The organism is Bradyrhizobium lablabi (assembly GCF_900141755.1).
In the GTDB taxonomy this organism is placed as follows: Bacteria; Pseudomonadota; Alphaproteobacteria; order Rhizobiales; family Xanthobacteraceae; genus Bradyrhizobium; species Bradyrhizobium lablabi_A.
Map to the genome: position 1 here is coordinate 5,242,501 of NZ_LT670844.1, position 56,181 is coordinate 5,298,681.

At 61.7% G+C, this 56,181-nt stretch carries 54 protein-coding genes and 1 tRNA gene (1 of these 55 only partly in view); 27 read left to right on the forward strand and 28 right to left on the reverse strand.

Features of this window, described 5'->3' with window-relative positions; translation table 11 throughout:
- From B5526_RS24455 to B5526_RS24465, 3 genes are all read right to left on the reverse strand, one after another.
- Positions 1-545, reverse strand: the start of a protein-coding gene (locus B5526_RS24455; protein ID WP_079542419.1) for an NAD(P)H-dependent oxidoreductase. The gene continues 760 nt to the left of window position 1, outside the view; the window shows 545 of its 1,305 coding nt (coding positions 1-545); its start codon is at positions 543-545; the stop codon falls past the left edge of the window.
- 163 nt (positions 546-708) lie between these two features.
- The gene (locus tag B5526_RS24460) at positions 709-1,509 is read right to left on the reverse strand and encodes a phytanoyl-CoA dioxygenase family protein (RefSeq protein ID WP_079542420.1); all 801 of its coding nucleotides are present in this window, start codon (positions 1,507-1,509) and stop codon (positions 709-711) included.
- 34 nt (positions 1,510-1,543) lie between these two features.
- The gene (locus B5526_RS24465) at positions 1,544-2,218 is read right to left on the reverse strand and encodes a GntR family transcriptional regulator (protein WP_079542421.1); all 675 of its coding nucleotides are present in this window, start codon (positions 2,216-2,218) and stop codon (positions 1,544-1,546) included.
- 150 nt (positions 2,219-2,368) lie between these two features.
- On the opposite strand from B5526_RS24465, the gene B5526_RS24470 reads away from it, so the two are divergent.
- Positions 2,369-3,181: a class I SAM-dependent methyltransferase gene (locus B5526_RS24470; protein WP_244562050.1), complete on the forward strand. Its 813-nt coding sequence runs from the start codon at positions 2,369-2,371 to the stop codon at positions 3,179-3,181.
- A gap of 21 nt (positions 3,182-3,202) precedes the next feature.
- On the opposite strand, the gene B5526_RS24475 is transcribed toward B5526_RS24470, so the two are convergent.
- On the reverse strand, positions 3,203-4,012 hold the full coding sequence (locus B5526_RS24475) for an alpha/beta fold hydrolase (RefSeq protein WP_079542422.1): 810 nt from the start codon (positions 4,010-4,012) through the stop codon (positions 3,203-3,205).
- Between the two features lie 421 nt (positions 4,013-4,433).
- Here B5526_RS24475 and B5526_RS24480 point away from each other — a divergent pair, with 421 nt between their 5' ends.
- The gene (locus B5526_RS24480) at positions 4,434-4,976 is read left to right on the forward strand and encodes a methylated-DNA--[protein]-cysteine S-methyltransferase (RefSeq protein WP_079542423.1); all 543 of its coding nucleotides are present in this window, start codon (positions 4,434-4,436) and stop codon (positions 4,974-4,976) included.
- 168 nt (positions 4,977-5,144) lie between these two features.
- Here B5526_RS24480 and B5526_RS24485 read toward each other — a convergent pair whose 3' ends face one another.
- The 4 genes from B5526_RS24485 to B5526_RS24500 form a co-directional block, all read right to left on the reverse strand.
- On the reverse strand, positions 5,145-6,014 hold the full coding sequence (locus B5526_RS24485; RefSeq protein ID WP_079542424.1) for an MBL fold metallo-hydrolase: 870 nt from the start codon (positions 6,012-6,014) through the stop codon (positions 5,145-5,147).
- 18 nt (positions 6,015-6,032) lie between these two features.
- Positions 6,033-6,647 carry a glutathione S-transferase family protein gene (locus B5526_RS24490; protein WP_079542425.1) on the reverse strand — a complete coding sequence of 205 codons (615 nt, stop codon included), beginning with the start codon at positions 6,645-6,647 and terminating at the stop codon, positions 6,033-6,035.
- Between the two features lie 225 nt (positions 6,648-6,872).
- Positions 6,873-7,715: a fumarylacetoacetate hydrolase family protein gene (locus B5526_RS24495; RefSeq protein ID WP_079545303.1), complete on the reverse strand. Its 843-nt coding sequence runs from the start codon at positions 7,713-7,715 to the stop codon at positions 6,873-6,875.
- Positions 7,716-7,917: 202 nt separating this feature from the next.
- Positions 7,918-8,766: an MBL fold metallo-hydrolase gene (locus B5526_RS24500; protein WP_079542426.1), complete on the reverse strand. Its 849-nt coding sequence runs from the start codon at positions 8,764-8,766 to the stop codon at positions 7,918-7,920.
- 130 nt (positions 8,767-8,896) lie between these two features.
- Between B5526_RS24500 and B5526_RS24505 the strand changes: the two genes are divergently transcribed.
- Complete coding sequence (locus tag B5526_RS24505) at positions 8,897-9,307, forward strand: DUF3775 domain-containing protein (protein WP_079545305.1); 411 nt, start codon at positions 8,897-8,899, stop codon at positions 9,305-9,307.
- A 239-nt stretch (positions 9,308-9,546) separates the two neighbouring features.
- Here B5526_RS24505 and B5526_RS24510 read toward each other — a convergent pair whose 3' ends face one another.
- The 3 genes from B5526_RS24510 to B5526_RS24520 form a co-directional block, all read right to left on the reverse strand.
- Positions 9,547-10,539 carry an NADPH:quinone reductase gene (locus B5526_RS24510; RefSeq protein WP_079542427.1) on the reverse strand — a complete coding sequence of 331 codons (993 nt, stop codon included), beginning with the start codon at positions 10,537-10,539 and terminating at the stop codon, positions 9,547-9,549.
- 14 nt (positions 10,540-10,553) lie between these two features.
- Positions 10,554-11,339, reverse strand: coding sequence for an SDR family oxidoreductase (locus B5526_RS24515; RefSeq protein ID WP_079542428.1), 786 nt, complete (start codon positions 11,337-11,339; stop codon positions 10,554-10,556).
- Positions 11,340-11,460: 121 nt separating this feature from the next.
- Complete coding sequence (locus B5526_RS24520) at positions 11,461-11,976, reverse strand: CvpA family protein (protein ID WP_079542429.1); 516 nt, start codon at positions 11,974-11,976, stop codon at positions 11,461-11,463.
- Here B5526_RS24520 and B5526_RS37885 point away from each other — a divergent pair.
- Positions 11,975-12,145 carry a hypothetical protein gene (locus B5526_RS37885; protein WP_154071433.1) on the forward strand — a complete coding sequence of 57 codons (171 nt, stop codon included), beginning with the start codon at positions 11,975-11,977 and terminating at the stop codon, positions 12,143-12,145. The two genes, B5526_RS24520 and B5526_RS37885, sit on opposite strands and share 2 nt — an antisense overlap.
- Positions 12,146-12,298: 153 nt before the next feature.
- Here B5526_RS37885 and B5526_RS24525 read toward each other — a convergent pair whose 3' ends face one another.
- Positions 12,299-13,906, reverse strand: coding sequence for a GMC family oxidoreductase (locus tag B5526_RS24525; protein WP_079545307.1), 1,608 nt, complete (start codon positions 13,904-13,906; stop codon positions 12,299-12,301).
- Positions 13,907-14,235: 329 nt separating this feature from the next.
- On the opposite strand from B5526_RS24525, the gene B5526_RS24530 reads away from it, so the two are divergent.
- From B5526_RS24530 to B5526_RS24545, 3 genes are all read left to right on the forward strand, one after another.
- Positions 14,236-14,312, forward strand: a tRNA-Met gene (locus B5526_RS24530).
- A gap of 719 nt (positions 14,313-15,031) precedes the next feature.
- Positions 15,032-16,666, forward strand: coding sequence for an acetolactate synthase large subunit (locus B5526_RS24540; RefSeq protein WP_079545309.1), 1,635 nt, complete (start codon positions 15,032-15,034; stop codon positions 16,664-16,666).
- A gap of 6 nt (positions 16,667-16,672) precedes the next feature.
- Positions 16,673-17,065, forward strand: coding sequence for a DUF4345 domain-containing protein (locus B5526_RS24545; RefSeq protein WP_079542431.1), 393 nt, complete (start codon positions 16,673-16,675; stop codon positions 17,063-17,065).
- Positions 17,066-17,078: 13 nt separating this feature from the next.
- On the opposite strand, the gene B5526_RS24550 is transcribed toward B5526_RS24545, so the two are convergent.
- Genes B5526_RS24550 through B5526_RS24560 form a run of 3 tightly spaced genes read right to left on the reverse strand, consistent with a single transcriptional unit; the run spans position 17,079 to position 20,891 of the window.
- A complete protein-coding gene (locus B5526_RS24550) occupies positions 17,079-19,346 on the reverse strand; it encodes a xanthine dehydrogenase family protein molybdopterin-binding subunit (protein ID WP_079542432.1) in 2,268 nt (755 codons plus the stop codon).
- A complete protein-coding gene (locus tag B5526_RS24555) occupies positions 19,339-20,397 on the reverse strand; it encodes an FAD binding domain-containing protein (protein ID WP_079542433.1) in 1,059 nt (352 codons plus the stop codon). Before B5526_RS24555 ends, B5526_RS24550 begins: the two co-directional genes overlap by 8 nt.
- Positions 20,394-20,891 (reverse strand): (2Fe-2S)-binding protein, encoded by a 498-nt coding sequence (locus B5526_RS24560; RefSeq protein WP_079542434.1) that lies wholly within the window; start codon positions 20,889-20,891, stop codon positions 20,394-20,396. The genes B5526_RS24555 and B5526_RS24560 overlap by 4 nt, the downstream gene beginning before the upstream one ends.
- A 239-nt stretch (positions 20,892-21,130) precedes the next feature.
- On the opposite strand from B5526_RS24560, the gene B5526_RS24565 reads away from it, so the two are divergent.
- Positions 21,131-21,799 (forward strand): TetR/AcrR family transcriptional regulator, encoded by a 669-nt coding sequence (locus B5526_RS24565; RefSeq protein ID WP_079542435.1) that lies wholly within the window; start codon positions 21,131-21,133, stop codon positions 21,797-21,799.
- A gap of 57 nt (positions 21,800-21,856) precedes the next feature.
- On the opposite strand, the gene B5526_RS24570 is transcribed toward B5526_RS24565, so the two are convergent.
- Both B5526_RS24570 and B5526_RS24575 read right to left on the reverse strand, forming a co-directional pair.
- Complete coding sequence (locus B5526_RS24570) at positions 21,857-22,486, reverse strand: TetR/AcrR family transcriptional regulator (protein WP_079542436.1); 630 nt, start codon at positions 22,484-22,486, stop codon at positions 21,857-21,859.
- Positions 22,425-23,243, reverse strand: coding sequence for an SDR family oxidoreductase (locus B5526_RS24575; RefSeq protein WP_079542437.1), 819 nt, complete (start codon positions 23,241-23,243; stop codon positions 22,425-22,427). Before B5526_RS24575 ends, B5526_RS24570 begins: the two co-directional genes overlap by 62 nt.
- Before the next feature lie 183 nt (positions 23,244-23,426).
- On the opposite strand from B5526_RS24575, the gene B5526_RS24580 reads away from it, so the two are divergent.
- Positions 23,427-24,689, forward strand: coding sequence for an adenylate/guanylate cyclase domain-containing protein (locus tag B5526_RS24580; RefSeq protein WP_079542438.1), 1,263 nt, complete (start codon positions 23,427-23,429; stop codon positions 24,687-24,689).
- 14 nt (positions 24,690-24,703) lie between these two features.
- Here B5526_RS24580 and B5526_RS24585 read toward each other — a convergent pair whose 3' ends face one another.
- Positions 24,704-25,687, reverse strand: coding sequence for a Bug family tripartite tricarboxylate transporter substrate binding protein (locus tag B5526_RS24585; protein ID WP_079545312.1), 984 nt, complete (start codon positions 25,685-25,687; stop codon positions 24,704-24,706).
- Positions 25,688-25,908: 221 nt separating this feature from the next.
- Between B5526_RS24585 and B5526_RS24590 the strand changes: the two genes are divergently transcribed.
- A complete protein-coding gene (locus B5526_RS24590) occupies positions 25,909-26,355 on the forward strand; it encodes a hypothetical protein (protein WP_154071434.1) in 447 nt (148 codons plus the stop codon).
- Here the strand turns inward: B5526_RS24590 and B5526_RS24595 are convergent.
- A complete protein-coding gene (locus tag B5526_RS24595; protein ID WP_154071435.1) occupies positions 26,321-27,418 on the reverse strand; it encodes a PQQ-binding-like beta-propeller repeat protein in 1,098 nt (365 codons plus the stop codon). The genes B5526_RS24590 and B5526_RS24595 overlap by 35 nt on opposite strands.
- 222 nt (positions 27,419-27,640) lie before the next feature.
- Here B5526_RS24595 and B5526_RS24600 point away from each other — a divergent pair, with 222 nt between their 5' ends.
- Positions 27,641-29,458 carry a long-chain-acyl-CoA synthetase gene (locus tag B5526_RS24600; protein WP_079545314.1) on the forward strand — a complete coding sequence of 606 codons (1,818 nt, stop codon included), beginning with the start codon at positions 27,641-27,643 and terminating at the stop codon, positions 29,456-29,458.
- 6 nt (positions 29,459-29,464) lie between these two features.
- Here the strand turns inward: B5526_RS24600 and B5526_RS24605 are convergent, their stop codons facing one another.
- The 3 genes from B5526_RS24605 to B5526_RS24615 form a co-directional block, all read right to left on the reverse strand.
- Positions 29,465-30,601 (reverse strand): PD40 domain-containing protein, encoded by a 1,137-nt coding sequence (locus tag B5526_RS24605; protein WP_079542441.1) that lies wholly within the window; start codon positions 30,599-30,601, stop codon positions 29,465-29,467.
- A gap of 121 nt (positions 30,602-30,722) precedes the next feature.
- Positions 30,723-32,390 (reverse strand): caspase family protein, encoded by a 1,668-nt coding sequence (locus B5526_RS24610; protein WP_079542442.1) that lies wholly within the window; start codon positions 32,388-32,390, stop codon positions 30,723-30,725.
- Positions 32,391-32,529: 139 nt separating this feature from the next.
- Positions 32,530-34,359, reverse strand: coding sequence for an FAD-dependent oxidoreductase (locus tag B5526_RS24615; RefSeq protein ID WP_079542443.1), 1,830 nt, complete (start codon positions 34,357-34,359; stop codon positions 32,530-32,532).
- 186 nt (positions 34,360-34,545) lie between these two features.
- On the opposite strand from B5526_RS24615, the gene B5526_RS24620 reads away from it, so the two are divergent.
- From B5526_RS24620 to B5526_RS24640, 6 genes are all read left to right on the forward strand, one after another.
- On the forward strand, positions 34,546-35,520 hold the full coding sequence (locus tag B5526_RS24620; protein ID WP_172842098.1) for a LytTR family DNA-binding domain-containing protein: 975 nt from the start codon (positions 34,546-34,548) through the stop codon (positions 35,518-35,520).
- A 165-nt stretch (positions 35,521-35,685) separates the two neighbouring features.
- Positions 35,686-35,931: an acyl carrier protein gene (locus tag B5526_RS24625; protein WP_079545317.1), complete on the forward strand. Its 246-nt coding sequence runs from the start codon at positions 35,686-35,688 to the stop codon at positions 35,929-35,931.
- A complete protein-coding gene (locus B5526_RS24630; RefSeq protein WP_079542445.1) occupies positions 35,918-37,303 on the forward strand; it encodes an ANL family adenylate-forming protein in 1,386 nt (461 codons plus the stop codon). The genes B5526_RS24625 and B5526_RS24630 overlap by 14 nt, the downstream gene beginning before the upstream one ends.
- Positions 37,296-38,030: an SDR family NAD(P)-dependent oxidoreductase gene (locus B5526_RS24635; RefSeq protein WP_079542446.1), complete on the forward strand. Its 735-nt coding sequence runs from the start codon at positions 37,296-37,298 to the stop codon at positions 38,028-38,030. The genes B5526_RS24630 and B5526_RS24635 overlap by 8 nt, the downstream gene beginning before the upstream one ends.
- Positions 38,031-38,144: 114 nt before the next feature.
- The gene (locus B5526_RS37890; protein ID WP_154071437.1) at positions 38,145-38,342 is read left to right on the forward strand and encodes a hypothetical protein; all 198 of its coding nucleotides are present in this window, start codon (positions 38,145-38,147) and stop codon (positions 38,340-38,342) included.
- A gap of 143 nt (positions 38,343-38,485) precedes the next feature.
- The gene (locus tag B5526_RS24640; protein ID WP_079542447.1) at positions 38,486-40,126 is read left to right on the forward strand and encodes a hypothetical protein; all 1,641 of its coding nucleotides are present in this window, start codon (positions 38,486-38,488) and stop codon (positions 40,124-40,126) included.
- A gap of 2 nt (positions 40,127-40,128) precedes the next feature.
- On the opposite strand, the gene B5526_RS24645 is transcribed toward B5526_RS24640, so the two are convergent.
- Positions 40,129-40,932, reverse strand: coding sequence for an RMD1 family protein (locus B5526_RS24645; RefSeq protein ID WP_079542448.1), 804 nt, complete (start codon positions 40,930-40,932; stop codon positions 40,129-40,131).
- Between the two features lie 66 nt (positions 40,933-40,998).
- On the opposite strand from B5526_RS24645, the gene B5526_RS24650 reads away from it, so the two are divergent.
- Positions 40,999-41,925, forward strand: a complete 927-nt coding sequence (locus B5526_RS24650) for an amidohydrolase family protein (protein WP_079542449.1) — start codon at positions 40,999-41,001, stop codon at positions 41,923-41,925.
- Positions 41,926-41,931: 6 nt separating this feature from the next.
- On the opposite strand, the gene B5526_RS24655 is transcribed toward B5526_RS24650, so the two are convergent.
- On the reverse strand, positions 41,932-43,872 hold the full coding sequence (locus B5526_RS24655) for an alpha amylase C-terminal domain-containing protein (protein ID WP_079542450.1): 1,941 nt from the start codon (positions 43,870-43,872) through the stop codon (positions 41,932-41,934).
- A 190-nt stretch (positions 43,873-44,062) separates the two neighbouring features.
- Between B5526_RS24655 and B5526_RS37895 the strand changes: the two genes are divergently transcribed.
- From B5526_RS37895 to B5526_RS24675, 7 genes are all read left to right on the forward strand, one after another.
- Positions 44,063-44,218 (forward strand): hypothetical protein, encoded by a 156-nt coding sequence (locus tag B5526_RS37895; RefSeq protein WP_154071438.1) that lies wholly within the window; start codon positions 44,063-44,065, stop codon positions 44,216-44,218.
- Positions 44,219-45,026: 808 nt separating this feature from the next.
- Complete coding sequence (locus tag B5526_RS24660) at positions 45,027-45,473, forward strand: hypothetical protein (protein WP_079542451.1); 447 nt, start codon at positions 45,027-45,029, stop codon at positions 45,471-45,473.
- A gap of 81 nt (positions 45,474-45,554) precedes the next feature.
- Positions 45,555-46,310 (forward strand): hypothetical protein, encoded by a 756-nt coding sequence (locus B5526_RS37900; protein WP_154071439.1) that lies wholly within the window; start codon positions 45,555-45,557, stop codon positions 46,308-46,310.
- Positions 46,311-46,417: 107 nt separating this feature from the next.
- The gene (locus tag B5526_RS39800) at positions 46,418-46,822 is read left to right on the forward strand and encodes a GNAT family N-acetyltransferase (RefSeq protein WP_433994663.1); all 405 of its coding nucleotides are present in this window, start codon (positions 46,418-46,420) and stop codon (positions 46,820-46,822) included.
- 173 nt (positions 46,823-46,995) lie between these two features.
- Positions 46,996-47,718 carry a hypothetical protein gene (locus B5526_RS37905; protein WP_154071440.1) on the forward strand — a complete coding sequence of 241 codons (723 nt, stop codon included), beginning with the start codon at positions 46,996-46,998 and terminating at the stop codon, positions 47,716-47,718.
- A 5-nt stretch (positions 47,719-47,723) separates the two neighbouring features.
- Positions 47,724-48,890 carry an anhydro-N-acetylmuramic acid kinase gene (locus B5526_RS24670; protein WP_079542453.1) on the forward strand — a complete coding sequence of 389 codons (1,167 nt, stop codon included), beginning with the start codon at positions 47,724-47,726 and terminating at the stop codon, positions 48,888-48,890.
- A 206-nt stretch (positions 48,891-49,096) separates the two neighbouring features.
- Positions 49,097-50,251, forward strand: a complete 1,155-nt coding sequence (locus tag B5526_RS24675) for a DUF3095 domain-containing protein (RefSeq protein ID WP_079542454.1) — start codon at positions 49,097-49,099, stop codon at positions 50,249-50,251.
- Between the two features lie 9 nt (positions 50,252-50,260).
- On the opposite strand, the gene B5526_RS24680 is transcribed toward B5526_RS24675, so the two are convergent.
- The 3 genes from B5526_RS24680 to B5526_RS24690 all read right to left on the reverse strand — a co-directional run bounded on the left by B5526_RS24680 (position 50,261) and on the right by B5526_RS24690 (position 52,779).
- Positions 50,261-50,704: a DUF2147 domain-containing protein gene (locus B5526_RS24680; RefSeq protein ID WP_079542455.1), complete on the reverse strand. Its 444-nt coding sequence runs from the start codon at positions 50,702-50,704 to the stop codon at positions 50,261-50,263.
- A 77-nt stretch (positions 50,705-50,781) separates the two neighbouring features.
- A complete protein-coding gene (locus B5526_RS24685) occupies positions 50,782-52,152 on the reverse strand; it encodes an MATE family efflux transporter (RefSeq protein ID WP_079542456.1) in 1,371 nt (456 codons plus the stop codon).
- A 99-nt stretch (positions 52,153-52,251) separates the two neighbouring features.
- The gene (locus tag B5526_RS24690; protein WP_079545319.1) at positions 52,252-52,779 is read right to left on the reverse strand and encodes a GNAT family N-acetyltransferase; all 528 of its coding nucleotides are present in this window, start codon (positions 52,777-52,779) and stop codon (positions 52,252-52,254) included.
- A gap of 138 nt (positions 52,780-52,917) precedes the next feature.
- Here B5526_RS24690 and B5526_RS24695 point away from each other — a divergent pair, with 138 nt between their 5' ends.
- Entirely contained in the window at positions 52,918-54,654 is a 1,737-nt protein-coding gene (locus B5526_RS24695; RefSeq protein WP_079542457.1) for a caspase family protein, read from the forward strand.
- A 46-nt stretch (positions 54,655-54,700) separates the two neighbouring features.
- Here the strand turns inward: B5526_RS24695 and B5526_RS24700 are convergent, their stop codons facing one another.
- On the reverse strand, positions 54,701-55,201 hold the full coding sequence (locus tag B5526_RS24700) for a hypothetical protein (RefSeq protein ID WP_079542458.1): 501 nt from the start codon (positions 55,199-55,201) through the stop codon (positions 54,701-54,703).
- Positions 55,202-55,390: 189 nt separating this feature from the next.
- Here B5526_RS24700 and B5526_RS24705 point away from each other — a divergent pair, with 189 nt between their 5' ends.
- Positions 55,391-55,987 carry a superoxide dismutase gene (locus B5526_RS24705; protein ID WP_079542459.1) on the forward strand — a complete coding sequence of 199 codons (597 nt, stop codon included), beginning with the start codon at positions 55,391-55,393 and terminating at the stop codon, positions 55,985-55,987.
- Positions 55,988-56,181 lie beyond the last annotated feature (194 nt).

Sequence of the window (56,181 nt, forward strand, 5' to 3'; positions counted from 1 at the left end):
GCCGGCGTCACGTCATGATAGGCGGGCAGATATTTTGTGCCTTTGCCGGCGGCAACGACGCGGAATCCGGTGGCACGCGCCCAGTCCACCATCTCGGCGGTGAGCGCCGGCTGATCGCCGTAGGCCAGCGAATAGACCACTTGCGCTTTACGCGCTTCGTCCGCGAGCAGCGGCCCCGCCAGCACGTCGGCCTCGACATTGACCATGACGATATGCTTTTTGGCCGCGATCGCCGCGCGGGCATGCTTTATTCCGACCGCGGGATTGCCGGTCGCTTCCACGATCACCTCGATATTGCCTGATGTCGCTTCCGCGCTGTCGGCCGTGAATGTGGTCGCCGCGATCCGCTCGGCGTCCCAGCCGACGGTGCGGCAGGCCTCGCGCGCCCGCTCCGGATCGAGGTCGACGATCACGGGCACTTCGAGCCCCGGCGTATGCGGCACCTGTGATAAAAACATCGAGCCGAATTTTCCAGCGCCGATCAGCGCGACGCGGACGGGTTTACCGGCGGCACGGCGGGCGTTGAGCAGGTGATGGAGGTTCATGGAAGTGATCCAATCGGGTCAGATTATTGGCAGGTAGCTGCGCCAAAACTACATTTCGTCATGGCCGGGCGTGTCCCGGCCATCAACGCCCTTTGTGCCTGTGGCAAGACGTGGATGCCCGGCACAAGGCCGGGCATGACGACTTGGTTGGTGTCCGTGACAACTACTCCGCCGCCTGGCGATGGGCGCGGGCGAGCCGCAGCAGCGCGTCGTCATCGACCGTCTTGATCGGCGTAAAGTCCCGGTGGGCGATATATTCCGGCCGCGTGGGGTTTCGGATGTAGTTCGAAACCGCGTTCAGCGTCAGATAGACGATCTTGCGCGGATAGGGTGTGATGTTGCCGGCCGAGCCGTGCACCAGATTGCCGTGGAACATCAGCATGCCTCCGGCCTTGCCGGTCGGCGCGACGATGCCGCCCTCCCTCACCAGCCGCGTCACGGTCTCTTCGTCCAAGGTCCACAGCGGATAAGACGTCGTCTGAAGGTCGTGCGAAGCCTTGAGGTCGCCGGCGTGCTGGCTTTTCGGCACCAGCATCAGGGGGCCGTTGATCGGCATCACCTCGTCGAGGAAGATCGCGATGTTCATCGCGCGCGGCAACGGCATGCCGTCGTCGCGCTTCCAGGTGCCGTAATCCTGGTGCCACTGCCAGACGTCGCCCGTGAAGGCGGATTTGGCGTTGATCTTGTACTGGTGCATGTAGACTTTTTCGCCAAAAATCTGTTCCACCGGATCGATCATGCGCGGATGGGCGCCGAGCAGCCCGAACGCCTCGTTATAGAGATGGGCGGCAAAAGCCGTTCGTGGTGCTCCGCTCTTTTCGCGCCAAACCTCGGGGCGTTTGGTGTCGTAGATGCCCTCCGCTTCATGCGCCAGCAAGGCCACTTCCTCGGGGCTGAACAATTCGGGCAGGAACAGCCATCCCTCGCGATTAAAATCGTCGATCTGTTGCTGGGTCAGTTTCATCGGCTCCTCCTTTTGTTATTGATTCCGGCGGCCGCTACGCCGCCTTGTCGGTCGCTCTCAGTCTCTCTTCGGTCATCCGTCCGGCGCTCTGCGCATGCGCCTGCGCCGCGCTCTCGGCGGCTTTGGCGTTGCCGGAAAGAATATGGCGGGCAATCATCTCGTGCTCGGCCCAGGCGCTTTCGCGGTAATCGAGTTCGGCGAGAACGGTCGCCATCGACCGGCGCATGTGCGGCCATTGCGGCGCAATCATTTCCTCGATCGCGGGATTTCCCGCCAGCCGATAGATCGCACTATGGAAATCGACGTCGAGCGCGATTAATTGCGAAAGCGGCGCCTTCCTGCCGACGGCAAGCCCGGCGCGCAGCGCGGCTTCAAGCTGTGCGCGCCCGGCGGAATCGGCCTTGATCCGAAGCGCTGCGAGCCGTGCCGCCAGCGCGTCGATCGCGCCGCGCACTTCATAAAGCTGGCGGATCCGCTCGGGATCGAGCTGGGTGACTTCAAAACCCTTGCGGCCGCTTTCGGCGACCAGGCCCTGCCGGTGCAACAGATGCAGCGCATGGGAAACCGGCTGCCGCGAGACGCCGAGTCTTTGCGCGAGTTCGTTCTGCCGGATGCGCTGTCCCGGCGGCAGGCTGCGGTCGATAATGGCTTCGAGAATCCGCGTATAGACCTGATCGATCAGGTTCGGCAGCGGGTCTAACGGGATCATGCCAGCACCCTTTGGAATACGGAATTCCGAATTCGAAAACTAGCCGAAGGAAGGGTGTGTGGTCAAGCGCCAGTCGTTGATATTGAGCTCCCTGGCGGCCTTGCGCCGTCGCGCTATTCTCGTGGGCCTAAGGCAAATCGGAGGTCCATCATGAGCAACGACGCGAGTTTCATCGGCAATATCCCGCGGTATTACGATGAAGGCCTCGGGCCGCTGATCTTCGTGGATTATGCCACCGAGATCGCGCAACGCGTCGCCGCGGGCAATCCGGCGCGGGTGCTGGAGACGGCCGCCGGCACCGGCATCGTCACGCGAAAGTTGCGCGACGCATTGCCCGCCGGCACGCAGCTGACGGCCACCGATCTCAATCCGCCGATGCTGGAGGTCGCGCGTGCCAAGTTTCGCGCCGGCGAGCGGGTCGAGTTCCAGCCTGCCGATGCCGTGGCACTTCCGTTTGGGGATGCAAGCTTCGATGCCGTCGTGTGCCAGTTCGGCGTGATGTTCTTTCCGGACAAACCAAAATCCTTTTCCGAGGTTTATCGCTTGCTCAGGCCCGGCGGCCGCTATCTGTTCAGCGTCTGGGACTCACATCGCTATAACCCATTCGGTCGCATCGCCCATCAGGTTGCGGGAAGCTTTTTCCCCGCCGACCCGCCTCAGTTCTACAACGTGCCGTTCTCCTGCCATCAGATAGATCCCATCAAGGAATTTTTGATCGAGGCCGGCTTTACCGGCATCAACGCTGCCGTGGTAAGTCTGGACAAGGCGATTCCTGACACGGCAAAATTCGCGCGCGCGGCGGTCTATGGTAATCCGCTCGTCGATCAGATCAGGACGCGAGGCGGCGTCGAGCCGGAACGTGTCGTCGAGGCGCTGCTGGGCGAATATCGCCGCGAATTCGGCGCCGATCCCGGACGCATGCCGCTTCAGGCGATCTTTTTTTCCGCGACGAAGCCATCGTGACCCGGGACGACGCCGCTTTTCCTATGACCCCAAAAACTCCAGCACGATCTCGCTGAATTTCTGCGGCGCCTGTTCGAACATCGGATGCGTGGTGTTGGGGATCATCGCGGTCTTCGAACCCTTCACGTTCGCGGCAAGCGTATGCAGCACCTTGGGCAGCGCGCCCTTGGTGTTGGCGCCGCCGACGAACAGTGTCGGCATCTTGATCGCCTCGGCATCCAGCTTCGAAAATGGCGGACGCTTGTCGCGGCTCTGGCCGATCAGGGTGAAGGCATTGTCGCGCAATTGCTGTTTTGGGGTCGCCGGCAGCCGCGCCCACGCGCCCGGGCCCTCGATCGCGTCGAAGAACATCGTCAGCCCGCCCTCGACATCGCCGCCTGCGATCTTGTCGGCGGAGGCCGCAACCCTCGCGGCTAGCGGCGAGGGGCCCGGCTTGAATGCCGGATCGAGCGTGGCATCCAGCTCGCCACCGGGTTCGGCCAGAATTAGTTTTCGCAGTAAATCAGGCCGCCGCTGCGCGACGCGGAACGAGACATGCCCGCCGCGGGAATGTCCCATCAGGTCGACCGGGCCGGCGTCAAGCTTCTCGATAAAGCCGATCATGTCGTCGGTGTGCTGCGCGATCGAATAGGTGTCACCGATGCCGTCCCAATGCTCGGGAAAGAAGTGCCGCAACGACACCGCGATCACCCGATGCTTTCGGCTCAGCGGACCGAGCACCGCCGACCAGATCCGGAAATCGCACAGCGAACCGTGCACGCACACCAGCGGCGGGCCGTTCCCGACATCGAGATAGGCCATGTCGTATCCGTTGACGCTTAGCGTTTGCATGGGGGGCTCGTGGCGGGGCGTCGGTGGGAAGGAGAAGCAGGTCAGAGAGACAATTATTTCACGGAAACCACTGCCCATCCAACCCTTGTCATTCCCCGATGTGCAATTGCACATCGTGGATGCGTCACCCGAACTCGGGTTTACCCGAGTTCGGCAAATCTGATTGGCCAAGTCGGCAACAGCCGACTTGGACGGCGCAGGCCCGGAAACCATAACCCCCATCGTGGTTATGGATTCCGGGCTCGCTCGCGGAGCCTGTCATCGGGCCGGCCAGAGGCCGGACCCGGTGGCTCCCGCCCCGGAATGACGAATAATGGTACAAAGTTCCCTCGGAATCCGGGTGGATCGCAACAATTTCCAAGCCTAGATTCCACGCAAGGATCAAGCTCACACCATGGAGCGACAAGATTTGGAGCCAGCCATGACCGACCAACAGTTTACAATATTCGACACCGCGATCGGCCGCTGCGGCATCGCCTGGGGACCGCGCGGCATCAATGCGGTGCAACTGCCGATGGGCAGCGAGGACAAGACCCGCGCCCGCATCCGCCAGCGCTATGGCGATATCGCCGAGGCGCCGCCGCCTAACGAAGTTCAACATGCGATCGACGGGATCGTCGAATTGCTCGCGGGCAAGCCGAACGATCTCGCCGACGTCGTGCTCGATCTCGACGGCGTTCCCGAGTTCCATCGCGGGGTCTACGACATCGCGCGCAGCATCCCGCCGGGCAAGACCATGACCTATGGCGACATTGCAAAACGGCTCGGCGGCGTCGAATTGTCACGCGATGTCGGCCAGGCGCTCGGGCGCAATCCCTGTCCGATTGTGGTGCCCTGTCACCGCGTGCTCGCCGCCGGCGGCAAGCCCGGCGGCTTCTCCGCCAATGGCGGCGTCGCCACCAAGCTCAAGATGCTGGCGATCGAGGGCGCGGTCGTGAACCACACGCCGAATTTGTTCGAGTGAGCCGGCTGCTTCTCCCTCGCCCCGCTCTTCGCGGGGAGAGGGTCGGGGTGAGGGGCTCTATCCGCGAACACTGAAGCAAAACGTGTGCGGAGACTCCCCCTCACCCGGCGCTATGCGCCGACCTCTCCCCGCAAGCGGGGCGAGGTGAACTGAGCAAGCGGCTTCGGACTAGACCGCCTCACACGAAAAGCCATCGCCCTTGCGGCGGATTCTTCCCGTTGAGGGCGAGGGGAAATGCGCGGTGCAGCACAGCGTATCGGTATCGCAGAAACGTTCCATGAAATTGCGCCGCGTCGTAGCCGCCTGCACCTGATCGACATCGAATTTCGCCGACAGCTCCGGATAACGCGTCTGCAGCGGCGAATGCATCAAATCGCCGCTGAACACGGCGGCGTCTTTACCGCGGCCGAACGTGAAGGCGACATGTCCCGGCGTGTGGCCCGGCGTCGGCAGGATGCGCGCGTGGTCGCCGATCGCATAATCGTCGCGCACAATTTCTGCCCGCTTGGCCTCGACCACCGGCAGCACGCTGTCGCCGAACGGCGGCACCGGAGTTTTCGAGTGCTGCTCGGCCCAGTAGTCGAATTCGCGTTTGCCGAATACATACCGCGCGTTCGGGAAGGTCGGCACCCAACGGCCGTTTTCCAGCCGCGTGTTCCACCCGACGTGATCGACATGCAGATGCGTGCACATCACGAAATCGATATCGCGAACGGAAAAGCCCGCCGCCGCCAGCCCGCGCATAAAGGTGTCGTCGGTTTTCATGTTCCATTTCGGGCGCAGCGGCCGCGGCTTGTCGTTGCCGATGCAGCTGTCGACCAGGATGGTGTGATGCGGCGTCTTCACGACGTAGGACTGGAAACACAGGATCAGCACGTCTTCGGCATCGATCGCGCCGGCCTCTCGCATCCACGGCCTGTTCTCCGCGAGCAGATCCGGCGTGAGCGCGGGCAGCAGGTCCAGCGCGGGCAGGAAAGTGGTCTCCTGCTCGATGATGCGATGAATGGTGAGATCGCCGACCGTGAGTTTGAGACTCATCGCACCAACCTTCCTTTGTTACGCCGGCGGCGGTGCTGAAATCTTCACCGAAGGCCGCGCCAGCATTTTCTCATGGAACGCATCGAGCTTCGGATAGGCCTTGCGCCAGCCGCAATCGGGAAAGCGGAAATCGGCATAGCCGAGCACGCAAACGAGGCCAATCTGCGCGATATCGAACGGCCGCGCCAGCATCTCGGCCTGGTTCTCGAAGCGCGCCATGCCTTGCCAGGCGCGGTTCCAATGATCGTCCGACCAGGCCTTCCAGCGCAGCGGCTCCGGTCGCACCATGTTCTCATAGCGGCACAGCAGCATGGAATCGAGCATGCCCTGCAGCAGCGAATGGTCGCTCTTGACCTTCCAGCGTGCCGGGCCAGAGGCCGGAATCAATTTTCCGCCACCGGCTAGTTCGTCGAAATATTCCGTCATGACGTAGGAATCCAGGATCACCTCGCCATTGTCGAGGATCAACACCGGCAATTTCTTCAAGGGCGTGATGCGCGAATATTCTTCGTTGGGCTGGCCCGGCGCGACGGACGTCGTAACGAATTCGATCTTATCGATCAGGCCGAGTTCGATCGCGGCAATGCGCACCTTGCGGGCGAATGGTGAGGCCGGGGAGAATGTGAGTTTCATGTTGCAACCTTTGAAATATGCTCAGGCGGAAAATCATCCGTCATTGCGAGCCACCGGGTCGGCGCGGAGCGCCGCCTGATGACAGGCTCCGCGAAGCAATCCATAGAGCCGCGAAAAAACCGTGGATTGCTTCGTCGCGGAGCCTGTCATCGCGCGCGCGTTCGCGCGACCCGTTAACTCCTCGCAATGACGGTGGTTGGCATTTGCGACGGCGGCGCAAAAGCCTCACGCCTCAATAATCTGCTGCCGTTGCTCGCCGAGCCCCTCGATACCGAGCGTGACGACGTCGCCGACATTGAGGAATTGCGGCGGCTTCATGCCGGCGCCGACGCCGGGCGGGGTGCCCGTGGTGATGACGTCACCCGGCAACAGCGTCAGGAATCGCGAGACATAGGCGATGCATTTTGCCATCGAGAAGATCATGGTCGAGGTCGATCCAGTCTGGCGGCGCTTGCCGTTGACGTCGAGCCACAGCGACAATTTCTGCACGTCCGGGATCTCGTCCTTGGTCACGAGCCAGGGGCCGAGCGGGCCAAACGTGTCGTGCGACTTGCCCTTGGTCCATTGGCCGAGGCGCTCGAGCTGGAAATTGCGCTCGGACACGTCGTTGCAGACGCAGTAGCCGGCAACGTGGTTGAGCGCGTCGGCCTCCGAGACGTATTTGGCGCGGGTGCCGATGATGGCGGCGATTTCGACTTCCCAATCGAGCTTGATCGAGTCGCGCGGCTTCTCGACCGGATCGTTGGGGCCGCTCAGCGCGGTATTGGCTTTCAGGAAGAAGATCGGCTCGGTTGGAATCTGCGCTCCGGTCTCCTTGGCGTGATCGACGTAATTGAGGCCGATAGCGACGAATTTCGAGATGCCGGTCACCGGCGCGCCGATCCGCGGGCTGCCGCTGACGGCGGGAAGCGTGGCCGGGTCGAGGGCGGTGAGTTTTGAAAGCGACGCCGGCGAATAGGCCTCGCCGCTGAGGTCCTTCACATGCGCCGACAGATCGCGCAATTGACCCGATTTGTCGATCAGGCCGGGCTTTTCCTGGCCAAGTGCCCCGTAACGAACCAGCTTCATTTTGTCACTCCCTAGGACGATGGTGGCTTGCATGCTTCTTGGAACAGCGCGGGGGGAAATTCAACTGCTGACTGACCGCTGCATTGCTGCTCCCCTCATCTCGAGGAGCGGCCTTTAGGCAGCGTCTCGAAGGATGGGCGGCATTGGGGCCGCATGGTTCGAGACACGCGGATCGCGCTCCTCACCACCATCGGGGCTGCCGTCATCCCAGGGCGATGAATTTGAAGGCATCGCCGTCGCGCTTGAGGTGGCCGGCGTTGTAATGGCCGCCGATCACCAAGGTCGGCGTGTCGGCGAACCGGGAGAACAATTCGCGCCGCGTCACCACAGACTGGACGGGGTCGGAATCCGCGGTCGATGACCAGCCGAGATGCGCCATCTGGCAGGGGTGATGGGCGACGTCGCCGGTGAGCAGGGCCGTTTCGCCGGCCGATTCGATGAGAATGCTCATATGGCCCGGGCTGTGGCCCGGTGTCGGGATCACTGTGATTTCATCGCCGAGCCGGGCGTCGCTGGCGACGAGGTCGGCCTTGCCGGCGTCGACGATCGGCTTTACGGAATCGCTGAAAACCGCCGCCTGCGAGGGCTCGTGGCTATGATCGCGCCAGTGCTCGTACTCGCCTCTGCCGAACACATAGCGGGCATTGACAAAAGTCGGCACCCACTTGCCGCCGGCGAGGGTCGTGTTCCAGCCGACGTGGTCGACATGCAGATGCGTGCACAGCACGGTGTCGATCGTCTCGGGCGCAAAACCGGCCTCCCGCATGGTTTCGAGGAAAGGGCCGTTTCGGTTATTCCAGGTCGGGACGTTGCGGCCCTCTTTGTCGTTGCCAAGCCCGGTATCGACCACGATCCGGCGCGACGGCGTCTCCACCACCAGCGCGTGGATCGACATTTTCAGCCGGCCTTCTTCGGTCGCGAAATGCGGGATCAGCCAGGGCAGTTTCCGGATTTCCTCGTTGCCGGCCAGGGGTAAGATGAATCGCGTGCTGCCGATCGTCTCCAGCTCGACGATTTTGGTGATTTTGACCTTGCCCACATTCCAGTGCATCCGCCGCCCTCTAAATGCTCGTTTCGTGTTCGTTTCTTGGGCGCAAAGATGCTGGTTTCCGTGCGTTCGCGCAATGGATCATCTTGCGGACAAGCGCGTTGACGGGCACGCAAGGCAAGGGAGCCGCAAGATGCCAGAATTAGCGATTTCGGCCGAAAAGGTCGGTTTTTTGATCGAGAAAACCCGGGAATTCGATGCCAAGGAAGGCGCCACCGATCCGGATTCCGGGTCGAACGGCGCCGACGACAACATGATCGACGTGCTCGAGGATGACGGCCGCGATCCCGTGGTGCGCGAGATCACCGGCTTCATCAATGCCATGACCGAAGACGAGCAGATCGACCTGATCGCGCTGATGCGGCTCGGCCGCGGCGACGGCACCATCGACGACTGGGACGAATTGCGCCGCGAGGCCGCGGACGGATTCAGCGAGAGCGCCGCGAGCGATCTGCTCGGCGAACCCCTGGTCAGCGATTACCTCGCCGAGGGGCTCGACCAGTTCGGCCTGACCTGGAACGACGAGCGGACCACGCCGGTGTAACGGTCACCTTACCCGCTTGCGGGGAGAGGTCGGATTGCTACGAGCGATGCCAACGGGTCGCGCGAACGCGCGCCCGATGACAGGCTCCGCATCGTCCGGAGTAATCCGGGTGAGGGGGACTCACCGCGCACTCCTCAACTTTAGAACTTGCGGAAGCGGCCCCTCACCCCAACCCTCTCCCCGCGAAGAGCGGGGCCAGGGAGAAACGGCAATCGTCGCTACGCTTCGAATGAAGCCGACTATGCTCGCGCGCAGTCGACGACGACGGTGCCGAGCTTGTCACCCTTTTCCACGGCGAGATGCGCCTGCGCGGTCTGCGACAATGGAAACTGCGCGGCGATATTGTGGATGCGTGGACCCGCTGAGAGCCATTTGGAGATATCGGCCTGAGCGGTCGCCAGCAAAGGCGGCGGCAGCGCGAATAGCACCAGTGCGCGCAGCGCGATGCATTTCTCCATCAATTCGCGCATCGGCAATGTCGGGCTGCGATTGCCATTGGTGGCGTAGACGGCAATCGTCGAATTCATCGCCATCAGCTTCAGCGTCGTCGCGATGTTGCCGCCGAAGTCGACATCGACCACGCGGTCGACGCCGCGCTGCTCGGTGAAATCCATGACTTTTGCAACGACGTCGTCGGTTTTGTAGTTGACGACGAGATCAGCGCCGGCAAGGCGTGCTTCCATATCCTTTATGGCCGAGCTGACGGTCGCGATCACACGCGCGCCGCCCGCCTTCGCCAATTGCACGGCATAATGTCCGACGGCGCCGGCGCCGCCGGTGACCAGCACCGTCTGGCCCGCGATCGATCCATCGCCGAACAGGCAGGACCACGCGGTCATGCAGGGGATGCCGAGCGTGGCGCCGGCCGCAAAGGAAACATCGTCCGGCAACGGCGTCACCAAATAATCAGCGAGCGCGATATATTCGGCCGCGGTCCCGAAGGCGCGGCCGTTGCGCTGGCCGTTGAACAGCCAGACCCGCTGACCGATATCAAACCGGGTGACGCCGTCGCCGAGCTGTTCGATTATTCCAGCGCCATCGCTGTTCGGTATCACGCGCGAAAATTCCATCGCGCGATAGCTGCCGGCGCGGCGGCCGACATCGGCCGGATTGACGCCGGAAGCTTCCAGCCGGATGAGGACTTCGCCGGGGCCCGCCACCGGCGTCGGCATCTCGCCGAAGGTCAGGACATCGGCCGCCGCACCTGTTCGCTCGTACCAGACGGCCTTCATTCCAGCACCTCTGCTTAGAGCGTGCCCGGGAACGCGCCGCCGTCGAGCAGGATGTTCTGGCCGGTGATGAAGCCGGCCTTGGCGCCGCACAGAAACGCGCAGGCGAGCCCAAATTCCTCGGGGTCGCCAAAGCGTCCGGCGGGATTTTGTTTGGCCCGCTCTGCCAACAACTGATCCACCGTGATCCCGCGCCGCTCCGCTTCCGCCTTCGCGACCGCGCCGCGCAGCCGATCGGTGTCGAAAGGCCCCGGCAGCAGGGCATTGATGGTGACGTTATTGATCACGGTTTTCCGCGCGATGCCGGCGACGAAGCCGGTGAGGCCGGTGCGCGCGCCGTTGGACAGTCCCAGGACCTCGATCGGCGCCTTCACCGCGGCGGAAGTGATGTTGACGATGCGGCCGAATTTGCGGGCCATCATGCCGTCGACCGTCGCCTTGATCAGCTCGATCGGGGTCAGCATGTTGGCGTCCAGCGCCTTGATCCAGTCGTCGCGGGTCCAGTTGCGGAAATCGCCGGGCGGCGGGCCGCCGGCATTGTTGACGAGGATATCCGGCTCGGGACAGGCCTTTAGGACGGCCTCGCGTCCCGCGGGTGTCGTGATGTCGCCGACGATTTCGGTCACGGTGACGGTCGGATTGGCCTTGCGTATCTCACCCGCGGTCTTCGCCAGCGCTTCCGCACCGCGCGCCGTCAGCGTGACATGCACCCCTTCATTCGCCAGCGCGATCGCGCAGGCCCGTCCCAATCCCTTGCTCGATGCGCACACGATGGCGCGGCGGCCTTTGATCCCAAGATCCACTGTCTCGCTCCCGTTATGTCAGGTGATTTTTGACGTCCGATCCCAACACTCTAGCGAACCCGGGCGCCGCTGATAAGGGACCGGGCTCTGCCTAAATGCATATCTGGGGACTATGCCGGGCTCAAATCCGCTGGTCTTTCCTGAGCCGGTCGATATAGGCCACGACGTCCGGCGGCAGCGACTGAAAGCCCCTTTGGCCGGCGACCGACAACAGCGGCCGCAGCCGCGAAGCGGCAAGATACGCCGGCTGGCGCTCCGATGGCACCAGGGTATCGAACATCAGCACGACCGTGGTCGCGATCAGGCCGACGCGTACCGCGCCGAGCGCCGCGCCGGCGAGGCGATCGCCGAGGCCTGGTTCCGTTCCCATGGTTTCGTCGAGCGCGATTCGCATCAGTTTTCCGAGCCCGATCCCGGTGGCGAGGAAAATCCCGAACAGGATCGGCGCGTTTTCCAACAGCGGCGTGCCCGGCTGGCTGCCGATCGCCGGGGCAACAAATGTCATCGCCCAGGCCGCGATCGGCATCGCGATCAGATAGGCGAGGATCGTCACCGCGCTGCGCAGCAAGCCGGCATTGAAGCCGGTGACGACGGCGATGGCCAATCCCAGATAGACCGCGGCGTCGAAACCGTTCATGGACGAGAATTTTCCGCCTGTTGCGTGGGTTGGATTTGGTCAACCAAACGGGTTTGAGATCGCTAAAATCGTCTGTATCAATAAAACCGCAGATATCGCGGAGTCCATGTCCGGTCTATTCGACGTCAGTAAAGAAATCATTCTCGACGGCGGATTTTTGCTGACGTGATGCAGCGGTAACTATCTCCACGTCATTGCGAGCCAACGGGTCGGCGCAAAGCGCCGCCCGATGACAGGCTCCGCGAAGCAATCCATAGCGCGACAAGGCAAGTGTGGATTGCTTCGTCGCTTTCGCTCCTCGCAATGACGATGCGGCGCGAAATCAATTCGCCCGCATCTCGGCCTTGATCATGTCGGCGGCCTTTTCGCCGATCATGATGGTCGGCGCGTTGGTGTTGCCGCCGATCAAGGTCGGCATGATCGAGGCATCGACCACGCGCAGGCCTTCGAGGCCGTGGACTTTCAGTTTCGGGTCGACCACGGCGAGCGGATCGCCAGTGCCCATCTTGCAGGTGCCGACCGGGTGATAGACGGTGTCGACGCGCTCGCGCAGGATTTTTCGGATATCGGCGTCGGTCTCGATGCCCGCGGTGAAGACGTCGGAGGTTTGCAGCGCCTTGAGCGCGGGCGCATCGAGCAGCCGTTTTGTGGTCTTGAAGCCGGCAACCATGGTGTCGAGATCGGCCTCCTCGCCGAGAAAATTCGGATCGATCGCAGGCGCTGCCAGCGGATCGGCGCTCTGCAGCCAGACGCTGCCGCGGCTGTGCGGCCGCAGCAGGCAGACATGGCACGAGAAGCCGGTGCCCCAGCGCGGCTTGCGGCCATGATCGTTCACCATCGCCATGCAGAAATGCAGTTGGATGTCGGGCACGTCGAGGTCGGGGCGGGTTTTGAGGAAGCCGCCGCATTCGGCGACGTTGGAGGTCATCGGTCCGCGCCGTTCGCGGCGATATTGCGCGATCCCCTTGAAGATCCGCGCGATGCCGCCGAACGACAGCCCCGCAAAGTACGGCGCGTCGGAGGTGAAGCCGAAAACAAAATCCGGATGGTCCTGCAGGTTCTGCCCGACGCCGGGCAGATGATGCGTGGTCGCGATGCCGTGTTTTGCCAGCGCGGCACTGTTGCCGATGCCCGACAGCATCAGCAGTTGCGGGGTCTGGAACGTGCCGGAGGACAGGATCACCTCGCGGCGGGCCCAGATTTGTTTGGTCTCCTTGCCTTGCAAATATTCGACGCCGATCGCGCGGTTACGCTCGAACAAAATGCGGGTGGCCCGCGCTTGGGTCTCGACGCGCAGGTTCGCGCGCTTGCCCAGATGTGGGTGAATGTAACCGCGCGCCGCGCTCCAGCGCTCGCCGTTCTTTTGCGTGACTTGGTATGTGCCGAGCCCCTCCTGCTCCTCGGCATTAAAATCGTCGCGGATGCGAAATTGCGCCTCACGCGCGGCCTGCAGATAGGTCTCCCGCACTGGATTGTCGGAGCGGAGCCCCGTGACATGGAGCGGGCCGCCTTTTCCGTGATACTCGCCGTCGAGTTCGGAATTATCCTCCGAGCGCTTGAAATAGGGCAGCACGTCGGCATAGGACCAGCCGGTGTTGCCGAGCGCGGCCCAGTGGTCGTAATCGCTGCGGTGGCCGCGGATATAGACCATGGCATTGATCGCCGACGAGCCGCCGAGCCCCTTGCCGCGCGGCTGATAGCCGATGCGCCCGTTGAGACCCGGTTGCGGCACCGTATCGAAGGCCCAGTTGTTGACCTTGCCGGAGATCATCAGGATCATCGCGCCTGGCGACGTCACGACCCAATTGTCGCATTCCCCGCCGGCTTCCAGCAGCGCCACCGACGTGTTGGGATCCTCGGAGAGCCTGCTCGCGACCGCGCAGCCCCCGGAACCGCCGCCAACCACCACGAAATCGAATGTGTCCGTCACGCCCAATCCCCCCAGATTCGCATATCGCCCGGCGCATTGGCCGGGCTGTTGGCCCGAAGGCTGGGCTTTTGCGCAAGTTCTGGCAAGAGGGGCCGGTTAGGCGGGTTTTCGCGACGAATTTGCCCGTTTTGGCCGTCACAAAATCCTCAAAAGTCGGCTTCCGGCCCTTTCCAAAGCAGACCTGCGTTGGTACATACCCCCAGCGACCCAACGGCCTTTGCCAAGGGTTGCCTTCTCAGGAAGCCTCCGGACGGGATCGATCGGCGCTTTGCGCGGTGGCCAAACCCGTTTCGGCATTCGGTTTTTTAACGAGGGCGCGCAAGGTTTATCGCGGGGTGGAGCAGCCCGGTAGCTCGTCAGGCTCATAACCTGAAGGTCATAGGTTCAAATCCTATCCCCGCAACCAAGTTAGACCGAAGCTCCCGTAGCGAAAGCTGCGGGAGTTTCGCGTTTTCGCGATCATCCGTGCGCGGCGCGGCCTCCTAACGACTAAGCCCGCATCGACGTGACCTCCATGGTCGCGGCAACGTTCCGCCGGCGGCGCGCCTCAATATTGCAACGCTTAGATTCGCGAAGGACCCGCCGATAGTTGCGCCGCGCCGGGGCAACGCTTGTGAAAAAGACTCTGCTATCGGCCGCGCTCATGAGTGCCTTCGGCGGGTAACGCCAGCGAACTTTCCCTCGAAGGGCGGGAATAATGTCATGCGCATCAGAGTCTCGCTGTCAAAGGATTTAACAAGTCCAGGCAGCGGGAACTCTGCAGAGCGATGGGCAAAGAAAAACAATGCTCGCCTGACAGGCTTGATTGGGACAACCTCGCAGCGGACGCCCTGGAGCTTGCCCGATTGATGCCCCCGGGTCCGGAGCGTAACCAGGCCCTCAAATTGGCAAGCCAAATTCGGTGCACTGCCGATGCGCGGGGATTGATCTTTGCAAAGCGGGGCAGGCCGCGAAAGTAAAGATCTCGGTGGTTGCGGTCTCCGCAACCGAGCTTGTTTGCAAAAACCCGGTCCCTGCGGCCGGGGTTTTCGTTTTTTGGGGGCGATCCACGTTCTCGTAGCCTATATCCTGTTCAATCAGACGGAACTGTCTTGGGCATTCTCGGATGCACGGAAGGGGTCGAACATGAAGGGATCGGATCTGCTCGTGGCGGCCCTCGAGAACGAGGGCGTCGATCGAATCTACGGAGTGCCGGGTGAAGAAAACCTCGACGTTGTCGATAGCCTTCGGCGATCTTCGATCGAGCTGATCGTCACCCGTCACGAGCAGCCGGCGGCTTTTATGGCCGCCACTTACGGGCGGCTTACGGGCAAGCCCGGTGTCGCGCTCTCGACACTCGGTCCCGGCGCGCTCAACCTCGTCACTGGTGCTGCCTACGGATTTCTCGGTGGCATGCCGATGGTGCTGATGACCGGCCAGAAGGCCATTCGACAGAGCCGGCAAGGGCACTTCCAGATCGTCGATATCGTCGCGACCATGCGCCCGCTCGCAAAACAGTCGCAACAGGTCGTGAGCGCATCGAGCATTCCGACGCTGGTCCGCAATGCGTTTCGCATCGCCGCCGAAGAGCGCCCCGGCCCGGTACATCTCGAATTGCCCGAAGACATCGCCAGGGAGGAAGCGGGCGATGTGGCGCTGGTGCCGCCGCATGCCGTGGAGATTCCCGTTCCCTCGCCGGAAGCCATCAAGCGCGCATCCGAGCTGATCCTGGCGGCGAAGTTTCCATTGCTGATGTTCGGCGCCGGCGCCAATCGGCCCCGGCTCGCGCCGGCGCTTTCCGAGTTCGTTCACCGCGTCCGCATCCCCTTCTTCAACACGCAGATGGGCAAGGGCGCCGTCGGTGGTGCGTCGGACTTCTATCTCGGCACCGCGGCCTTGAGCGAGCGCGATTACGTCCACCGGGCGATTGATCGCGCCGACCTGATCGTGACCATCGGGCACGAGACGGTTGAGAAGCCGCCGTTCCTGATGACCCAGGGCCGGCATCAGGTCATTCATATCGGGTTCGAGCCGGCGGCGGTTGAGGAGGTCTATTTTCCGCAAGCCGAAGTCGTCGGCGACATCGCGAGCGGCCTTGGCCTGCTCGCCGGCCTGCTGGAGGGCAAGGTCAGGATGAATCCGGATTGGGTCGCCTTGCGCAAGGAGATCCTCCGTCACATCACCGATCGTGCCGACGAAGATCGCTTTCCCCTGACCCCGCAACGCATCGTGCACGATGTCCGGCAGGTGATGCCGCCCGACGGCATCGTCGCGCTCGACAACGGCATGTACAAGATCTGGTTTGCGCGCAACTACCGCACCGACGTCGCCAACACGCTTCTGCTCGACAACGCGCTGGCCACGATGGGCGCCGGTCTGCCGTCGGGGATGATGGCGGCGCTGCTTTATCCCAAACGCCGCGTGCTGGTGGTCGCCGGCGACGGCGGTTTCATGATGAACAGCCAGGAGCTCGAGACCGCGCGGCGACTAAATCTCGATCTCGTGGTGATGATCATCGAAGATCACGCCTATGGCATGATCCGCTGGAAGCAGGCCGTTGACGGAATGCCGGACTTTGGGCTGAGTTTTGGCAATCCCGATTTTGTCACCTATGCCGCCGCCTATGGCGCGCGCGGGCGGCGCGTCACTTCGGCGTCGGAATTGGTGCCGGCGCTGGAGCAGGCATTTTCCGCCGGCGGGCTGCACCTGATCGCCGTTCCGATCGACTACAGCGAGAACATTCGCGTTCTGGTCGACGAGCTCCGGCATATGCAGGATTAGCGGGGCATGAACAGGCGCGGACGTCAGATTGCAACCGCTATCCTTGGTGCGGTCCCCGTCCTCACCGGGATCATTACCATGTTCGGGCTTAGCGATCCCATCTACGCCGCCGCCAAGATCCCCCCGAATGCGCTGCTCGACAGCAATCTTCGCTTCTTCGGCGGCGTGTGGCTGGGCCTCGGCATCGCGCTCTATTGGCTCGTTCCAAACATCGAAAAGCAGACGGTGCTGTTCCGCGTGCTGTGGGGCATGATCTTCCTCGGCGGCATCGGCCGCCTGCTGTCGATGGCTTTTGTCGGGGTGCCGCCGCTGCCGTTCATCGCCTTCACCGCGCTCGAAATCATCGGCGCGCCGTTCTTCATCTGGTGGCAGGCGCGCCTTGCACGAACAGGCGGGTAAAAACCCGAACCCGTTAGCTCGCCGTCCCCATCACCAGCTCCTCGATCGGAATCGGAAACCGCCGCACCCGCACTCCAGTGGCGTGCCAGACGGCGTTGGCGATGGCGCCGGCCGAGCCGGTGATGCCGATTTCTCCGACGCCCTTGATGCCGAGCGCGTTCACGTGGGGATCATGCTCTTCGATCATCAGCGCCTCCATCGACGGCACGTCGGCATTCACCGGGACGTGGTATTCCGCGAGGTTGGCGTTGATGATCCGCCCGGAGCGGCGGTCGGTGATCGCCTGCTCGTGCAGAGCGAATGACATGCCCCAGATCATGCCGCCATAGATCTGGCTGCGCACGAGGTGCGGATTGATCACCCGTCCTGCCGCGAACGCACCGACCAGGCGGGTGACGCGGATTTGACCCAAATCCGGATCGACCTTAACCTCGGCGAACACGGCGCCATGCGCATGCATCGCGTAGTTCGCCTGCGCCGCGGGATCGACGGCGGCCTTGCCGCGGGCCTCGACCTGCGCAAGACCAGCGCGGCCGAGAATATCGACATAGCTCTCGCTGCGCGTTTCGTCGTCGCGCCGAAACAGACGGCCGTCGCGCGCGACGACACCGGCGTTGCCCGCCCCGAACAGCGGCGAGTGCTCATCGCCGGTCGCGAGATCGGCGAGTTTGGCGATCACGGCTGAGCCCGCGTTATGGATTGCCATGCCGGCGGTCGCGGTGTGGGCCGAGCCGCCGGCGATGCCGGCGTCCGGCAGGTCGGAGGTGCCGGCCTTGAACTCGACCTGTTCGAGGTCGAGCCCGAGGCCATCGGCCGCGATCTGGGCGAGCGCGGTCCAGGCGCCCTGGCCCATGTCGTGGGCGCCGGTCTCCATCACGCCTGAGCCGTCGCTTCGGACCACCGCGCGCGCCTCGGCCTGAAACATCAGCGCCGGAAATGTCGCGGTGCCGATGCCCCAGCCGACCAATAGGCCCGCCTCATCGCGCAATTGCCGCGGCGCCAGCGGTCGTTTCGACCAGCCAAAACGCTCGGCGCCTTGGGCGTAGCACTCGCGCAGGGCTTTCGACGAAAACGGCTTGCCCGAGATCGGCTCGACTTCGGCATAGTTCTTGAGGCGAAACGCGAGCGGGTCCAGCCTGCAGGCCCATGCCGCTTCGTCGATCGCGCTTTCGAGCGCGATCGATCCTGTCGCCTCGCCGGGCGCGCGCATGAACAATGGCGTGCCGGTGTCGATCCGCACCGCTTCGTGCGAGGTCGCGATCGCCGGGCTCGCGTACAGCGTATGCGAGGCATCGGCGGCGGGTTCGTAGAAATCGTCGAACGTGCTGGTCGCGATCTTCGCGTGATGATCGATCGCGGTCAAAAGACCGTCACCGTCAACGCCAATGCGAAGCTTTTGGCGGGAGGCCGAACGATGGCCCACCGGTCCATACATGTGCTCACGGCGCAGCACGAGTTTTACAGGTCTGCCGACCAGCCGCGCTGCCAGGATGCCGAGCACCTGCGGCCCGGAGACCAGGCCCTTTGAGCCGAAACCGCCACCCAAGAACGGGCTGCGGATATGAATCTTGTCCGGCGAGATGCCGAACAGTCCCGCGATCCGCCCCTGGGCCATGGCGAGGCCCTGGCTTGGCGTATCGATCGACAGCGTATCGCCGTTCCATGCGACCACGATGGCATGCGGCTCCATCGCGTTGTGGTATTGCGCCGGCGTCTCATAGGTCGCTTCGATGCGCTTCGAGGCGGCAGCGAGACCCGCCCCCACATCGCCACGCTCGATCACGGCCGGATTGCCGATGCCGACGGCGGGCGGCACAAAACTTTCGCCGGCGTCGAGACCGACGCGCGCGGGCAGCACTTCGTATTGCGGCGAGAGAAGTGCCGCGCCTTCGGTCGCGGCCTCCAGCGTTTCGGCGATTACCACCGCGATCGGCTGGTTCGCATAGCGCACGCTGTCGTTCTGCAACAGTTCCATCCGGAACATGAAGGGATTGGTTTTCGCGTCCGGGTCCTCCGCAAGCGGCGGCCGGTTGGCAGAGGTCATGACTTCGACCACGCCGGGGTGGCGCTTCGCCGCCGCCACGTCGAGGGATTTCACGCGGCCGCGCGCGATGCTGGAGACCGCGAGAACCGCATGCAGCATGCCGGGCGGATGATTGTCCGCGGCATAGCGGGCTTCGCCCTTGACCTTGAGGAGGCCGTCGCGGCGGGTCAGCGGCTGACCGATATTGGAGCCGTGGCGGGCATGGGCGGCAGTGTGAGTGAGGCTGATCTCAGGCATTTTGCAATGCTCCGGAAACGGATGCGAAGGGGGAAGCGGGAAGGGCGGGAACGCGTTTCGGCGTGCCAGCCACAGCGAGCGTCAGTGCGCGCACCAGAATGCGCTGCGCGAGTTCGATCTTGAACAGATTATCGCCGGAGGGTTTTGCCTCGGCGAGGGCTACCTCCGCCGCGCGGCGGAAGGCCGCGGGAGTGGGACTGGCGTCGGCCAGCGTCTCTTCCGCTGCGCGTGCCCGCCACGGTTTCGGAGCGACGCCGCCGAGCGCAAGCCGCGCTTCCCGGATCGTGCCGCGTTCGATCCGCAAGTTTGCGGCGGCCGAGACGATCGCAAAGGCATAAGACGTGCGCTCGCGCACTTTCAGATAGCGCGCGTGCGCCGAGAACCCGCTTGCTTCGGCCGGCAGCCGCAGCGCGACGATCAGGTCGCCGGGCTCGAGCGCATTCTCCCGCTCCGGCGTATCGCCGGGCAGACGATGCAGCGCCTCCAGCGCAATTTCGCGCCGGCCGGCTTTGCCCTCGATCTCGACGACGGCGTCGAGTGCGACCAGCGGCACACAGAAATCCGATGGATGGGTAGCGATGCAGCCCTCGCTCCAGCCGAGCACCGCGTGCAGGCGGTTCTCGCCATCGCGGGCATCGCAGCCCGTGCCGGGCTGGCGCTTGTTGCAGGAGCTGGCGGGATCATAAAAATATCCGCAGCGCGTCCGCTGCAAGAGATTGCCGCCCACGGTCGCGGCATTGCGAAGCTGTGCGGAAGCACCGGACAGAAGCGCCTCGGCCACGGCCGGATAGGATTTTGCGAAATCAAAATCGTGCGCGAGATCGGCATTGCGAACCAGCGCGCCGATGCGCAACCCCCCATCGGCGAGATGCTCGATGCGGTCGAGCCCCGGAAGTTGCGCGACATCGACCAGACGGTCCGGGCTGGCGATGCCGCCCTTCATCAAATCGAGCAGGTTGGTGCCACCGGCGAGATAGGCCGTGCCCGGATGGGCTGCGGCGGCGACGGCCTCGGAGACGGTCGCGGGCCTGAAATAATCGAAGGTCTTCATGCGGAGCGCCTCTGGTTGGCCGCGGTAAGGTTTTGCTGGGCTTCCAGCACCGCGTCGGTGATCCCCGCATAAGCCCCGCATCGGCAAAGGTTTCCGCTCATGCATTCGCGGACGCGTTCCGGGTCATCGCCGGCCTGGTCTTCGTTGATCAGTCCGATCGCGCTCATGATCTGGCCGGGCGTACAAAACCCGCACTGTAAACCGTCATGCGCGATGAACGCGGCCTGCACCGGATGGAGCTGGTCGCCGCGCGCGACGCCCTCGATGGTGAGCACGTCGGCGCCGTCATGGCTGACCGCCAATGCCAGGCAGGAATTGATCCGCCTTCCGTCGACCAGGACGGTGCAGGCGCCGCATTGGCCGCGGTCGCATCCTTTCTTGGTGCCGGTCAGATGAAGACGCTCACGCAACAGGTCGAGCAGCGTGACGCGGGGGTCTTCCAGCTCGACGTCCCGCCGGACGCCGTTGATGGTAAGGCTGATAGGGAAGCTCATGCAGGGCTCCGATCAATGCTATGGTCAAATGGAGGCGCGGCCGCCGCGGTCGATCGGCGGACGTTTGTAGATTTGTTGCCTGCCGCCATATACGGAGGCATCCTCCGTTTCGCAAGGGGCAGGATAAACTAGCCTGATCGGGAAAAATGGAAATCAATTGTTCGAAAAGATCATGCTCAAACAAAGAGATGAGATCGTGATCCAATTAAATCTCGTCGAATCGTGATTAGATTATTCGGATGACAGATCAGTCCGCAGCAACCCTTCGCAGGCCCCGCGCCGACGCGGTTCGCAACCGCGAGCGCGTGCTGGAGGCTGCCAAAATTGTGTTCAGCGCCGGCGGTCCGGACGCGAGCCTGGAGGCTGTGGCAAAGCGCGCCGGTGTCGGCATCGGCACGCTGTATCGTCATTTCCCAACGCGCGAGGCTTTGTTCGAGGCGGTCTACCGCCGCGAGGTGCAGCAACTCGGCGAGCTCGCGGAAGCGTTGAAGAGCGAGCCGTCGCCGGTCGACGCGCTGCGCCGCTGGCTGCGGTCCAATGTCGAGTTCGTCGCCACCAAGAAAGGCATGTCGGCGGCGCTCGCGCTTGCCATGAATAGCCAGTCGGACCTCACCGCCTATTCATTCGAGCGCCTGACCAAAGCCGTCGGCGCGTTGCTTGACCGCGCCGTCGCCGCCGGCGAGATACGCAGCGATGTCAGCCCGGAGGACCTGCTGCGGGCGCTGGTCGGCATGTGCTATCTGCACGACCAGCCCGGCTGGCAGAAGAGCGTGGTGCGGCTGCTCGATGTTTTTGTTGATGGCCTGCGGGTGCAAGGAGCGGCGAAGTCGGTGTCGCGACGCGAGGACGACACTGAGCGGGCGAAGAAGCGGCTTCGGCCGCAAGCATCCCGTAACAGCCGCAAGTAAAGAACGACCGTGCTATCGAGCCTAGTCGCACCTCACGGCCGCGTTGCCCGACAACCTTCAACCCTTCGCGTCGCCGCCAAGGCCCGCCATGAGCGTATCGACCATAGCGGTGAGGCGCGAGCGATACGGCTGCTCCGCGCAGTCGCCGGTGTGGAGCATCCCCATGCCTGCAGCCAGGAACATATCGACCGCCCCGTCGCGGGTTATCCCCGCCTCATTGAGAAGCGTGCCGAGCAATGCGCGGATCTGTTGGTCGAGCGTGTCGAACGCTGCCGCCGCGAGCGCTTCCTTTGACGCCGTCAATTCGGCGATATGCGGCGATTGCGCGACAAGCCGATGGGGTGCTCCGATATAGCAATCGAGTATCCCAACCAGCCGTTCGCTCAGCGGCGTAGCTTGAAGAACAATCCTTCGGGCATCTGCGAGCGTGTTCGCGCACAGCCGGTCGGCGATCGCGGCAAAAAGTTCAGCCTTGGAGTTAAAGGAAAGGTAGACAGTTCCTTTGGCAATACCGGCCTCTCGCGCCACGTCATCGACAGAGGTTCGCTTCACGCCGTAACGCACGAACAGGCGTTGTGCGGCGTCGAGAATCCGGTCGCGCTTGTCGCTTCCCTCGATGGTCGCGTTAAGCCGCGCCGGGGAAGGATTTGCGAGGACCGACGAGGATTTCGGAGACGCTGACGTCATGAGGCTGTGTTACCGCGTATAATACGGCCCGGGCAATATCGTCCGCAGAGGCGAAGATAGCGGAAGCGCGGGTTCTGAGGTCTTCGAGCATCTCGTCCGACAGCACGTCGTCTGTTTGAAACGCGGCCGAGATGCCAACTGATTTGAACATGCCGTTGACGAATTCAGGTGGAAAGTGGCGCCCGAAATTGGTGGCAACCGCCCCCGGCATAATGGTCACCGCGCGTATCGGCTCGTCCTCGAGTTCTTTGCGAAGCACCTTGCAAATGGAATTGACCGCGGCCTTTGTTGCTCCATAGACGTGATAGCCCTCACCTTGGCCGGCATAGGAGGAGATGGTGACGACGTGTCCCTTGCTTCCGGTCTCGCGCATGACACGTATCGCAGCCTGACTGCCGGCCAGCACCGCAATAACGTTCGTTTCGAACATCGCCCGCCAGTCCGCCAATTTGCCGTCGACGATGGTGCCTGGATGGTGGACTCCCGCTGCGTTCACGACGATATCGAGCTGCCCGGTCTGCTCGGCGGCATCGGCGACGAAGGCTTGCAGCTTGTCGTAGTCGTGCAGATCGAAGGCCCCGACGCTCGCCCGGCCGCCCGCGTCTTCGATTGACCGGGCTACTTCCCGGAGTCGCTCCGCGCTCCGCCCCGCGATGAAGACGTGGCTTCCTTGCTGCGCGAGCAGGCAAGCCGTTGCCTTACCGATGCCGGAAGACGCGCCTGTAACGACAGCAGTTTTTCCATCGAGCGCGGCCATGAAGCTCTCCGTCTTGTCCCAAGAATGACCAATATACTATTTTGGTCATTTGGTCAATTACTCCTGGCTTAACGCTTCGCGGCGGATGTTGTTGGCGATATCTTGGAAGCGTATGAGGGCGTTTGGGGTCGGTGCCCCCCGGAAATTCGCCCACGCTGGTGTGTGGCTTCCAAGGAGCGAGCATTGGGCGAAGCCGCATCTTCCTCGCTTATCGTCGAAGGCCGCAATGTCATCGTCACGGAGGTGTTCGAACGCCCGGCCGCGGAACGGCCGGATCACGACACGATCGAAAGAATCATCGAATGGCTGATCGGCGATGCCCGGCAGATCGGTTCTTTCGCTCGAACGATCGACGAATTGTCGTGGCGGCTCGTGGCGGCCGGGATTCCCTTGCTGCGTGTCAATCTGCGCGGTGGCACGCTGCATCCTCAATTTCTAGGCTCCGCCTACGTCTGGTGGCGCACCAGCGCGCAGACGCAGGAGATCATGATCACGCATGAAGTCGCCGATCTTGTTCCGCCCGCGCAAAATCCGGTGATGCGGGTGCGGGCCGGCGAAATCTTGCGGCGCAGCCTGGAAGGGCCGGAAGCACAACTGGACTTTTCCATCCTGCACGATCTGAAGGCGCGCGGCGCCACCGATTATTTTGCGCTTCCCGTCGGGGGCGCCTTTGGGCCTCGGGCCTATATGGCCGCCTATGTCACCGACAGGCCCGGCGGGTTTTTGGAGCAGGAGATCGCTGACCTCACGGCCGTGTCAGAACGGCTGTCGATCGCCGCGGATATGAACAGCCAGAGACAAATCGCGCAAAACGTCCTCAAGGCCTATCTTGGACCCCAGACCGGACGGAAGGTGCTGGCCGGCCAAATCCGGCGCGGCAGCGGCGAAGCGATCGCCGCCGTGCTTTGGTCGTCGGACCTGCGCCGCTTCACGCAAATGTCCGATCAACTCCCCGGCGAGAAGGTCATTGGCATTCTCAACGATCTGTTCGACCTGCAGGCGAAGGCCATCGTGAATCATGGCGGCGAAATTCTGAAATTCGTCGGCGACGGATTGCTTGCGATCTTTCCGGTGACGAGCCCGGACGAGGCCAACCGCATCACCGCAAATGCGCTCGCGGCAGCTAAAGAATCGCTGGCGGCGCTCGGCTCCGCGCAAGAAGGAGCGTCGCTACCGAACGGATCGCCGCTCGAAATCGTCATCGCGCTCCACTACGGCACCGTCATCTACGGCAACATCGGTGCGGCCGACCGCCTCGACTTCACGGTGATCGGGCCTGCGGTCAATCTCGTCAGCCGCATCGAGGCCGTCGCCAAATCGCTCGATCTGCCGCTGATCGTGAGCGACGACTTTGCCAATGCCTATGGCGGAAGGTTGAAGTCGCTCGGCCGACATCAACTGCGCGGCCTCGACCTGCCGCATGAATTATTCGCGCCGCTTGTTTAGTGGAGAGCCGTCACTCACTCCTTCTTCTGCCCCGACATCTCCACCACCTTGCGCCAGTGCTCGGTCTCGGTCGTAAGCATGGCGGCGAATTCGGTTGCGTTGCCGGGAAGCGGAATGGCGCCGAGTTCGCCGAGCCGCTGTTTGATCGCGGAATCGGCAAGGGCTGCATTGATTTCCTTGTTGAGGAGATCGACAATCGCCTGCGGGGTGTCGTGCGGCGCGCCGACGCCGTAGAACGAACTGGTCTCGAAGCCCGCGAGAACATCGCTGATCGGCGGCACGTCGGGCAGCGTTTCCGATCGATCATGCGTGGTGACGCCGAGCGCGCGCAATTTTCCCGACCGCACCAGTTCAAACGAGGACGTGACGTTGTCGAACATGCCCTGGATCTGGCCGCTCATCACGTCAGTCAGGCCCGGCGCGGAGCCGCGATAGGGCACGTGGGTGAATTGAATGCCGGCCATCGCCTTGAACAACTCGCCGGACAGATGCAGCGAGGTGCCGATGCCGGAGGAGGCGATGGAAAGTTTGCCCGGATTGGCCTTGGCGTAGGCGATGAATTCCGCGACGTTGTGCGCAGGAAGATCGTTGTTGACCACCAGCACCAGCGGAATTCGGGCGAGGCCCGCGACCGGCATGATGCCTTTGGCAAAATCGAACGGCAGCGACGGATCGAACGAGGCGTTGATGGCGTTGGCGGTCGAGGTCAGCAGCAGCGTATATCCGTCCGGCGGCGCGGCGATCACGGCCTGGGTGCCGATATTGCTGCCGGCCCCCGGCTTGTTCTCGACCACGAAGGGCTGGCCAAGCCGTTCCGACAGGCGCTGGCAGATCAGGCGGGAAATCACGTCGGTCGCGCCGCCCGCGGTGTAGGGAACGATCCATCGCACGGGGTGAGACGGGTAAGCATCGGCCTTCGCCGGCGTGATCGTTCGGGCGCCGAGCGATGCCAGCGCCATGCCGGCTGCCGAATGAAGGAATGCTCTCTTGCTGATCATCGCCGGCCTCTGAAATTCGCTGAAGGCTGGTATCGCAGGAATCCGGTTGCACTGCACCATGTTCCTGGTGTCGTGGTAAAATTCCTGATTGCGCCCGCATGCCAAGGGGCCCGCGGAATAAGCGATTGCCGATGAAATGAGTCACCAGCCTATCGCGCGCTTGTCGAAGCTCGCGTTTGGATTACGATCCGGACTTGATGCAGCGCGGATGGAAAGTTCAAATGCTACGTCGCTTGTTCATCGTCGTGGCCGTTCCGGCGGCGATGGCCGTTTCCAGCTTGAATACCGGGGCAAAGACCCCGCCGAAACTGGACTATGAGTTCTTCAAAAGCCGGGTCGAGCCGGTGTTTCTGACCAAGCGGCCCGACCATGCTCGGTGCTATGTCTGCCATGTCGAGAGCAACAACGCCTTCCGCCTGGAAAGGCTTGCGCCGGGAGCGCGCGACTGGACGGAAGAGCAATCGCGCCGCAATTTCGAGACCGTCTCGATACTGGTCAATCCCGGCGATCCCGATACCAGCCGGCTGCTGCTGCATCCGCTGGCCCCTGAAGGCGGCGGCGACGTGTTTCACTCCGGCGGGCGGCAGTTTTCTTCGAAGCGCGATCCGGCCTGGCGCACGCTCGCGGCCTGGGTCAATGGAGCGACGCTCGCTTCTCCGCTGAAATAGCCGCCGAGCCCGGGCCATCCGGGATGACAAGCGTGTTGATGCGCTTGGGCACCTCGCCGACCGGGATCACCGCGATGAGCTTCATTGATTTGGTGTCGATCGCCGAGACCGAGCGCAGGCCCGCGTTGGAAACATAGACCGTCTTGCTGTCGGGGGTGAACGTCACCCAGTTGGCGACCGCCGAGATCGCGCCATGCTCGCGCAGCTTGAGCGAGGGAAGTGCGACCTCACCCGACAGCGTGAGATCGGCGAGCGAATAAGCGTAAACCGCATTGTTGGGGATGCTGGTGACCCACAGCGTCTTGCCGTCGGGCGCCACGCCGATGCCGTGCGAGGGCGCGGTGGCGCGATCGCCGTCGGTCTCGAATTCACCCTTGGCCGTCGGCAGCCCAATCCGCGCCACTTCCTTGCGCGCGGCAAAATCGATTACGGAAAATCCATTGAAGTCGGACAATTGCACGAAGATCCGTTTGGTCGCGCCGTCCGGTCCCGCCTCGATCGCCATCGGGCGGATGCCCTTGTCGAGCTTGAGCTCCCACGCCGGCTGTTCCGTCGCGAGATCGATGACGGTGATAATTCCGGTGCGGATCGAACCGGTGACGGCGTATTTGCTGTCGGGCGTGACATAGACATTGTGCAGCCTGCCGTTGACCGGCACGCTCTTGGTCAGCGTCAAATTCGTAGGCTCGATGATATCAAGCGCGCCGGGATCGCGGGCGATGCCGACCACGATGCGGCCGTCTTTGGCCACCGCGATATTGTTGGGGTGGGCGCTCAGCGTCACCTTCTTGACGAGCTTACCGGTCTTGCGGTCGAAAACATCCAGCGTCGAGGAGACTTCATCGCTGACATAGACCCTGGAACCGTCGGGAGAGAAGGCGATCCCGTGCGCGCCCTCGATGTCCCTGATCTCCTGGACCACCTTGTTGGTCGCGGGATCAATGACGTGGATGCTGTCGCCCGCGCTATTGGTGACGTAGATGCGGGCCGTGCCGGCGAAGGCCGAAACCGGGGCAAGCGCCAGCAAGAGGCCTAGATGGCGTAAGAGGCGGAAGGCATTCATGGCGTCGCGCTCCCATTGCTCTGTTGTTGTCCCAAGGTACGTAGCAATTGGCCGGACGGCAAGGTCGCGATGCGGAGTGGGCGTCGGCCCAGAGACCGGTGCGACCCTGCGGATTCAGCAAGACCGCATTTAACCCTGCCGATTAACCCTTGGTCAGGCTGGCACGGCTATAGGTTGTTCCGGATCAAAAAATTGATTCCCGGGATCAACAAGTCATCAGGCATGAACACAGGCGTCCTCGACCCCTCGACAAATAGGCCGCAGTCGCGCGGCAAACCGTCCGCAGCCAAAAGCTGGCTGAAGGCGATCGAGCTGACGTCGCGCATCGAGGCCGACCCCACGATATTGTTCACCGACCTCGTCGAGGATTGGTCGCGGCGAGAACCGGACCGTCCCGCGCTGATTTCGGAAATCCAAACGCTGAGCTATCGCGCGCTCGTGAACCGGATCAACCGCTATGCCCGCTGGGCGTTGTCCGTGGGCATCGAAGCCGGCGACACCGTTTGCCTGTTGATGCAAAGTCAGCCCGACTACATCGCCGCCTGGCTCGGCATCACCAAAGTCGGCGGCGTCGTGGCGCTGATCAATACCAAATTGGTCGGGCCGTCGCTGTCGCACTGCATCAATATCGCCGATGCCGACCATGTCATCCTCGCCGAGGATATCTCGGAGTTGTTCGAAACGGCGCTGCCGCATCTGAAACGCGCGCCCAAAATCTGGATCCATGGCGGCCACGGCAGCGCAGCCGATATCGAGGCGACACTGGGCGCCATGGAGGGAGGCCCGCTGTCGCCGGCCGAGCGGCGCGGCACCACCATCAACGACCGGGCACTGTTGATCTACACCTCCGGCACCACCGGCCTGCCGAAGGCGGCCAGCATCAGTCACCGCCGCATCCTGAACTGGGGCGGCTGGTTCGCAGGCCTCACCGGCGCGTCGCCGGACGACCGGCTGTATGATTGCCTGCCGGTCTATCACAGCGTCGGCGGCATCGTCGCGCCCTGCAGCATGCTCCGCGCGGGCGCGTCGGTGGTGCTGGCCGGAAAATTCTCGGCGGGCGATTTCTGGCAGGAGCTCGTGCGCTTCGACTGCACGCTGTTCCAGTATATCGGCGAGCTCTGCCGCTACCTCCTGAAGGCGCCGCCGTCGGAATATGAAACCATCCATCGGCTGCGGCTCGCATGCGGCAATGGCCTGCGCGGCGATATCTGGGAGGCCTTTCAGACGCGGTTTGCGATTCCGCAAATCCTCGAATTCTATGCCGCGACCGAGGGCAATTTCTCGCTCTACAATGTCGAGGGCAAGCCCGGCGCGATCGGCCGCATTCCGCCGCTGCTAGCGCATCGGTTTCCGGCAGCGATCGTTCGTGTCGATCAGGAGGCGGGCACGCCGCTGCGCGGCGCTGACGGTCTTTGTATTCCTTGCGCCCGCGGCGAAGTCGGCGAGGCAATCGGCCGGATCGGCAACGCCGACGACGGCGGCGGCCGCTTCGAGGGCTACACTGACCAAGCCGAGACCGAAAAGAAAATCCTGCGCAACGTGCTTGCGCCGGGCGATGCCTGGTTTCGCACCGGCGATCTGATGAAGCTGGACGAGGCCGGCTTTTTTCATTTCGTCGACCGCGTCGGCGATACGTTCCGCTGGAAGGGCGAGAATGTCGCGACCTCGGAAGTCAACGAGGCCGTTGCCGATTGTCCTGGGGTGGCCGACGCCACGACCTATGGTGTGGAGATTCCCGGCGCCGATGGCCGCGCCGGCATGGCCGCGATCGTGATCGGCGATGAATTTGATTTTGCAAGATTGCAGGATCATCTGTCGCACCGACTGCCGGCCTATGCGCATCCGGTGTTCATCCGGATTTGCACAGCGCTCGACACCACCGAAACCTTCAAGCAGAAAAAGCACCAATTGGTTCGCGAGGGTTTCGATCCGCGGCTGCTGCAGGACCCGCTGTTCTCTAGGGATCCAAAATCCGGCGCATATCGTGCGCTCGATGCCGATGCCTATACGCGCATTCTGGACGGCTCGATCCGGCTATGAGCAGAATCAGCGGTCCCTGCCCGAAGCCTTAGGCGGACCCAAGCTGACAAGCCACGACTTGTTGGCGCTCTCTTTGCCGCTAAGGAGATCGCCGATCGGCTGTTGCGCGACCACGAGTTGGGTTCCGTCGGGGCTAAAGGCCGTCGGCCAGACGCCGCTTTGCAACATGGTCGATTCCGGAAAACCCTTTTCGTTGAAATGCGTCAGTCGCTCGGATTTTCCGCCGCCGTCGGCATTCATGAGATAGGCCTCCGACGCCAGCGTTTTCAGATTGGTACGATACGACGCGATGCCCTGGCTCGATCCCCAGGCGATCCTCGATCCGTCCGGCGAATATCTGGCATGCTCGTCATATTGATCGGGGCTGTTGGTCAGGTTCCGGACCTGGTTGGTCCCGAGATCGTACTCGAAGAGATCGAGCCCCATGGTGTTGGGCAGGCCGTGGTCGGACGCGAACAACACTTTGGTGCCGTCGCGCGAGAAGCCATGCGGCTCATAGACGCCGTCGCCGCCGAGCAGCACACGGTCGTTGGCAAGATGCGGGCTGCCTTCCTCGGAGAAGTCGGCCATATGCAGTTCGAAATAGCCGAAGGTCCGCTTGCTGTCGGCCTTGCCGATTAATCGCGCGTAGACGATGCGCCGGCCGTCGGGCGAGAAATGGGGTGACAGCGCTCCCGTCAGCTTCCCGGTGGTAAAATTCGTCAGATTGGTCCAGTGCCGTCCATCTGTTGTGACCACCCAGAGATCCATCCAGACGCCGCTGCCCGGGCTGACCGCCTTTTGCACGCGAGCGCTGTTGCCGACGAGCTGCTCGGCAAGTTCAGCTTCCATCACGATGTAACGCCCCTTCGGGTCGAAATGCGCGAACCCCTTATGACGGTTCGCTGCCGGGCCGCCGCCGCCCGCGCCGCCGGTGATCGCCCGCAGGTCGGAGCCGTCGGGGTTCAGCGTATAAACCTGGTAGACCCCGTTCTCGTCGCGCTCGTCCATCAGCAGCTTGTTGGTCCGCGCCGACCAATCCCGCACGCAGCCGTAATCGGTGATGAGTTTTAGAGTAGGCGAGATCTGGGAAGAAGCCGCGGTCGGGCAAAGCCCGCTTGCGATAAGGCTCGCCATCAAGATGATCGGGTCAATCGTCCGCATTACTGTCAACGCCGCTCGCTGATCGCCGGCCGACCATCCTACTCGCATCCTAAACGGTTTTATCCGATTAAGGATCGCAGGGCGCAATTCGTTATTGCGCCCTACGGTCCCTTTCGACGCCTCAGTGTCGCATGAACATGCCGCCGCCGGGGCGACCCATCGGCTGCAACGCCGGCCCGTGAAACTGTGCCGTGCGGAAGCTGTTGCCGCCATTCGTGATCACCGGCTGCTGGTGGAAGCGGACCGGTGGCTGATCGATGTGCGCCGGCGTGAATGATTTTACGGGATGGTCCTCGGTATGGATGACCTCGTCCTTGAGTTTCGAATCCTTCAGCAGCTTCGAATTCTGCGATTCACCGCTCTTGTTCAAGCCATTGACCGGCATTTCGACGATCTTGCCGGTGTTGCCGCTGTGCGATGCATTGGTGCCGGATGACGGCAGCGTGACGATCTTGCCGCCTTCGCCGAGCTTGTCGGTGCCGATCTTGCCGATGTTGCCGTTTGTGCCTGACGGCGGCAGCGTGACGACCTTGCCGCCTTCGCCGAGCTTGTCGAGGCCGAGCTTGCCCGCGGAGGCGCCGGCGAGTCCACCCTGTGGAATGCTGGGATTACCGAGCTTGAGCGAGGACAACGCGAATATCTGCTTCGGCTGCGACAGCGGGATCAGTTTCGGCTGCGACGCCAGCTTGAGGGCATTTTGCGCATAGGGGCTGCCCGAGTATTTCTTGTAGAACGCCTGATAGGCGAACGGCGAATTCGCGAGCACCGCATTATGCCAGGCCTGCGCCAGCACGAGGCTCGTCAGCAGCGCGCGGATGCGGTCGCACAGCGGGTCCTGCGGATAAAGCTGGATGAATTCCTGATAGTCCTCGACGGAATTTTCGGCCAGCACATAGTCGTAGGCTTGGCGCGCCGCCCGCGACGGCAGGTCGCTGGCGACGAAAGTCGGCTTCATTTGCATCGGCGGCCGCGTGGCGGCGACCGCGGTGTCGCCGAAGAAATAGAAATCGCTGGTCAGCGACGAGCTTTCCCAGGGCGTCTGTTGGCCATCGGTTGTATTATTGACGTCGAGACGGACCCGCTTGAACAATTGCTCGATCGGCAGGTTTTTCTCGTGCGCCTCGCGCAGGAACGCCTGGGTATAGGGACTGTGGTCGCCATTGCCGTCGAGCGCTTCGGTGCCGGGCGCGGTCGAATAACCGACGATGGAACCGTTCGGCGCGTCGACGATCGCAAGCCCGCGTCCCGCATCGTTGAGCGCGGGGAACGGATTGTTCCGGCAGGCATCGAGGACGACGATCCGCATCCGGCTCGGGATGGTTTCGAGCGTCGCCATCACGTCGACGAGCCGCACTGAACCGTTGATCAGGTCAGGCTCGGAAGAAATCCTGGCGTCGACCGGAACCAGGTAATTCTCGCCCGCGACCTGCACGCCGTGGCCGGCGTAATAGATCATCGCCACCGTGTTCTGGCCGTGACCGGCGATCCTGGAAGAGAAATCCTGGATCACCTGGATCATCTGATTGTGATCGAGGTCGGTGGCCGCAATCACCTCAAAGCCCGCCGAATTGAGAAGCTGGGCGACCGCCTTGGCGTCATTGGCGGGATTTGGAAGCTGGGTGACGTTTTGATAATGCGAATTGCCGATTACCAGCGCAACGCGCTGTTCCGGACCGCTCAGGCCTACTGGATTGCCCACGTTGGCGATCGTCTCGCCATGGACCGGGCCGATCGCCATCAGGCCGGCCAGAAGAAATGCACCGAACAAACTTCGCTTGAAAAGGCTCATGACGTTCTCCCACAAGAAATCTCGGCGTGAGATTGGTTGCTTGCATGCTAAGCGGGGTTCATGCGGGGTATGTGATCTGGGTCACGACAAGAGGCGCGATCGCTGCACATTCGCGACGCCGAAACCTATCCCGTTGCGCTCAGCGCTGCGGCAGTCTGACAAATCCGTCGGCGCTCCAGGCTTCGCTGCCGACGCCGTGATGGACGAAGAACAGGCCGTCCGGGTCGCATCTGTTCTTGATGTCGAGCAGTTTTGGGTAGTTCGCCCCCCAATAGGATTTCTGCCACCCTTCCTCGAAAAAACTGCTTTCCGCCACGTATGAACCGGTATCCGGCGCGATCTTCTTGAGCTCGCCGATCGCGCTCGCAATCGCGCGTGCATTTTTGCGGGCGTCGGCCAGATCAGGCTCGTGGCCGTGCATGCCGGGATAGGCCGGCTGAGCCTCGCTGGCGACGATCGCAAGCGCAAAGGCGTTGATGACGGCGGGATTTGTCGCGGTGTTTCTTGCGGCCGCAATGGTCTCGGCCGTGGCGCCGGCGAGCCCTTTCTGAAAATGCAGTTCCACGGTCGAGTGCGCCGCGGCCTTCTGCAGGGCTTCCGCGAGGTGCGACTGCTGGTCTGCCTGCAACAGCGAAGCCGGTAGCCACAGCGACTCAAAGCCGTGAATGAAATGCCCGGCCTCGCTGAGATTGGCCGCCCAGAACACATTGTCCGCAGGCGCCCCGGGGCGGTCATCGGAGAGGATCGCGGCCGGCGCGCGCGCCTTGATGGCCGCCGCGTCCCAGCGCATGCGCGCCGGACCGACGCGAATCGAAGGAGCATGTGTGAACGTGAAATCGTCGGCGGCCTCGATCACCCATTGCAGGAACGGCTGCCACAGCGCGTCGGCTTGCTGTTTGTCGAGGCCCTGGAACGACAATTGGATATCGAGCCTGTTGCCGGGCCGGACGTTGACGATTTCGCCCCAATGCGGGTTGTGAAGGTTTTCGAAGTAGAAGCCGACGAAGCTGGTGAGCAGCCTGCCAAACGCGGCGGCGGACCTGGCTTCGATGGTCATCGAGACAAAACCGAAGGTATCAGGCAATTCACGGGTGCGCAGCGTCAGGCGGGTGACCACGCCGAAGGTGCCGCCGCCGCCACCCTTCAGCGCCCAGAACAGATCGGGGTTGGTGCAGGCATTGGCGATCCGCACGATACCGTCAGCGGTCACGATCTCGGCTTCCAGCAGACTTGCCGCTGATGTGCCGTAGTTCTTCGAATAGCTTCCAAAACCGCCGCCCTGGACCAGGCCCGCCACGCCGACAGTGCCGCAGCCGCCGCCCTGAACGTAACGGCCGCCCTTGGTCGTGACCTCGTTATAGGTGTGCATCCAGATTGCGCCGGCGCCGACAGTCACCGCAGGCTGCGGCCGCTCGCTGCATCCCTCCGCGACAAATCCGTCATGCAGCGTGATGTCGTCCATGAAGCGGGTCCAGATCAAAAGCGAATCGGCCGCGTTCGAGGTGCCGAGATAGCTGTGACCGCCGCCTTTGACGACCAGGCGCAAATTTTTCTCGCGCGCAAAATTCACGGCGGCCACAACGTCGCCGGTTGTTCGGGCCGCCACCGCATAGACGCTCGGCGCCGACGTCCAGGCGTCGACCCAACCGGTGGTTTGCGTCAGCGCGACCTCATCGCGGATGTAATAGGGGTTCTTCATCTCCTTAAAGACATTCCGGCAGGGATCGCCGAACGGTGCGTCCCGACAGGCCTCTAACGGCGACTTAACCTCGATCAGGCGCCCTCCCGTTTGCTGGTTGAGCCGGTTCCAGCTTGCTGCCGACGGCCAGCCGGGGTCTGACGGACGCACCCGCCGGGTCGGTGGAAGGTCCGGCGTATCGGCGGCTTGCGCGAAACCTGCGAAATCGGCTCCGAAACATCGCGCAAGCGGGGCCAGCGCCGCGCCGATCAGCAAGCTTCGCCGGTTCATCGATCGCTCACAAATTGGTGAGCCGAGCGCGGCTCCGTGCCGCGGCGCCTGACGCGCGTGGGCATGTCGCAAGAGACTACGGATGGATTGCTATGATAGAAATTTGGCGGACCAAAACCGCTCCTGGCCCGCGCGGCTCGACTTCGAAATATGACAATCTCTCGCACGGAACGTTCCGATATTCCGATGAACTATGAGCGCCGAATAGAACCGCACGACACCGATCGCGTCGAGCCGGCATGGGACGACCGAGCGGGTTTAAGGGATGAGCCGCCGAACGGCGTGACCGAGGGTTGGCGGCGAGGGGCGACGCGCCGGCCCATCGCCGCCTACGGCTGGGTTGCGCTTCTGATCGTGGCGAGCGGCATCGTCAATGTGCTGTCGGCGGCAAAGGACCTGACGCTGTCAGGCGGAGCCGGCCTGGGCAAACCGATTTTGCTCGAACTGACCAGCGCTGTGGCCTGGATCGCGTTCCTGCCGTTGTTGCGTTACGGCGTCGCACAATTGCGCGGGAACCGAAATCGCCCGGTCGCCCTGGCCGTCGCGCTTGTCGCAACGCTGCTTTACGCATTCCTGCACCTGGTCATGATGGTGTTGCTGCGAAAGCTTGCCTTCGCCCTTGTCGCGCAGGGTTACAATTTTCACTGGGCGGCAGAGTTACCTTACGAGTTCCGGAAGGACGTCGTTTCAGCCCTCATGATCGCCGCGGTGTTTTGGTTGATCGAACGCAGCGCATCGACAATCCAGGCATTGTCGCCAGGCGAGCCCGCCGCGGAACCGGCCAACTCCACCGCCGACACGCTCAAGCAAGGGCTGTGGCTCCGTGACGGCCCGACAAGCTTTCACATCGATCCGCGCGACCTCATCGCGGTGACGTCAGCCGGAAATTACGTCGAGTTCAACCTTCCGGCTGGACGGCGTCTCATTCGCGGGACGCTCGCGGCCGAGGAGGCGAGGCTCAAGCCGTTCGGGCTTGCCCGCGTCCATCGAACTCGGTTGGCGAACCTCAATCGCGTCGTCGCCGTGGAGTTGCGCCCCGCCGGCGATTTCGTGCTTCGGATGGACAACGGAGAAACCATCGCCGGAAGCAGGCGATATCGAAGCGCGGCGACGTCGATCAGGGATGCGGCAAACAAGGGTCGCCCAGTATTGCCGCCATAGCTAACGGCAGACGCATTCCCTCCCGCCAGTATCGCTGAAAATCCGGTTTTTGCGGCCAGCACCGCGTTTACCAATGGACGCAAAAGTTCTGGGAAATACTGAGTTATTTCAGATTTGCGCACTATCATGGCGCCTCGAAATCTTAACGAGAAGGCGAGAAAAACGATGTCGATAAGGTCAAAGATTATTGCGGAGATGCAGCGCATTGCCGCTGAGCAGCAGGTCAGCCTGCCGCCGCTCGCGGACGATCTGTCGCTCCACGAAACCGGTTTCGATTCGCTCGGCTTTGCGATCCTGGTGGCCCGGCTCGAGGACGACCTCGGCATCGACCCGTTTACCATATCGGAGGATGCGGCGTTTCCGCTGACGGTGGGCGACTTCATCAGGGCCTACGAAAATGTCCCCGCGTGAAACCTTCGCGCTCCGCGATTATCTCGGTCCGGAGCGTAAGGGCCGCATTATCTCGGATGCGCGGCAGACCGTTTCGCTGACGGATATTCTCGAACAGACCTGCCTGTTCGGCCGCCCCCGCGCGCTCGCCGGGCGCTCGGTGCTGCTCGCCGTGTCGGATCAGCTGCTATCGGCGCTCGCGATGATGGAGATCGATGGCGTGGCGCGGCGAATGCTGCTGTGTCCGCCCGACCTCAACGGCGATCACCTCAAAGCCCTGATCGAAGATGCCGACATCGATGCGGTCGTCACCGACCAGCCGGCGCGCTGGACCGATGCGGAAGTGTATCTGGTGGTGGCGGCCCGGCCGCCGGTGCGCGCCGGCGTCAAGGCAAGGACCGAGCGCGCCACCGAATGGCTGATGCTGACATCCGGCACCTCGGGCGTGCCGAAAATCGTCCGCCATACTTTGGAAGGACTGACCGGCGCGATTGTTGCCGACGGTCCGGCACGCGGCGCCCCGCCGGTCTGGGCGACGTTCTATGACATCCGCCGCTATGGGGGCTTGCAGATATTGCTGCGCGCCATCATCGGCGGCGGTTCGATGGTGCTCTCCGAGCCGGGCGAGGCGATCGCCGACTATGTCGCGCGGCTGCAGGCGAACGGCGTCACGCACATCTCCGGCACGCCGTCGCATTGGCGCAAGCTTTTGATGAGCGGCGCGGCCGCGGGCTTTTCCCCGCGCTATGTCCGCCTGTCCGGCGAGATCGCCGACCAGGCCGTGCTCGACGGCTTGAGCCGCGCCTTTCCCGACGCCTCGATCGGCCATGCCTATGCATCGACGGAGGCCGGCGTCGGCTTTGCCGTCAACGATGGGCTTGAGGGTTTTCCTGCTTCGCTCCTTGGCACCAATCGCGACGGCGTCGAAATAAAAGTCGTGGACGGCTCGCTGCTGATACGTTCGACGCGGACCGCGGACGCCTATGTCGGCCATAGTGCGGCCGCGCTGACCGATGCCGACGGGTTTGTCGACACCGGAGACATGGTCGAATTGCGTGGCGACCGCTATCACTTCGTCGGCCGCCGCGGCGGCATCATCAATATCGGCGGCCTGAAGGTTCACCCCGAGGAGATCGAAGCGCTGATCAACCGCCATGCGGAGGTACGAATGTCGCGCGCCAGATCGCGCCGCAGCCCGATCACCGGTTCGATCGTGGTCGCCGACATCATTCTGGCCGATGGTTGTGACGCGAGCCGGAGTGACGAAATCCGCGACAAGATACTGGCCGATTGCAGGGCGCAGCTCGCGCCGCACAAAGTCCCCGCCATGATCAGGTTCGTCCCTCTGCTCGAGATCACGGCGGCCGGAAAGCTGGCGCGGCACAATGCATAATGTCGTGGTGACCGGAGGCAGCCGCGGCATCGGGCTTGCCATCGCGCGCAGGCTGGCGACCGCCGGCTACCATGTGATCGCGGTGGCGCGGCGCGAAAGCGACGAACTGCGCGATGCGATCGGCGACGTCATCAAACAAGGCCGCGGCGGTCTCAAGTTCAGGCCGTTCGATCTCAGCGAGGTCGACGCCATCCCGTCATTCGTCAAATCCTTGCGCGACGAATTCGGTGCGATCTACGGCCTGGTCAACAATGCCGGGATAGGCACCGAGGGGTTGCTCGCCACCATGCACAACTCTGAGATCGAGGCTCTAGTGCGTCTCAACATCACCTCGCCAATCATCCTGACAAAATATATCGCGCGGCACATGATGGCCGACGGCGGAGGCCGCATCATCAACATGTCCTCGATCATCGCGACAACAGGCTATAACGGCCTGTCGGTCTACGGCGCGACCAAGGCGGCGGCGACCGGCTTCACCCGCTCGCTGGCGCGCGAGGTCGGCAAGCTCGGCATCACCGTGAACGCGATCGCGCCGGGTTTTGTCGATACCGAATTGACGCAAGGCCTTTCGGATGATGCGCGCAAGCGCATCGCCGGCCGCAGCGCCTTGCGCCGGCTTCCGGAGGTCGACGATATCGCCCGCATGGTCGAATATCTCTTGGGCGATGGCGGCCGCAACGTCACCGGCAGCGTGCTGACCATCGACGCCGGCAATACCGCGTGAAGTTCCGGATCGTCTTCGCCGACACTTCCTTCGACCGCCTTTTCTGCCCTCCAGAATGCAGACAGAGGCGGAATTTTGTGGGTGCAATTGCGACGCCAAGCGAGGGAGCGATCCATGAGTCCTTCAAAGACACACCCCGTACTAGCGCAACCTCCGCTACCGACCGACGCGACCGCTGACAGCGGCGCCCATGGCCCGATGTCGCAGCAGGATGCGGGCGATAGTCACGGCCACGAGATGCACCCGCAAAAACTGCTGCGGCTGGTCGGCTCTCATGACCCTCATGCGGGAAAGAATGAGGACGCGGATTAAAATCCAGCCCACGCGCGAGGCCGCGCAACCCGTCCGCGGCGATCTTGTTCCGCGATCCTATTGAGCCACGATCCTATTGGGCGCACTATCGCTCCCCTAAGCTTTTCGATATCGGCGCAAGACCGTGACGAGGGGAGCAAGGGATGGCGACGCGACGCGAATTTGTGCTGGGGGCGGGGGCGGCGGCTGCGACCTTGCCGCGCCTGATCGGTTCCGGCATCGGTGGGCCGGCATCGGCCGCCGAAGGGGTAAAGCCTGGCGAGGATCATTGGGACCAGGGGCGGGTACGGCACCTGATTCCGACCGTCAACCACGACCGATTCCTGATCAAGGCCTCGTTCAATCCTCCCTTGCTCGGCGTGCCCGACCTCGAGGTCGGCGCCAATCGCGTGCGCGGCCAGATGAATGGCGCGGGCGGCGATTCCTGGCAGTTCGACGTGACGGGACTTAAGTCCTCGACGCCGTACAAGCTCACGTTGCGCGCGGCCGGCGGCCGTGCGCTGTGCGAGCCATGGTCGCTCTCTACCTTTCCCGCGCCTGATGCGATGCCGGACCGGCTGCGGTTGATGATCTATACCTGCGGTGGCGGCCATGATGCGCTCAACGAAGGTCTGCCCGAGGGCAAGACCGGCTGGCTGCCATCGGCGCTGCGGCGCAGGCTGCTGCAGCGCGGACTTTCGTTCAAGCCGGATGCGCTGATCGCGAACGGCGATCAGGTCTATTGGGACCTGCGGGCACCGCAGGCATCAAAAATGAGCGGGGCTTCGCCGCACGGCATCGCCATTGCCGGCACCTTCGACCGCGCGCAGCCTATCTTCGGCACGCCGAACGAAACCGTCTTCCGGCGCGCGACCGGACCCCAGATCATTCCGCAATATGGCGCGTTGCTGCGGTCGACGCCGGTCTTCTTCATGCAGGACGACCACGATTACTTCGATAATGACGAGGCGACCGATGACATCATCACCTTTCCGCCCGATCATTTCATGCTGGAATTGGCCCGCGCCACAAGACAGCTTTATTATCCGGAGTATCTGCCTGATCCCAATCGCCCGCTTGGACTTCCCGGCGCCTCCGCCCCGGACCGGCCGCCCGGCGTTGCCGAAGCCTACGGCACGCTGCGCTACGGGAAGCTAGCCGAGATCTTGCTGTACGACATCCGCCGCTCGCAGACGCTGAACGGACCGAGCGCGGTGTTTGTCGACGGCACCGTGGAAAACTGGCTCAAAGCGCGGATGGCCGACCGCGATGTCGTCCATGTCGTCAACATCCCATCGAATCCGCCCGGATGGAGCGCGGGGAAATGGGGCGAATGGTATCCGGACATTCTTCGCGACGGCAAGCTGACCACCGACATTGCAAAGCCCTATTGGCAGACCGGCTGGCTCAAGCAGCATGACCGGCTGATGCAGGCGGTCGCCGCCATGCCGGGCAGGATTCCGCTTGTCATCAGCGGCGATCTCCACGCCATCGCCGAAGGCCGCATGATGTCTAGCGGCTCGCTCGATTTCAGCAAGAACCCGATTGAGGTGATTTTGGCCGGTCCGCTCGGCACCGGCGATCGAGGCTGGCCGTCAGCGTTCCGCGGCATCGGAGCTTCCGTTCCCACGCATCTGCAGATGCAGGAAAATCTGAAGCCGATCGAGGAGAACGGATTCATCATTGCCGACTTCACGCCGGAGAGCATCACCATCCGCTATTTCCGCTTCAACTATCACAAGCAGGCGCCTGAGGTGATCGACACGCTCGAGCCGTTCAGGGTGACTGAATTGAAGCGGCCTTAGGCTCAATGCGCGTTGCGGGAGTAGATTTCATAGAACGTGATGACGATTTCGAACGCGATCAAAAACACGATGATGATTTCCAGCCGCAGCGAGCGTTGTGTGTCGATGATGTCGGAAAGCGTGGTTGCGGTGTCTGCGATGACCGCGAGCTTTCGGTTCAGCGTCTCGACCCGTTCGCTCAGCTCATATTCGTCGTTGAGACGGGCATAGAGCCGCTCGAGGTCGGGCCGGTCCCAAAGCACGTCCGGCTTCTCGCCAACCGCTGCGCGGCCCGAGACGCGATGCTGAACCAAAAGGGCGTTGCCGATCAGCTTGAGCAAATCGGTTCGGTTTCGCGAAGTCTTGCCCAGGGTCGCGAGTTCGCGGGCGAACGGCTCGATGGTGTCGAAGACGTTGGCGACCTCCCTTTCGTCGCGCCCGAGCACGACGCTCTTGGACAGCGCGTCGGCGACCAGCAGTAGCCGTTCCAGCGAAAATTCCTTGACCAGGATGGGGCCGCCGACGGGAATCGGTTCTTCGGCCTCCTTTGCGATCTGTATTTTCGCCCATTCCTCTTCCGCAGGCGTGATCTTGCCGTAGGTGCGAGGTTGCAGCCGCTCCAGAAAGGCTGCCTCCTCCGCAGCCGACAGACCGATGAACACCACGACGCCATATCGAAACACCACCGCAATTCCGCTCGATCCGACGCGCAACGCCAGGGGAGTGCTCGATAAGACCTGGCCCTCGAAGCCGGCCGTATTGATGCGGTCGCCGATCAGAAGGGCGTGCGCGGTCAGTTGCTCGGCAGTTGGATTTGAATCTGTCATCTTCTACAACTATCAAGCCTGTCGTGGGCCGAGACATCGCGTTCAAATCATAACAGAGCAAAGCCCATGAATCATCCTTCAACGCCGAGCCATCGACTGCGTATCGTCGACGCTCATGTTCATTTCTACGATTCTGACGTGAACAGGCACGGCTTTCTTCACCAAAAGGACGACGTCTATGAGGCGCTGGTGGGCGACTATTCGTCGCTGCCGAAGATTTATCTGCTGGACGGCTACCTGAAGCAGAGCCAATCCTGTCAGGTCGACGGCATCATTTGGCACGAATATCTCTCCGACGATGCGCTCAAGGAGGCCCGCTGGGCGCAGCATCTCGCGCAGGCATCGGCGGTGCCGCTGGCCATGGTCGCCCTGGTCGATTTCCTCGCCCCTCGCCTCGAGGAGCGCCTTGAGGTTTATCGTTCGTTACCCAATGTGACTGCGGTACGCGAGCATCTCGGCTGGGACGGAGCCAATCCGCTAAAACGCTTCGCCAAACGATCCGATCTGTTGTCGGACCCGGCCTGGCAAAGGGGAATTGCGCACCTGCGCGACCACGATCTCAAATGCGGGCTTGAAGTGTTTGCGCCACAGCTTCCCGATCTTTTGAAGGTGGTTCGCCTTTACCCGGATATCGGTTTCACGCTCGCCGTGCTGGCATGGCCTCTCGATCTCGGCCCACAAGGTTTTGCGCAATGGAAGCAGGATCTCAGCGAGCTCTGCCGTTGCGATAACGTCTGCGCCGATATCTCGGCGATTGAATGCATCTTCGGAATGGGCTGGACGCTCGCGCAGGTCTCGCCCTGGGTAAAGGCGCTGATCGAAATGTTCGGTCCGAACCGCTGCATGTTCGGAAGCCATCTGCCGATCGCGAACCTGTCTTATGGTTTCGAACCGCTCTATGACGCCTATCAGCAGATGGTTGCCGGCTTTTCCGAGAACGAACGGGATCAGATGTTTCGCGGCGTGGCCATGGACTGGTTCAGGGTTCGGTAAACGGTCTTACCCGACCCTTGAGCGCGCGAGCACGATCAGGCCATTGGCGGGAAGCGCGATTTCGGCTCGCGCCGGGAAACCGTCGAGCGGCTCGTCCCGGGAACGCACGTGTCCGTCATTGCCGACCGGGGCGGGATTTGGAAAATGGTCGTAGACATCGCTGTTGAACACCTCAAACCAATCTCCCGCGAACGGCAGTCCGATCGCATAACCCTGCTTCGGTTGCTCGGCGAGATTGGCGACGACGACCACATCCTTGGGCTGGCCCTCGATCCATCGGTGCAACACGATCACCCGGTCGAAATTTTCCGCGCGCGACACGTGCGCTCGGCTGCCGCGCAATGCGGGTTGCGAACGCCGAAGTTTTGTCAGGTCAGTGACGAACTCGAGGAAGTCGCGCATCACCGGGTTCGCATCGTCGAGTCCTTCCCACCAGATCAGGTCACCAACCCCGGGGTTGTCGCTCCAGTTCTTGTCCTCCAAAAATTCCTGGCCCATGAACAGAGCGGGAATTCCGGGCGCGGCGAACAGCAGTCCGGTTGCGACCCGGCTGCGGCTGCGGGCGTACCAGGATCGCCGATCCTCGATGTCAGCGAGCCACGCGACCCGCGCGGCATCCGAGTGCGGCGCATAAGTCAAGTCCTGATTTTCAAGGCATTGCACCAAGCGCCAGCCTTCGGGAATGGCCGCCGGTACGACAAGGGCTCCGGCCACCGCCGAGAGATCGAGCGGCGCCGAGGCGCCAGCGGATGCCTGCTTGAGCAGATCGCGCAGCGCATCGCGCAGGCGATCGCCGAGCTCCGCGTCAAAGCCAAGCCCTTGCGGCGGAGGCTGCACCGCGCTGGCGCGATCCGCGTTCCAGTATTCCGCGATCTGGATGGCCGCGGGGTTCGTGGCTCGCACGGCGCTCGTCAATTGCTGGCAGAACGCGCGTCCGCCATTGTTCTCGATCACCCGCACCTCGTCGTAGCGGATGCCATCGATCCGGAATTCGCCGAGGAAGAAGCATGCATTGTCGATCAGGAAGCGCGATACAAACTCGTTCCAATAGGCGAAGATCTGACCGCCCGCCCATCCCTGATCGGTAAAATAGAGACTGTTGTTGAGGTTGTCGGTCCGCTGCCGGTCATAGAACCAGATGCTGCGATCGTCGAAGCCGCCGCCGGCGTGGTTATAGACCAGGTCGAAAATCACCGCGATGCCGTGCAGATGACAGAGATCGATCAGGCATTTTAGCTGATTGACGCCTGGCGCAAGCTGGAGCTCGGTCAGCGGTTGTTTGCTGAAGCGGGCAAGCATCCGGTTGACGCTCGCAAGCCGCCAGCCGAGCTGATTTGCGGGAATAAAATAGGCGCCTTCGGGGGAATAATAGTCGACGCCATTATAGCCCATGCTGAAGGCGGTTTCGAATTCCTGGATCGGCAGCAATTGTATGGCGTTGACGCCGAGTTTTTGCAGGTGATCCAGTTTTTCGGCGACGTCGAGAAACAGGCCACCACGCATCGCGCGGACATCGCGGCCGTTTTCGTCCTGCGCCCAGAAGGTGCCGACATGAAGCTGATAGATGATGAGTTCGTCGAACTTCGGCGGCTGCCACCCTTCGTCGTGCCAGGGATAGTCGCTGGGATTACGGACGACGCCGTAGCTATCCGGAAAGGCGGGCGTTAACGTCAGCTCGCGCGCGTGCGGATCCCGCTTCCATCCGGAGCTTCCGGCACCCTCGACGAAAAACATATAGGGGTCGCCATCGCCTATTCCGGCCAAGAAGCCGCCCCAGCTGCCGTCGCCAAGGCGTGCCAACCCGTCTTCAGGCGCCGGTCGCCAGGATGGGTTGGATGTCGGGTCGGAAGTCGCGGAAAGCGCGCTGCCCGCGACCACGGAGACTTTCGTCGCGTTGGGCGCCCAGGTGCGGAAGGCCGTTCCGTCGGGCCACGCGGTGGCCCCCATGGCGACGCTTGTGTTTACTCGGCCCAAATCCACTGGCACGTGAGCATCCGGTTCGTTACACCGAGGTCGCCGCTTCTCGAATTACCCTTCAAGATAGAATGCTAGGATGCAACGGCTGGCCTTGCGAGTCCATTCGAGCGGCATCTCGCGAACCCGAACGTCATATCTGCCGTAGCTATCTGACGATTTCATGAACCCGGACCATCCCTTACCCATGATCACGCCTGACGGCAGCGACAAATTCTACGGCACCATTCCGGTGTTTCGCGGCTTTGCGAGCCTGATGGAGCCTTCGCTGTATTCGCCGTTGCCGGATGACTGGAGGCAAAGCGGTTGCATCGAATAGATCGCTGAATGCCCTATATTCAGCCGACGAAGTCCGGTTTACGGCAGTTGGACGACAACGTCGCAATCCCAAAGGTCCAGGCTTCCGGCAGCGGCTTTTCACCCAGTAGTTGTCTCTCGATGGTTGTTATTATAGTGTTCCCGGGTAGTAAATTTCCGGCGGGTGTAATGTGCCGTGTGTCCAGGCTTCTAAAAAGCGGTACTCCGGGGCCCAAAGCGGTCTTTTAGCTCCGTGCGTCGATTTAGAAGCATTTTGCTCGGACATCGGCGTACGTCGAAAATATTTGCCGACTACGTCGACAGTAAGCAATTACAGAGTGACAAGTGATCGCTTTAGCGTGACCTGTCCGTTTGCAGCATGGGGTAACGGGCATCCAGAGCATTTCGCGCCGAACGATATTTTCGTGGCCACTAGAACTTTTGAATACGACGGCATTCCGTCTCGCCTACTTGCGAATGCGAGAACGTGCAATTGTGGAATCGTCGACGCAGACGTCTTGCAGCGAAATTCAAGAATTGCGTCCGATACGGAGTTCGTCAATACGCGTCTCTACAAGACCTTGACGGCTTGTCGAACCGGCGAGGCACGGGAAGTAATTGATTCTCAAGTGGCTGAACGCGAATCGATCTGCATCGTAGTTGACATGTGTCAATCAAGTGTAACGTGGGATCCCTCCATTTTTCTCAGGTTGATATCCATTGGAAAAGATTCTGGGACTCCGGTCCGCATTACAATTGCGCCGGCCGGTCGATGGATCATAGGCCATTTCGGCGCATTCGGACAACTCGTGGCTTGGCACAAGACAAGAATGCTCGACATCGAATGGGCAAACCACACCATGAACCACCCTCTCAACACAGATAAAAATGGCATAATGCAGTTCTTGTGCAGTCAGGAGTCTGACTTAACAACGGAGGCTCTCGCGTTAGAAATATTACTCCTAGAGCAAGGTATCTGCCCTTCTCTTTGGTTTAGATTTCCAGGTAACAGGTACACAATTCCGCTGTTAAGTCAGCTCTCCCGGCTTTCGTTGATCCCGCTGGGAATTACCTCATGGTTAGAACGAGGTGACGATATAAAGTTTGGATCAACAGTTCTCGTCCACGCAAATGGAAATGATGAAGCGGGGGCCAAGAAACTGGATGAGTTTCTTCTCGAAAAGGCCAGGCTCTTGCGTGAAGGAACAATGCATATATGCGGTACGCACCGCAGGTTAGATATACATAACCACCACACGCTTTTAGATGACCAATAGTGTCTCCAGACTGACTAGTTCGCTCGTAGGGCCGTTCCATCGTAGCTCGCGAGTTTGTACTCTAGCGCGGAGTTAAAATAATTGATCCGCCCGAATGCGATCATCGTGACTTTTGCGTCGGCGCTGCTCGCGGTAGCCGCTGTTATTGCATATCTTACCAAAGAAAGCGACGGTAAGCGCGCTGTCGAGTTGTCCGGTAAAGAATTGCGCGACTCTGATGTTAAGATTTCTACGTTCTCCCGGCACATGAAGATTATCAACTGGAATTGGTTCAACAGCGATCGCGCTAGTGCCGGCAATACGCAACGTGATTCTGCAATCTATTTAGATACGATATACTTTGTGAACCCAAGCCGCAGTCCAATCCTTTGGCACGATACAACCGTTGTGCGTGGTCAAGTGTTCATTGATTTTATGAGCGCTCCTTGGCGCCTAGTTGACCAGCCAGAATATCAAGAACACTCTACAAATTCTAAGCTCGAATATGAGGCGGTGATTGCAGCGCCGAAAGGCGAGATTGAGCCAACTTGGCTAATCCGGCAATTTCGCTACGTCGATACATTTCAGCCTGACAATGGTCGATCGCAGGCTGGATTACGAATTCCTTATCATGCGGACTTGGTGTCTCTCGTTCTCGATTTTTCGGAGCTGTCCGCAAGGCAACTTCCTTCCGACGTCGCTTGCAGAGTTCGCCGGCCGGAGGTTGGATCGCCGAAATTAGTCGACTCCGCCTGCGTCAGCGCGACCGGCACATTCGATCCAGCCGTATTTACAGCCACGCTAACAGGGATAGCAGCGGGAAGCCAAGTCATTCTCGAATGGTCTTGGCCAAAATGATGCAGCGAAAAGGTCATCCCAAGAGCGAGCTAGGGAACAAGGCCCATACTCCAGCGCCCATGACGATATCGACTGCGCGTACCCTGTCGCTGGCCGAATGCACAAGAATGCTGCAGGGTTCCGACCCGTGGGCCACGCTCGGATATGGCGAATCTCATTTTCGAGCTATTGCGAAAAATTCCTGTCATTCCACCAACGCGAAAGTAACGATTCGACGGAAGGTCATCGCATTTACGTCTTTCAAGTTTGGGTTCATGCGGGGCGCATATATGAGCTTGCTCGCTGTTGATCCAGATTATCGGCATACAGGCGTTGGGAGCGCACTTATGGACTATGCGGAAAAGCTAATATTTTTACGGACTAAGAATGTTTTTCTATGCGTTGCAAGTTTCAATGAGGGAGCACAAGAGTTTTTCAAGCGGCGCGGATATCGACCTGTGGGCGTGCTGCATCGACTGATAGTCGACGAGTATGATGAGATACTATTTCGAAAGTGCGGAGAGGATCATTAGAGGATATCATGCCGCAAAATGGAGACAATGATCGTTCAAGGCGATCTAAGTCTACGGACCCGCCGCCAACGTCACCTCCGGCCTCCTGGCCGGCGCTCGTGTGGAGCATACTCACGCATCCCAGGATTTGGCCAGCAACCGGAATAGGGTTGGCGCTTATTGGAACTGCGGGAATGTTGTTGCAAGCTGCGGGATACGATCCGTTGGCGCTCATCGGCATTTCACAGACACGTTTTTCCGAGAAGCTGCCTAAAAAGGATCCGCCGTTTAAGATTGCTTATTTTCAAAGGCAAATGCAGATTCGCGAATGGTCTGATTGGCACAAGGGAACAGGGACCGAGACTACGGTGTATGACCGAGTAGTTCATGAAGACACAATCGTTTTCCAACCGATACACAACACGATCACCTTTAGAGATCGGTCCACCGTTAGGGGCAGGATTTTTGTTGACTACATTTTAGGAGGAAAGCTTCAAATCACAAATAAAGAGGAATACGAGGATTGGTCGAACCGATCAATTGTTGAATATCAAGTTGTAATCCCACCGCCTCCAGACGGGACAGATTCGATACTGCTTCGAAGATTTAGCTACGAAAATAATCTGCCGCGTGAGGATAGAACACCCAGTCAGGCCGGACTACGCGTGCCCGCGGACTCCAACACTGTTGAAGCCATTTTGAATTTTTCGTTACTGGATGTGAAGATCCGTCCAACCCTTGTTGAATGTCGAATCGGTGTCCCTTCTGAAAAGGGAGGGCTCGAAGAGAGAATCAGTAACGTCGAGCGATTAGGTGATCCAGCACAGTCTATATTCTATTGTGGGGATAAGAACCTTAGCGCTGGTTCACAGGTAATTTTTCAATGGTTTTGGCCCGATCCAGCTAAGAAAGGATAGAAGCGATGTCCATGGAAAGACTGTTGGCCTCCATTGCTAAATCGAATCGCCGACTGATCGGTCTCATGTCGGGAATGAGCATGGACGGAGTAGACCTCGCGTTTGTTCAAATAACGGGCGTGTTTCCCGAGCTTGTCGTGGAGTTGATCGCTACCCATTATAGGCCTTACAATGAATCTACCAAAGCAGTTCTATTCTCAGCTAGAGAAGGGACCGTTCGCGACGTTTGCCAAGTGAACTTTCTAGTCGCGGAGGAATTCGCAAATTGCGTAAATGATTTTCTGTCTAGTCGACAGCTTAGCGCGAATGACATCGACGCGATAGGCTCGCACGGCCAATCCATTTATCATGTCCCACCAGGCGGCGACGGCGTCCCCTCAACCCTTCAAGTCGGATTCCCATCCCTTATCGCTGAGAAAACCGGAATTCCAACTGTCGGCAATTTTCGTGTTCGTGATATGGCGCAAGGCGGGCAAGGGGCGCCATTGATTCCGCTGGTAGATTATATTCTGTACCGTCAGAGTGACCGCACGATTGCTTTGAACAATCTTGGCAGCATTTCGAATGTTACGGTGGTGACTCCGATGTTGGAGAATGTTGTTGCCTTCGATACAGGCCCCGCGAACATGCCCATTGATTTCTTTGCACAGTTAATTCCCGGAAATAATTCCAAAATTGATTTGGACGGGAATTGGTCCGCCCGAGGTAGGATTGTCCAGCCCTTACTCGAGGAAATGATGGCAATTCCTTTTATTTCTAAGGTTCCGCCCAAGGCCGCAGGATACGACGAGTTTGGACCCCGCGTACTGCGCGGCTTCCATGATAAATATAAACAAGAGTCTCCGCTCGATTTGTTGAGAACCGGTGTTGAATTTTCTGCACAATCCATTGCAAATGCATACAAACAATTTGTTCTGCCAAAATATGAGATTGATTACATTACGTTTACAGGTGGCGGCTGTTATAATAAGACGCTGATGAATCGAATTCGCGAATTGTTGTTTCCCTTAGATATCCGCGAGCTTAGTAAGCAAGACAAAGAGATTAATGACTCGAAGGAAGCTGTTGGCTTTGCGGTTTTGGCAAATGAGACGCTATCTGGTCGACCTGGCAACGTGACAACGGCAACTGGGGCACGAAAGGCCGTCGTGTTGGGAGAGTTGGCCCCCTAGTAAAACGTTCTGCTACGCGCGTTATCTCAAGGTAAGGTGATGCAGAGCGATAGAATGGGCTAGGCCGCACGGTGCTCCGTGAATCGGACCTATCATAGCATGCGTTTCGCAAGTTCAAACGCTGCGCCACGAACCCGACCTTCATCTCTGTCCGTATCTCACTGACGATTTCTGGCGATTCCCAAAACCCGGACCATCCAGCACCCATGATCACGCCTGACGGCAGCGACAAATTCTACGGCACCATTCCGGTGTTTCGCGGCTTTGCGAGCCTGATGGAGCCTTCGCTGTATTCGCCGTTGCCGGATGACTGGAGCATCGGGGTTGCCGATATCGTGGAATCGACCAAGGCGATCGCGCAGGCGCGCTACAAGGCGGTCAATATGGCGGGCGCCGCCGTGATCGCCGCGGTCACCAATGCGCTGGAGGGACGGGAGTTTCCGTTCGTGTTCGGCGGCGATGGCGCGAGCTTCGCGGTGTCGCCGGATGACCTCGAAAGCGCGCGCGAGGCGCTGGCGGCGACCGCGACCTGGGTCAGGGAGGATCTCGATTTGGAGATGCGGGTAGCGCTGGTGCCGGTCATGGCGGTGCGGGCGCAGGGCCTTGATGTCCGCGTCGCCCGGTTCGGACCGTCGGCCAATCTGTCCTATGCGATGTTTTCCGGCGGCGGTCTGGGCTTCGCGGAAGCCGCGATGAAGCGCGGCGAATTCGCGGTCACGGCAGCACCTTCCGGCACGCAGCCCGATCTGACCGGGCTTTCCTGCCGGTTCGAGGAAATCCCCTCGACGCGCGGCCTCATTCTCTCGGTGCTGGTGGTGCCCGCGCGCGCGAGCGATCCTGGCGCTTTTCGCAAGCTGATCGAGGACATCATCGCGTTGGTCGAACGCAGTCCGGATGCGGGGCGGCCGGTGCCCCCTGGCGGTCCGCCGCTCAAATGGCCGCCGGCGGGGGTCGACTACGAGGCGCGCGCCACGCGCGGCGGATCGCTGTTCAAACGGCGCACATTCGTGCTCGCCAATACGCTTTTTATCTATGTGGTGATGCGCTTCGGCATCACGGTCGGCGGCTTCGTGCCGAAGACCTATGTGCAGCAGGTCGTTGAGAATTCTGACTTCCGCAAATATGACGACGGCTTGCGCATGATCCTGGATTGCACGCCTGAGCTGGAGCGCGCGTTGACGCAGCGCCTCGCGGCGGCCGCCTCCGCCGGAATAGTGCGCTACGGCCTGCACCGGCAGGACGCGGCGATGATGACCTGCTTTACGCCGTCGGCGCTGCGCAGCGACCATGTGCATTTCATCGACGGCGCGCGCGGCGGCTATGCGTCGGCGGCGATTGCGCTGAAGGCGAGTGCGGCTTGATGGTAAGTGTCAGCGCCCCGCACGCGTCCAGGTTTCGCCGCCGCACAACGCGCCGACGCAGCCTTCGACCCTCAGCGAGTCCGGACCTGCCACGGAAACGTTGCTGGCATAAGTGTTGCCGTCATCGGCGTTGTAGATCTGGCCGGACCATTTGCTCGGGCCCGCCGGCTGCATGCCGCTGAACAGCGGCAGCCCGATGATCGGACGCTTTGCCAGTGACGGATTGTGATTCTTGTCGTCGACCTGAGGTTTTCCGGTGGCGGGATCGCTCGGGGCTCGCAACCAAACCACCACCCCGCAAATTCCGCCGCCGCATTTGCTGACGCGCACCTTGGCGTCGCCGGCCTGGGTCAGCCAGATGCCGCTTACCTCGCCGCCAGCCTGCGCCTTCGCGGCCGGGGCGGCCAGCAACGCCGCCACAATCGCAATGATAGCGCCAAATCTGCAAGCCATGGAGGTCCCCAAAAAAAGCAGGCCTGCATACCAGCAAATTCGAGTTGTGCAACCCCATTCAACCGCCGCTGGATCATTTACCCCCAGCGCGTGAGTTGAACCGAGGCAGCCGTGCCAAGGCCGAGCACGATCATGGCCGCGCCGACGAGAGCGAACAGCGTCCAGGCCGGTGCCGCGATCGAAGCCAGCCACCATCCGCCGATCGCGACCATCGATAATCGCGCGGTGTAGGCCAGCACCGGACCTCCGACCTTGGCGGCGCCCTGCGAGGAGAAATAAAGACAAGCGCCGATCCCGAAAAAGAAAAACGTCGGCCCTGCCCATGCGAAATACATATTTGCCGCCGCGGTGACGCCGGGATCGCTCGTGAACAGCGAGACCCAGAGCGAAGGTTTGATCGCCACGACCAATCCGATCAGGCCGACGCTCAGGCCTGACGCCGCGGCCGCTGTCCATGCGATCCGGCGCGCCCGTGTCACGAGGCCGGCCCCGATCGCCATGCCGATCATCGGCACCGAGGCGACACCGAAGGCAAACGCAATCGGCGTCAGCAGGAATTCAAGCCGCGAGCCCATGCCGTAACCGGCCAGCGTCTCGGTACCGAAGCCGGCCAGGATCTTTGTGAAGATCAGGATGGTCAGCACGCTCTGCAACGGCGACAGGCAGGAAACGGCGCCGACTTTGAGGATATCGACGAACATGCCGCGCTCGAAAGCGAACGAGGCGAAATTGAGCCCGAGCCGGCTGCGGCCGCTCGCAAGATACCACGCCAGAAATATCGCCGCGCACGCGAACGCGGTGAGCTGGCCCGCGGCCACGCCGCGCATTCCGAATTGCGGCAGGCCGAACAGCCCGAGGCCAAGCGTGCCGCCGACAATGATCTGCACCAGCGCCGCTGCAATCAGCGTCACCGCGGGCAATCGCATGTCGCCGGTGCCGCGCAGCACCGAGGCGAGCGTGTTGACGAGCCAGATCGCGATCGCGCCGGAAAACAATATCTGCGAATAGTCGCAGGCCTGATCGAGCACGCGGCCGCGCCCGCCCAACAGCGTAAAAAACTGCCGACCGAAACCGAGCATCAGCACCGTGAAGAAAAGCCCGCCGCCGACGCCGATGATGGCCGCGTGCAGCGCCAGCGTGGCTGCGCGGTCGCGCTTGCCCGCACCGAGCGCGCGGCTGATGGCGGAGGAGACGCCGCCGCCCATGGCGCCCGCCGACATCATCTGCGTCAGCATGCCGAACGGAAATACCAGCGCGATCGCCGCCAGCGGCTCGGTGCCGAGCCGGCCGATATAGGAGGTCTCGGCCACCGCAACCAGCGTCGAGCCGAACATTGCGACCGTGTTGGGAAGCGCTAACCGCAGCAGCGTGGGCAGGATCGGCGAGGTCAAGAGGCTGTTGGCGGGAGCAGCGACCGTGGCGGCGTCGAGCGAGGCGTCAACGGTCATGCGTCACCGGCTGTTTGCCCTTGAGGCGGCGGCAGGATAGATTACGCTCGACATATTATGAGCCGGTCATGGCCGGCGCCACCCCGGGCCGTGCAGGGGTCACCAGGGCAGGCCGCATAGGTCGATGGTGCCCTGCCGCGGCGCGCGCTTGAAATCGAAGACAAAGGGCGCCATCACCTCGAAGCGGATTTTTCCCTCCGCTTGCTCGGCGTAGATATCGCCGGCGAACGGATGCCAGCCGCGTGCCTGATAGAACGCATGATTATGCGGCTCGCAGAACAGAAGCGCGAACTGCACGGCCTCATTATCGCGCATGGTCTGAACCGCGGCGTTGAGCGCGATGCTGGCATAGCCGCGGCCACGGCAATCGGCGCGGGTCGCAACCCCGCCGACGCCGCCGATATGAAATTTGCGGCCGTTCCAGATGACGGTCCGGAAGTAAATCCCGACATGACAGGCAAGCCCGCCATCGGGCGCATCGATCAGCACGCGCAAATCGGCATGGGCCCATTTGACGTGACCCCAGCGCAGCATTTCGGCGCTATCGGGCGGCCAGACCGCGTCGAGCAACGGTTCTGCCAAAGGCCAGGCTTCGTTGCCGTTCAGGACGTCGATCTCGATGCTCATGGTACCTATCCTCCGGCGCGGCGCCGCCTGATCGGGCGCCCTTTTACCGGTGACCCCGGTCACAGACCAGAGCGATGCGCCTTGCCGTGATATCGGCAAATGGTAATCTTTGCGCGATTTCAGCACGTGAGAACGTTTATGCTCCGGTCTGCCGCCTTTGTCTCTGCGCTGTTGGCAGTCTGCCTTGCCAACCAAGCCGCCATGGCGGGCAAGCGCGTTGCCCTCGTGATCGGCAATTCGAGCTACCAGAACGTCGCCGCGCTCACCAATCCCGTCCACGACGCCGCCGCTGTCACCGAGATGTTCAAAAACGCGTCGTTCGACCTGGTCGAGTCGCGGCGCGATTTGACATCCCAGGAGATGCGCCGCGCGTTGCGGGATTTCGGCGACAAGGCGCGCGGCGCCGATATCGCGGTGATCTATTTTGCCGGGCATGGGCTTGAGGTCGATGGGACAAACTACGTCGTTCCGGTCGACGCCGTTCTGGAACGTGACGCCGATGTCGACGACGAAGCCGTATCGCTGAACCGGATACTGGTGGCGGCCGAGCCGGCTACCAAACTGCGGCTGATCATTCTGGATGCCTGCCGCGACAATCCGTTCACGAAAAAAATGAAACGGACAGTCGCCGCGCGGTCGCTCGGGCGCGGCCTGGTCGGCGTCGAGGCCAACCGGCCGAACACGTTCATTGCGTTTGCCGCGAAGGAAGGATCGACCGCGGCCGATGGCGACGGCCAGAACAGCCCGTTCTCGACGGCGCTGTTAAAACATCTGACCAGGCCAGGCCTCGATATTCGCAAGGCCTTCGGCTACGTCCGCGACGACGTGATGAGCGCAACCGGCAACCAGCAGGAGCCCTACACCACCAACTCCTTGGGCGGCAATGACGTTGCGCTGGTGCCGGCTCCCGCCGCTGCGCCGGCCGCAAATGACAATGCCAACGCCGAGATTCGCCGCGACTATGAACTGGCCGAGCGCGTCGGCACCAAGGAAGCCTGGGACTCTTTTGTCGCGGCCCATCCGTCCGGCTTCTACGCGGACCTGGCGAAGGCACAGCGCAACAAACTCGCCGCCGAAACCGCGCGGATCGAGGCGACCGAGAAAGCCCGCCTCGCCGCGGAAGAGCAGGCAAGGCTGGCCGCCGAAGGCGCCAAGGCGAGCGAGCAGGCCAAGGCCGTGGCGCAGTCGAAGGCTGCCGAAGAGGCGAAACTGGCCGCGGAGAAGAAAACCCAGGTCGAGGACGCAAAGGTAGCGGCCGCAGAACGGGCCAAGGCGGCCGAGGACGCGCGCTTGGCCGGCGAAAAAGCCCGCATGGAGGCCGAGAAAGCAGCCGCAAGTAAGGCGGCTTCCGGCATCGCTCCAACCGCGATGGCCGTGCCGACAGCAGACAAGCCTGATGCCGCCAAATCAACAGGTCCCGCCGTGGCGGCGCGCACGCCCGGTCAGGCCAATCCCGATGCGACCAGATCCAATCAGCCCGCGCAGCCGGATCTTCCCCGGTTGTTACAAACCGAACTGCGCCGGGTCGGCTGCAAGAGCGGCGAAATTGATGGCGAATGGAATGCCTCAAGCCGCCGGGCGCTGTCGTCGTTCAACGACCACGCCGGGACCAAATTCGACGTCAAACTCGCCAGTACCGATGCGCTCGATGCGGTCAAGGCCAAAACGGGGCGGGTCTGCCCGCTCGATTGCGAGCGCGGTTTCCGCGCCGAGGGCGATCATTGCGTCAAGATCACCTGCGACGCCGGCTATGTGCTGGGATCGAACGGCAGCTGCCAGAAGCGTCCACCGCAGGTCACCCAACGCGAGCGGCACGCGCCGGCTTCGCCGAGGCACAAATGTTTCGTCTACAACGGCGCATCAGTCTGCGAATAGAAACTGAGCGTAGAGCCCAGCGTGACCGCTTGGTTGCGGCGGCCGCTCAGTAAGCCTCACAATGGGTTCGCGTGATTTGCGGGTGAGCGCAATAGGCAACGGAGTCGGAACCTCTATAGAAGGTGTACACGCGCTTGCCGGGCTTGAGTCGATCCTCGATCGTCATCTTGCAGTCGTTGCCGCGGATCGTCATCATCACAATGGTGATATTGTTCGGGTAGTCCCGAACCGCACGAAGCGTGTGCCTTCCCACCACGTTGAGCGTAGTAGAGCCGCCGGGCGCCTCTGTCCTTTTACCCAGGACCGCATTCAAATTAGTTCTTCCGCTCGCGCTCGAGTTCACGTCAAGACTTGCCGTGCGATCGGTCGAGAGCACAGCCGTGCCTTCAGCGTGAAAACGAAAGTCCTTTATCGGGGGCTGCTGGCAATTCGCAATACCGTCATAGCTGAAGCGGCCACGGATCAGGGGGCTTGCCGCTTCGCTTGCGGATGCCAGACATGCAGCGATCACAATCCATGCAATCAGGTAGCCCGACTTGAAATTCACGGTTTCACCCGCCCTTTAGCAATCAATTCTCGGCAATTCTTTGGGATTAAATTCCATGGCAGGATGGTTTGCAATTGCCGTTACTTGCGGCAGCGGCGGTTTTTCGCAAATTGCTGGCCTAACACGGATGGAACCTTCTATAAGAGTTTTCGTTAAGCCAACGTCTCCCATCATTGCGGACATCACCCCATGACCTTCACGCTTCCCTCCCTTCCTTACGCCTATGATGCGCTCCAGCCCCATATGTCCAAGGAAACGCTGGAATATCACCACGACAAGCATCATCAGGCCTATGTGACCAACGCCAACAATCTGCTGAAAGGCACCGAATTCGAGGGCAAGTCCCTCGAGGAGATCGTCAAGGGCTCGTTCGGCAAGAATGTGCCGCTCTTCAACAATGCCGGCCAGCACTACAACCACCTGCACTTCTGGAACTGGATGAAGCCCAATGGCGGCGGCAACAAATTGCCCGGCCGCCTGGAAAAGAAGATCACCGAGGACCTCGGCGGCCTGGAAAAGTTCAAGGCTGATTTCGCCGCCGCCGGCGTCGGTCAGTTCGGCTCCGGCTGGGCTTGGCTGTCGGTGAAGAACGGCAAGCTTGAAATCTCCAAGACCCCCAACGGTGAGAACCCGCTGGTGCATGGCGCCACGCCGATCCTCGGCGTCGACGTCTGGGAGCATTCCTACTACATCGACTATCGCAACCGCCGCCCGGATTATCTGAAGGCGTGGATCGATCACCTGGTGAACTGGGAATACGTCGACCAGCTGTTCTCCAAGGTCTGATCTGACGGCATCTATTCTCCCCAGGCTTTTCGTCATGGCCGGGCTTGTCCCGGCCATCCACGTCTTTCTTGCCGCAAGGCTCGTTAAGACGTGGATGCCCGGGACGGGCCCGGGCATGACGAGTTTTGCGATACGATTCATTGGCTGCATTTCGACTCAGCCCCGGGCTGGCCGCAGCAATCCCGCATGGGCAT

Bases quoted from the DNA above. Each gene is read 5' to 3' on its own strand.
- B5526_RS24475 (WP_079542422.1), bottom strand. From the start codon at position 4,012: ATGCAAACGCTAAGCGTCAACGGATACGACATGGCCTATCTCGATGTC.
- B5526_RS24645 (WP_079542448.1), bottom strand. From the start codon at position 40,932: ATGACAGATTCAAATCCAACTGCCGAGCAACTGACCGCGCACGCCCTT.
- B5526_RS24685 (WP_079542456.1), bottom strand. From the start codon at position 52,152: ATGACCGTTGACGCCTCGCTCGACGCCGCCACGGTCGCTGCTCCCGCC.
- B5526_RS37885 (WP_154071433.1), top strand. From the start codon at position 11,975: ATGGACGAGAATTTTCCGCCTGTTGCGTGGGTTGGATTTGGTCAACCA.
- B5526_RS24560 (WP_079542434.1), bottom strand. From the start codon at position 20,891: ATGAGCTTCCCTATCAGCCTTACCATCAACGGCGTCCGGCGGGACGTC.
- B5526_RS24660 (WP_079542451.1), top strand. From the start codon at position 45,027: ATGCTCGACATCGAATGGGCAAACCACACCATGAACCACCCTCTCAAC.
- B5526_RS24590 (WP_154071434.1), top strand. From the start codon at position 25,909: ATGCTACGTCGCTTGTTCATCGTCGTGGCCGTTCCGGCGGCGATGGCC.
- B5526_RS24585 (WP_079545312.1), bottom strand. From the start codon at position 25,687: ATGATCAGCAAGAGAGCATTCCTTCATTCGGCAGCCGGCATGGCGCTG.
- B5526_RS24610 (WP_079542442.1), bottom strand. From the start codon at position 32,390: ATGAGCCTTTTCAAGCGAAGTTTGTTCGGTGCATTTCTTCTGGCCGGC.
- B5526_RS24615 (WP_079542443.1), bottom strand. From the start codon at position 34,359: ATGAACCGGCGAAGCTTGCTGATCGGCGCGGCGCTGGCCCCGCTTGCG.
- B5526_RS24640 (WP_079542447.1), top strand. From the start codon at position 38,486: ATGGCGACGCGACGCGAATTTGTGCTGGGGGCGGGGGCGGCGGCTGCG.
- B5526_RS24555 (WP_079542433.1), bottom strand. From the start codon at position 20,397: ATGAAGACCTTCGATTATTTCAGGCCCGCGACCGTCTCCGAGGCCGTC.
- B5526_RS24705 (WP_079542459.1), top strand. From the start codon at position 55,391: ATGACCTTCACGCTTCCCTCCCTTCCTTACGCCTATGATGCGCTCCAG.
- B5526_RS24485 (WP_079542424.1), bottom strand. From the start codon at position 6,014: ATGAGTCTCAAACTCACGGTCGGCGATCTCACCATTCATCGCATCATC.
- B5526_RS24605 (WP_079542441.1), bottom strand. From the start codon at position 30,601: ATGCGGACGATTGACCCGATCATCTTGATGGCGAGCCTTATCGCAAGC.
- B5526_RS24545 (WP_079542431.1), top strand. From the start codon at position 16,673: ATGAACAGGCGCGGACGTCAGATTGCAACCGCTATCCTTGGTGCGGTC.
- B5526_RS24575 (WP_079542437.1), bottom strand. From the start codon at position 23,243: ATGGCCGCGCTCGATGGAAAAACTGCTGTCGTTACAGGCGCGTCTTCC.
- B5526_RS24565 (WP_079542435.1), top strand. From the start codon at position 21,131: ATGACAGATCAGTCCGCAGCAACCCTTCGCAGGCCCCGCGCCGACGCG.
- B5526_RS24655 (WP_079542450.1), bottom strand. From the start codon at position 43,872: ATGGGGGCCACCGCGTGGCCCGACGGAACGGCCTTCCGCACCTGGGCG.
- B5526_RS24495 (WP_079545303.1), bottom strand. From the start codon at position 7,715: ATGAAGCTGGTTCGTTACGGGGCACTTGGCCAGGAAAAGCCCGGCCTG.
- B5526_RS24490 (WP_079542425.1), bottom strand. From the start codon at position 6,647: ATGAAACTCACATTCTCCCCGGCCTCACCATTCGCCCGCAAGGTGCGC.
- B5526_RS24670 (WP_079542453.1), top strand. From the start codon at position 47,724: ATGTCCATGGAAAGACTGTTGGCCTCCATTGCTAAATCGAATCGCCGA.
- B5526_RS24460 (WP_079542420.1), bottom strand. From the start codon at position 1,509: ATGAAACTGACCCAGCAACAGATCGACGATTTTAATCGCGAGGGATGG.
- B5526_RS24500 (WP_079542426.1), bottom strand. From the start codon at position 8,766: ATGCACTGGAATGTGGGCAAGGTCAAAATCACCAAAATCGTCGAGCTG.
- B5526_RS37890 (WP_154071437.1), top strand. From the start codon at position 38,145: ATGAGTCCTTCAAAGACACACCCCGTACTAGCGCAACCTCCGCTACCG.
- B5526_RS24510 (WP_079542427.1), bottom strand. From the start codon at position 10,539: ATGAAGGCCGTCTGGTACGAGCGAACAGGTGCGGCGGCCGATGTCCTG.
- B5526_RS37895 (WP_154071438.1), top strand. From the start codon at position 44,063: ATGAACCCGGACCATCCCTTACCCATGATCACGCCTGACGGCAGCGAC.
- B5526_RS24680 (WP_079542455.1), bottom strand. From the start codon at position 50,704: ATGGCTTGCAGATTTGGCGCTATCATTGCGATTGTGGCGGCGTTGCTG.
- B5526_RS24550 (WP_079542432.1), bottom strand. From the start codon at position 19,346: ATGCCTGAGATCAGCCTCACTCACACTGCCGCCCATGCCCGCCACGGC.
- B5526_RS24695 (WP_079542457.1), top strand. From the start codon at position 52,918: ATGCTCCGGTCTGCCGCCTTTGTCTCTGCGCTGTTGGCAGTCTGCCTT.
- B5526_RS24595 (WP_154071435.1), bottom strand. From the start codon at position 27,418: ATGAATGCCTTCCGCCTCTTACGCCATCTAGGCCTCTTGCTGGCGCTT.
- B5526_RS24470 (WP_244562050.1), top strand. From the start codon at position 2,369: ATGAGCAACGACGCGAGTTTCATCGGCAATATCCCGCGGTATTACGAT.
- B5526_RS39800 (WP_433994663.1), top strand. From the start codon at position 46,418: ATGCTGCAGGGTTCCGACCCGTGGGCCACGCTCGGATATGGCGAATCT.
- B5526_RS24570 (WP_079542436.1), bottom strand. From the start codon at position 22,486: ATGACGTCAGCGTCTCCGAAATCCTCGTCGGTCCTCGCAAATCCTTCC.
- B5526_RS24465 (WP_079542421.1), bottom strand. From the start codon at position 2,218: ATGATCCCGTTAGACCCGCTGCCGAACCTGATCGATCAGGTCTATACG.
- B5526_RS24540 (WP_079545309.1), top strand. From the start codon at position 15,032: ATGAAGGGATCGGATCTGCTCGTGGCGGCCCTCGAGAACGAGGGCGTC.
- B5526_RS24520 (WP_079542429.1), bottom strand. From the start codon at position 11,976: ATGAACGGTTTCGACGCCGCGGTCTATCTGGGATTGGCCATCGCCGTC.
- B5526_RS24650 (WP_079542449.1), top strand. From the start codon at position 40,999: ATGAATCATCCTTCAACGCCGAGCCATCGACTGCGTATCGTCGACGCT.
- B5526_RS24675 (WP_079542454.1), top strand. From the start codon at position 49,097: ATGATCACGCCTGACGGCAGCGACAAATTCTACGGCACCATTCCGGTG.
- B5526_RS24635 (WP_079542446.1), top strand. From the start codon at position 37,296: ATGCATAATGTCGTGGTGACCGGAGGCAGCCGCGGCATCGGGCTTGCC.
- B5526_RS24630 (WP_079542445.1), top strand. From the start codon at position 35,918: ATGTCCCCGCGTGAAACCTTCGCGCTCCGCGATTATCTCGGTCCGGAG.
- B5526_RS24505 (WP_079545305.1), top strand. From the start codon at position 8,897: ATGCCAGAATTAGCGATTTCGGCCGAAAAGGTCGGTTTTTTGATCGAG.
- B5526_RS24690 (WP_079545319.1), bottom strand. From the start codon at position 52,779: ATGAGCATCGAGATCGACGTCCTGAACGGCAACGAAGCCTGGCCTTTG.
- B5526_RS24480 (WP_079542423.1), top strand. From the start codon at position 4,434: ATGACCGACCAACAGTTTACAATATTCGACACCGCGATCGGCCGCTGC.
- B5526_RS24625 (WP_079545317.1), top strand. From the start codon at position 35,686: ATGTCGATAAGGTCAAAGATTATTGCGGAGATGCAGCGCATTGCCGCT.
- B5526_RS24600 (WP_079545314.1), top strand. From the start codon at position 27,641: ATGAACACAGGCGTCCTCGACCCCTCGACAAATAGGCCGCAGTCGCGC.
- B5526_RS37905 (WP_154071440.1), top strand. From the start codon at position 46,996: ATGTTGTTGCAAGCTGCGGGATACGATCCGTTGGCGCTCATCGGCATT.
- B5526_RS24620 (WP_172842098.1), top strand. From the start codon at position 34,546: ATGAACTATGAGCGCCGAATAGAACCGCACGACACCGATCGCGTCGAG.